Annotated in this window: 51 protein-coding genes and 1 tRNA gene (1 of these 52 running past the window's edge); 31 read left to right on the forward strand and 21 right to left on the reverse strand. The window is 42.3% G+C overall.

The features are described 5' to 3' along the window. Positions 1–269: EF-Tu C-terminal domain-related protein (locus ISG33_RS00005; RefSeq protein ID WP_498043307.1), on the forward strand; the 269-nt coding region annotated here is incomplete at its 5' end. Positions 270–327: 58 nt separating this feature from the next. Here the strand turns inward: ISG33_RS00005 and ISG33_RS00010 are convergent. After that, entirely contained in the window at positions 328–891 is a 564-nt protein-coding gene (locus tag ISG33_RS00010; RefSeq protein ID WP_195731545.1) for a GspH/FimT family pseudopilin, read from the reverse strand. Positions 892–1,012: 121 nt separating this feature from the next. Between ISG33_RS00010 and hrpB the strand changes: the two genes are divergently transcribed. After that, on the forward strand, positions 1,013–3,568 hold the full coding sequence (gene hrpB / locus ISG33_RS00015; RefSeq protein ID WP_195731546.1) for an ATP-dependent helicase HrpB: 2,556 nt from the start codon (positions 1,013–1,015) through the stop codon (positions 3,566–3,568). A gap of 4 nt (positions 3,569–3,572) precedes the next feature. Here hrpB and trhA read toward each other — a convergent pair whose 3' ends face one another. Further along, positions 3,573–4,232 (reverse strand): PAQR family membrane homeostasis protein TrhA, encoded by a 660-nt coding sequence (trhA, locus tag ISG33_RS00020; protein WP_195731547.1) that lies wholly within the window; start codon positions 4,230–4,232, stop codon positions 3,573–3,575. Positions 4,233–4,810: 578 nt separating this feature from the next. Between trhA and ISG33_RS00025 the strand changes: the two genes are divergently transcribed. The 6 genes from ISG33_RS00025 to ISG33_RS00050 all read left to right on the forward strand — a co-directional run bounded on the left by ISG33_RS00025 (position 4,811) and on the right by ISG33_RS00050 (position 10,182). After that, on the forward strand, positions 4,811–5,011 hold the full coding sequence (locus tag ISG33_RS00025; RefSeq protein ID WP_195731548.1) for a hypothetical protein: 201 nt from the start codon (positions 4,811–4,813) through the stop codon (positions 5,009–5,011). 373 nt (positions 5,012–5,384) lie between these two features. Further along, a complete protein-coding gene (locus ISG33_RS00030; RefSeq protein WP_195731549.1) occupies positions 5,385–7,367 on the forward strand; it encodes an alpha-amylase in 1,983 nt (660 codons plus the stop codon). 184 nt (positions 7,368–7,551) lie between these two features. Next, positions 7,552–7,830: a type II secretion system protein gene (locus tag ISG33_RS00035; protein ID WP_195731550.1), complete on the forward strand. Its 279-nt coding sequence runs from the start codon at positions 7,552–7,554 to the stop codon at positions 7,828–7,830. After that, positions 7,827–8,408 carry a prepilin-type N-terminal cleavage/methylation domain-containing protein gene (locus ISG33_RS00040; protein WP_229333391.1) on the forward strand — a complete coding sequence of 194 codons (582 nt, stop codon included), beginning with the start codon at positions 7,827–7,829 and terminating at the stop codon, positions 8,406–8,408. The genes ISG33_RS00035 and ISG33_RS00040 overlap by 4 nt, the downstream gene beginning before the upstream one ends. 117 nt (positions 8,409–8,525) lie before the next feature. Further along, positions 8,526–9,590 (forward strand): CNNM domain-containing protein, encoded by a 1,065-nt coding sequence (locus ISG33_RS00045; protein ID WP_195731551.1) that lies wholly within the window; start codon positions 8,526–8,528, stop codon positions 9,588–9,590. A 139-nt stretch (positions 9,591–9,729) separates the two neighbouring features. After that, positions 9,730–10,182, forward strand: a complete 453-nt coding sequence (locus ISG33_RS00050; RefSeq protein ID WP_195731552.1) for a DoxX family protein — start codon at positions 9,730–9,732, stop codon at positions 10,180–10,182. 66 nt (positions 10,183–10,248) lie between these two features. Here ISG33_RS00050 and ISG33_RS00055 read toward each other — a convergent pair whose 3' ends face one another. Beyond that, the gene (locus tag ISG33_RS00055; RefSeq protein ID WP_195731553.1) at positions 10,249–10,692 is read right to left on the reverse strand and encodes a hypothetical protein; all 444 of its coding nucleotides are present in this window, start codon (positions 10,690–10,692) and stop codon (positions 10,249–10,251) included. 221 nt (positions 10,693–10,913) lie between these two features. On the opposite strand from ISG33_RS00055, the gene nhaD reads away from it, so the two are divergent. Continuing rightward, a complete protein-coding gene (nhaD, locus tag ISG33_RS00060) occupies positions 10,914–12,347 on the forward strand; it encodes a sodium:proton antiporter NhaD (RefSeq protein WP_195731554.1) in 1,434 nt (477 codons plus the stop codon). Positions 12,348–12,395: 48 nt separating this feature from the next. Here nhaD and ISG33_RS00065 read toward each other — a convergent pair whose 3' ends face one another. The 3 genes from ISG33_RS00065 to ISG33_RS00075 form a co-directional block, all read right to left on the reverse strand. Beyond that, positions 12,396–15,746 carry a TonB-dependent receptor domain-containing protein gene (locus ISG33_RS00065; RefSeq protein WP_195731555.1) on the reverse strand — a complete coding sequence of 1,117 codons (3,351 nt, stop codon included), beginning with the start codon at positions 15,744–15,746 and terminating at the stop codon, positions 12,396–12,398. A gap of 313 nt (positions 15,747–16,059) precedes the next feature. Continuing rightward, complete coding sequence (locus ISG33_RS00070; RefSeq protein ID WP_195731556.1) at positions 16,060–16,593, reverse strand: hypothetical protein; 534 nt, start codon at positions 16,591–16,593, stop codon at positions 16,060–16,062. A 124-nt stretch (positions 16,594–16,717) separates the two neighbouring features. Continuing rightward, positions 16,718–17,689, reverse strand: coding sequence for an alpha/beta hydrolase (locus ISG33_RS00075; RefSeq protein ID WP_229333392.1), 972 nt, complete (start codon positions 17,687–17,689; stop codon positions 16,718–16,720). A 220-nt stretch (positions 17,690–17,909) separates the two neighbouring features. On the opposite strand from ISG33_RS00075, the gene ISG33_RS00080 reads away from it, so the two are divergent. The 3 genes from ISG33_RS00080 to trmB are packed head-to-tail and all read left to right on the forward strand — an operon-like array spanning position 17,910 to position 20,354. Then, a complete protein-coding gene (locus ISG33_RS00080; RefSeq protein WP_195731557.1) occupies positions 17,910–18,842 on the forward strand; it encodes an ABC transporter ATP-binding protein in 933 nt (310 codons plus the stop codon). Continuing rightward, positions 18,835–19,617, forward strand: a complete 783-nt coding sequence (locus ISG33_RS00085; protein ID WP_195731558.1) for an ABC transporter permease — start codon at positions 18,835–18,837, stop codon at positions 19,615–19,617. Before ISG33_RS00080 ends, ISG33_RS00085 begins: the two co-directional genes overlap by 8 nt. Then, the gene (gene trmB / locus ISG33_RS00090; RefSeq protein WP_195731559.1) at positions 19,617–20,354 is read left to right on the forward strand and encodes a tRNA (guanine(46)-N(7))-methyltransferase TrmB; all 738 of its coding nucleotides are present in this window, start codon (positions 19,617–19,619) and stop codon (positions 20,352–20,354) included. Before ISG33_RS00085 ends, trmB begins: the two co-directional genes overlap by 1 nt. Here the strand turns inward: trmB and ISG33_RS00095 are convergent. Then, positions 20,324–21,082: an EAL domain-containing protein gene (locus tag ISG33_RS00095; protein ID WP_229333393.1), complete on the reverse strand. Its 759-nt coding sequence runs from the start codon at positions 21,080–21,082 to the stop codon at positions 20,324–20,326. The genes trmB and ISG33_RS00095 overlap by 31 nt on opposite strands. Before the next feature lie 184 nt (positions 21,083–21,266). On the opposite strand from ISG33_RS00095, the gene panP reads away from it, so the two are divergent. Next, on the forward strand, positions 21,267–22,919 hold the full coding sequence (gene panP, locus ISG33_RS00100) for a pyridoxal-dependent aspartate 1-decarboxylase PanP (RefSeq protein WP_195731560.1): 1,653 nt from the start codon (positions 21,267–21,269) through the stop codon (positions 22,917–22,919). A gap of 40 nt (positions 22,920–22,959) precedes the next feature. On the opposite strand, the gene ISG33_RS00105 is transcribed toward panP, so the two are convergent. Further along, complete coding sequence (locus ISG33_RS00105) at positions 22,960–23,973, reverse strand: phosphotransferase (RefSeq protein ID WP_195731561.1); 1,014 nt, start codon at positions 23,971–23,973, stop codon at positions 22,960–22,962. A gap of 137 nt (positions 23,974–24,110) precedes the next feature. Here ISG33_RS00105 and ISG33_RS00110 point away from each other — a divergent pair, with 137 nt between their 5' ends. From ISG33_RS00110 to ISG33_RS00120, 3 genes are all read left to right on the forward strand, one after another. Next, complete coding sequence (locus ISG33_RS00110) at positions 24,111–26,138, forward strand: NADPH-dependent 2,4-dienoyl-CoA reductase (protein WP_195731562.1); 2,028 nt, start codon at positions 24,111–24,113, stop codon at positions 26,136–26,138. A 175-nt stretch (positions 26,139–26,313) separates the two neighbouring features. Beyond that, on the forward strand, positions 26,314–27,057 hold the full coding sequence (locus tag ISG33_RS00115; protein ID WP_195731563.1) for a response regulator transcription factor: 744 nt from the start codon (positions 26,314–26,316) through the stop codon (positions 27,055–27,057). After that, positions 27,058–28,557: a sensor histidine kinase gene (locus ISG33_RS00120; RefSeq protein WP_195731564.1), complete on the forward strand. Its 1,500-nt coding sequence runs from the start codon at positions 27,058–27,060 to the stop codon at positions 28,555–28,557. It begins immediately after the preceding gene. Between the two features lie 44 nt (positions 28,558–28,601). Here the strand turns inward: ISG33_RS00120 and ISG33_RS00125 are convergent, their stop codons facing one another. Together ISG33_RS00125 and ISG33_RS00130 are read right to left on the reverse strand one after the other, a co-directional pair. Then, positions 28,602–29,732, reverse strand: coding sequence for a tetratricopeptide repeat protein (locus ISG33_RS00125; RefSeq protein ID WP_195731565.1), 1,131 nt, complete (start codon positions 29,730–29,732; stop codon positions 28,602–28,604). 91 nt (positions 29,733–29,823) lie between these two features. Then, positions 29,824–30,381, reverse strand: a complete 558-nt coding sequence (locus ISG33_RS00130) for a DUF4287 domain-containing protein (RefSeq protein WP_195731566.1) — start codon at positions 30,379–30,381, stop codon at positions 29,824–29,826. A gap of 218 nt (positions 30,382–30,599) precedes the next feature. Between ISG33_RS00130 and ISG33_RS00135 the strand changes: the two genes are divergently transcribed. Together ISG33_RS00135 and ISG33_RS00140 are read left to right on the forward strand one after the other, a co-directional pair. Then, positions 30,600–31,499 carry a divergent polysaccharide deacetylase family protein gene (locus ISG33_RS00135; protein WP_229333394.1) on the forward strand — a complete coding sequence of 300 codons (900 nt, stop codon included), beginning with the start codon at positions 30,600–30,602 and terminating at the stop codon, positions 31,497–31,499. Between the two features lie 122 nt (positions 31,500–31,621). Next, positions 31,622–32,107 carry a MerC domain-containing protein gene (locus ISG33_RS00140; RefSeq protein ID WP_195731567.1) on the forward strand — a complete coding sequence of 162 codons (486 nt, stop codon included), beginning with the start codon at positions 31,622–31,624 and terminating at the stop codon, positions 32,105–32,107. A gap of 28 nt (positions 32,108–32,135) precedes the next feature. Here the strand turns inward: ISG33_RS00140 and ISG33_RS00145 are convergent, their stop codons facing one another. From ISG33_RS00145 to rsgA, 4 genes are all read right to left on the reverse strand, one after another. Continuing rightward, positions 32,136–32,852: a glycerophosphodiester phosphodiesterase gene (locus tag ISG33_RS00145; RefSeq protein ID WP_195731568.1), complete on the reverse strand. Its 717-nt coding sequence runs from the start codon at positions 32,850–32,852 to the stop codon at positions 32,136–32,138. Continuing rightward, positions 32,843–33,724 (reverse strand): DMT family transporter, encoded by an 882-nt coding sequence (locus ISG33_RS00150; RefSeq protein ID WP_195731569.1) that lies wholly within the window; start codon positions 33,722–33,724, stop codon positions 32,843–32,845. Before ISG33_RS00150 ends, ISG33_RS00145 begins: the two co-directional genes overlap by 10 nt. Positions 33,725–33,729: 5 nt before the next feature. Then, on the reverse strand, positions 33,730–34,617 hold the full coding sequence (gene asd / locus ISG33_RS00155; RefSeq protein WP_195731570.1) for an archaetidylserine decarboxylase: 888 nt from the start codon (positions 34,615–34,617) through the stop codon (positions 33,730–33,732). Between the two features lie 79 nt (positions 34,618–34,696). Then, positions 34,697–35,728 carry a small ribosomal subunit biogenesis GTPase RsgA gene (rsgA, locus tag ISG33_RS00160; protein ID WP_195731571.1) on the reverse strand — a complete coding sequence of 344 codons (1,032 nt, stop codon included), beginning with the start codon at positions 35,726–35,728 and terminating at the stop codon, positions 34,697–34,699. A 99-nt stretch (positions 35,729–35,827) separates the two neighbouring features. Between rsgA and orn the strand changes: the two genes are divergently transcribed. The 3 genes from orn (at position 35,828) to ISG33_RS00175 (ending at position 37,612) form a co-directional block, all read left to right on the forward strand. Next, on the forward strand, positions 35,828–36,373 hold the full coding sequence (orn, locus tag ISG33_RS00165; protein ID WP_195731572.1) for an oligoribonuclease: 546 nt from the start codon (positions 35,828–35,830) through the stop codon (positions 36,371–36,373). A 91-nt stretch (positions 36,374–36,464) separates the two neighbouring features. Next, positions 36,465–36,540 (forward strand) — tRNA-Gly (locus ISG33_RS00170). A gap of 232 nt (positions 36,541–36,772) precedes the next feature. After that, on the forward strand, positions 36,773–37,612 hold the full coding sequence (locus ISG33_RS00175) for a hypothetical protein (protein ID WP_195731573.1): 840 nt from the start codon (positions 36,773–36,775) through the stop codon (positions 37,610–37,612). Between the two features lie 11 nt (positions 37,613–37,623). Here ISG33_RS00175 and ISG33_RS00180 read toward each other — a convergent pair whose 3' ends face one another. The 3 genes from ISG33_RS00180 to ISG33_RS00190 are packed head-to-tail and all read right to left on the reverse strand — an operon-like array spanning position 37,624 to position 39,641. Continuing rightward, positions 37,624–38,283 (reverse strand): SCO family protein, encoded by a 660-nt coding sequence (locus ISG33_RS00180; RefSeq protein ID WP_195731574.1) that lies wholly within the window; start codon positions 38,281–38,283, stop codon positions 37,624–37,626. Next, a complete protein-coding gene (locus ISG33_RS00185; protein ID WP_229333395.1) occupies positions 38,231–38,851 on the reverse strand; it encodes a toxin-antitoxin system YwqK family antitoxin in 621 nt (206 codons plus the stop codon). The genes ISG33_RS00180 and ISG33_RS00185 overlap by 53 nt, the downstream gene beginning before the upstream one ends. Continuing rightward, positions 38,841–39,641, reverse strand: a complete 801-nt coding sequence (locus tag ISG33_RS00190; protein WP_229333396.1) for a YHYH protein — start codon at positions 39,639–39,641, stop codon at positions 38,841–38,843. The genes ISG33_RS00185 and ISG33_RS00190 overlap by 11 nt, the downstream gene beginning before the upstream one ends. Positions 39,642–40,179: 538 nt before the next feature. Between ISG33_RS00190 and ISG33_RS00195 the strand changes: the two genes are divergently transcribed. Further along, positions 40,180–41,790, forward strand: a complete 1,611-nt coding sequence (locus tag ISG33_RS00195; RefSeq protein WP_195731577.1) for an HNH endonuclease signature motif containing protein — start codon at positions 40,180–40,182, stop codon at positions 41,788–41,790. Between the two features lie 78 nt (positions 41,791–41,868). Here the strand turns inward: ISG33_RS00195 and ISG33_RS00200 are convergent, their stop codons facing one another. Beyond that, positions 41,869–42,339 carry a hotdog fold domain-containing protein gene (locus tag ISG33_RS00200; protein WP_195731578.1) on the reverse strand — a complete coding sequence of 157 codons (471 nt, stop codon included), beginning with the start codon at positions 42,337–42,339 and terminating at the stop codon, positions 41,869–41,871. Between the two features lie 391 nt (positions 42,340–42,730). On the opposite strand from ISG33_RS00200, the gene ISG33_RS00205 reads away from it, so the two are divergent. The 6 genes from ISG33_RS00205 (at position 42,731) to ISG33_RS00230 (ending at position 51,844) form a co-directional block, all read left to right on the forward strand. Next, positions 42,731–44,446: an acetolactate synthase 3 large subunit gene (locus ISG33_RS00205; protein WP_195731579.1), complete on the forward strand. Its 1,716-nt coding sequence runs from the start codon at positions 42,731–42,733 to the stop codon at positions 44,444–44,446. Beyond that, positions 44,446–44,943, forward strand: coding sequence for an acetolactate synthase small subunit (gene ilvN / locus ISG33_RS00210; RefSeq protein WP_195731580.1), 498 nt, complete (start codon positions 44,446–44,448; stop codon positions 44,941–44,943). Before ISG33_RS00205 ends, ilvN begins: the two co-directional genes overlap by 1 nt. 291 nt (positions 44,944–45,234) lie before the next feature. Further along, on the forward strand, positions 45,235–45,444 hold the full coding sequence (gene cspE / locus ISG33_RS00215) for a transcription antiterminator/RNA stability regulator CspE (RefSeq protein ID WP_006009840.1): 210 nt from the start codon (positions 45,235–45,237) through the stop codon (positions 45,442–45,444). 470 nt (positions 45,445–45,914) lie between these two features. Continuing rightward, positions 45,915–48,866 carry a TonB-dependent receptor gene (locus tag ISG33_RS00220; protein WP_195731581.1) on the forward strand — a complete coding sequence of 984 codons (2,952 nt, stop codon included), beginning with the start codon at positions 45,915–45,917 and terminating at the stop codon, positions 48,864–48,866. A 205-nt stretch (positions 48,867–49,071) separates the two neighbouring features. Next, positions 49,072–50,427, forward strand: a complete 1,356-nt coding sequence (locus tag ISG33_RS00225; RefSeq protein WP_370545284.1) for a M16 family metallopeptidase — start codon at positions 49,072–49,074, stop codon at positions 50,425–50,427. Next, positions 50,411–51,844 (forward strand): M16 family metallopeptidase, encoded by a 1,434-nt coding sequence (locus ISG33_RS00230; protein WP_195731582.1) that lies wholly within the window; start codon positions 50,411–50,413, stop codon positions 51,842–51,844. The genes ISG33_RS00225 and ISG33_RS00230 overlap by 17 nt, the downstream gene beginning before the upstream one ends. An 84-nt stretch (positions 51,845–51,928) precedes the next feature. Here ISG33_RS00230 and ISG33_RS00235 read toward each other — a convergent pair whose 3' ends face one another. Both ISG33_RS00235 and ISG33_RS00240 read right to left on the reverse strand, forming a co-directional pair. Then, a complete protein-coding gene (locus ISG33_RS00235) occupies positions 51,929–52,891 on the reverse strand; it encodes a fatty acid desaturase family protein (RefSeq protein ID WP_195731583.1) in 963 nt (320 codons plus the stop codon). An 84-nt stretch (positions 52,892–52,975) separates the two neighbouring features. Next, positions 52,976–53,548, reverse strand: a complete 573-nt coding sequence (locus ISG33_RS00240; protein WP_195731584.1) for a paraquat-inducible protein A — start codon at positions 53,546–53,548, stop codon at positions 52,976–52,978. A 227-nt stretch (positions 53,549–53,775) separates the two neighbouring features. On the opposite strand from ISG33_RS00240, the gene ISG33_RS00245 reads away from it, so the two are divergent. After that, positions 53,776–54,645 (forward strand): TraB/GumN family protein, encoded by an 870-nt coding sequence (locus tag ISG33_RS00245; protein ID WP_195731585.1) that lies wholly within the window; start codon positions 53,776–53,778, stop codon positions 54,643–54,645. A gap of 215 nt (positions 54,646–54,860) precedes the next feature. Next, entirely contained in the window at positions 54,861–56,087 is a 1,227-nt protein-coding gene (locus ISG33_RS00250; RefSeq protein WP_195731586.1) for a DEAD/DEAH box helicase, read from the forward strand. Positions 56,088–56,121: 34 nt separating this feature from the next. Here ISG33_RS00250 and ISG33_RS00255 read toward each other — a convergent pair whose 3' ends face one another. Then, a complete protein-coding gene (locus tag ISG33_RS00255) occupies positions 56,122–57,225 on the reverse strand; it encodes an energy transducer TonB (protein ID WP_195731587.1) in 1,104 nt (367 codons plus the stop codon). Positions 57,226–57,411: 186 nt separating this feature from the next. Between ISG33_RS00255 and ISG33_RS00260 the strand changes: the two genes are divergently transcribed. Beyond that, positions 57,412–57,671 carry the 5' end (the start) of a molybdopterin oxidoreductase family protein gene (locus tag ISG33_RS00260; RefSeq protein WP_195731588.1) on the forward strand. 1,888 nt of this gene lie beyond the right edge of the window, so the window shows 260 of its 2,148 coding nt (coding positions 1–260); it begins with the start codon at positions 57,412–57,414; the stop codon falls past the right edge of the window.

Here is a 57,671-nt window from a genome sequence, read left to right on the forward strand (position 1 = left end):
AAGCTGAAGTATATGTACTAAGCAAAGACGAAGGTGGCCGTCATACTCCTTTCTTTAAAGGTTACCGTCCACAGTTCTACTTCCGTACAACTGACGTAACAGGTGCAGTAGAGCTTCCTGAAGGCGTAGAAATGGTAATGCCTGGTGATAACTTGAAGTTCCACGTAGAACTGATTGCACCAATCGCGATGGACGAAGGTTTACGCTTCGCAATCCGTGAAGGTGGCCGTACTGTAGGTGCTGGCGTAGTAGCTAAAATCCTAGACTAATATCTTTTCGAAGATAATAAGAAGGCGCTCATTGAGCGCCTTTTTTTTAGTCTGCAGCTTAAACTGAGCAATTCAAAGCTGCTCCTGAGCTTCCCTCGTGAATACCATCTCTATTGCGGTCTTTACTTAACTTTATTTTTCCCTGCAAACTGAGTGTCAGTTGCCGGGTAAATTCTAAGTCTCCCTCATCAGTACATATTTTAATACTTGCTGGGCTTGCAGTGACGCCACTTTCGTAAAACTTGATCATTCTGCGATTACTGCTCATCCTCAAGGTTTTTTCTACCGCTTCACTGCTAATCAATATGGCTTCGTCTGGATCTCTGTAGTCATTATAATTAAGATCAAAAAATACGATCTTAGGCACATTCCAGTCACTACCACATTGCTGATAGTCTGCAGCAGGGCACAACACAACTAGCCTTTCTTCATCTATTGCTTTAAAACGCGCAAACCGCATTAAACTGTTTATTTCATTCAAGTCTGAAGTTACTCTGGCATGTGTAATCATTTTTATAAAGCTTGGTATGCCCACTGTGCTTATAATACTAAGTATTGCTAGTACAATCATGGCTTCAACTAAGGTCAACCCTCGCATGTTACTCTGGCGACATATTTTCATTGTTCAGCCATCCTTGGCTTTTACTTCAACTATGCATCATTGTATGCTCTTACAACACTAACAAACACTGCGCTAAAGTTGTGTTTAATCGTCCATTTCTTAATTTACCAAACAGGCCCACATGCTTCCGATAGTCGATATTTTTGATGCGCTTACTGAGCAGTTAACTAAAGGCGACTGTATTGTTGCGGCCCCACCAGGCGCTGGAAAGTCCACAGCACTCCCTTTGCATTTAATTCAACAGCAAGTTATCAAAGGGAAGAAAATTGTGATGCTGCAACCACGAAGGATAGCAGCTAGGTCAATTGCATTTTTTTTGGCTCAACAATTAAATGAAAAAGTGGGAAGACGAGTAGGGTATCGTATTCGTGGTGAAAGCGCAGTGTCAGCTGAAACCCAATTGGAAATCGTCACCGAGGGCATACTAACCCGAATGCTTCAGGCCGATCCCGAATTAAGAGATGTCGGTTTAGTTATTTTTGACGAATTCCATGAGCGTAGCATACATGCCGACTTCTCTTTGGCACTGTGTTTGGAAGTTCAGCAAGCGCTGCGCGAAGACCTTCGACTACTAGTTATGTCGGCTACGCTCGATAGTGAAGCGATACAAAAACTCATGCCTAATGCTTTAGCACTGCAATCTCAAGGTCGTACTTTTCCTATCGAATATGTGTATCATACTCGAGATAAGAGGCTTAGCTTAACAAAACAAGTGAGTAAGATAGTAAGTACTGTTTATCTTGCTCACAGCAAGGACATTCTTGTTTTTCTGCCAGGGAAATACGAAATCCATAAAGTAGCTCAAGAGCTATCGCTGTACTTCGACGATAAGCCGAATATTGCTCCAGAAGTGCATTGTTTGTTTTCGGAATTAACAAAGGATAAGCAAGATAAAGCGCTTTCTCCTGCCAACTCTGGAAAGCGAAAAATAGTCTTGGCCACCAATATTGCCGAAACCAGCCTGACTATTGAGGGTATTGAAGTTGTTGTTGATAGTGGTATAGAAAAAAAGGCAATTTTCGATCTTCGTAAAGGTCTTACTCAACTCACTACTCAGCCAATATCCCAAGCCTCTGCGACACAGCGGGCGGGGCGTGCTGGACGATTAATGCCTGGCACTGCATATCGTTTATGGTCGAAAGAGTTACATAGTCGACTAGCAATGCAATCAACACCTGAAATACTTTATAGCGCTCTCGACAGCTTGGTGTTGGAGTCATCCATTTGGGGAGCCAGTATGAATGAACTTGCTCTCATTGATAAGCCCTCGTTTGCACAACTAGCTCAGGCAGAAGATCATTTAGTGTCTTTGGGCTTGGTAATGTCCTCATTGCAAGCATCCTCACTGCAAGCACCCTCATCGCACGCATTAGCGGTGACTAAATTGGGTAAACAAGTGCATGCCCTGGGTACTAATCCCAATATCGCTGTAATGCTGCTGCGCAGCACAGAGATGAGCGTAAGTCATCAAAGCATGGCCTGTGCCATCGCAGCTCTGCTTGAAAATAAAGATCCTTTACTTTCCGAGCGCGGTGTTGAATCGGTCGAGTTGTCTCTGCGATTACGCTTTTTACTTCAGAATAGTCATCATCCCCTCTGGAAAATGATTTCACTATGGCAAAAAAAATTGGCTGAGATAAGCAAAATAAACCTCAACAGTCTCAAATCGCAAGACTGGCCCTTGCACGATGCTGGCATAGTCGTCGCATTTGCCAATCCTCTTTGGTTGGCGAAGCAAAGAGCTAACGCAGTCTATTTTCTAGCTAATGGCAGTGGTGCGCATGTGCAAGAACACGACGACATTGCGCAATCTGAATGGTTAGCTGTGGCAACACTGCAAGCACAGTCAACAGCCAGTGCTAACGGTGCTGTTATCAGACTTGCCGAATCGATAACACTTGCTTCATTAGACATTTATTTTTCCCACATGTTTAGCAACAGTGAAGAGGTTTTTTGGGATGATACAAAGCAAGCAATCGTGGCGCAAAATATAAGACGCTTTGGAGACATCATCTTAAGTCGACAAGCAAGCCCAAAGCCATCATCAGACAAACTATCACCTATATGGAAACAGCTGCTTCAAAAAAAATTTAAGGAAAATGGTGTAGCCGCCTTGCCTTTAAATGACAAAGCTACCGCTTGGTTAGCACGCGTCAGATTATTGAGTAAGATAGATACTAGCTTTCCAAGCTTAAGTGATAACTTTTTACACAATACTCTAGACGATTGGCTTGTGCCTTATTTAGCTGAAGTGACTACTTGGAAGGGCTTTAGTCAGCTAGCGTTTTTGCAATATTTGAAAACCTTGTTGACCTATCCACAACAAACTATCTTGGATGAGCAAGTACCCGCTTTCTATCAGATACCTACCCGGCGCAAAGTAGCCATCGACTATAGAGACAATGGTAAGGCCGTCGTGTCGGTCCGCATACAGGAAATGTATGGATTAAAAACACAACCGACTATCTTAAAAGGAAGTTTAGCAATCACGTTTGAACTCCTATCTCCGGCGCAGCGCCCGATCCAGACAACTGATAATATTGTCGGATTTTTTCAAGGCAGCTATCTTGAAGTACAAAAAGAAATGAAGGGGCGATATCCGCGTCATTTTTGGCCTGACGACCCGATCAATGCTAAGCCTACGACCAGCACCAAAAAACGTATGTTGGATGGGTAGAAGCTTACACTGTACTTTGCCCTAATACATAGGCATAGATAGCCAAGAAATGACTTGCTGCACCGAGTAATACAAAAACATGCCAAATAGCGTGGGTGTAATGTTTATGCTTAGCCATATAAAAGGGAATACCAAAAGAATAGGCCAAGCCCCCAATGAACAAAAATAGAAATCCAGTAAAGGGAACTGCGTTATAAATTGGCACTATAATAACTAAGGCTAACCACCCCATAATAGCATAGGTACTCACCGCTAATTTCGGATATTTATCTTTGAATATGGCCTTAAATCCGACTCCTAATAAGGCGATTGACCAAATAGTGATCATGCTAGCTAGCGATACCCAGCCCTCAATCGCAATCATTAAGAAAGGGGTATAAGTGCCCGCAATCAACAAGTAAATCGCAATGTGGTCAGCACGTTTTAGGATGGGTTTGACCTGGGGCTTACTTACCCAATGATACAAAGTCGAAGCACCGAATAGCAGTATCATCGAAGCACCGAATATTGACGATGCCAACATCTCTAGGCCATTGTTACTTTTAAACAGCATCGCCACGGTACCAACTATCGCCAGTATGAACCCAACAAAATGGCTCAGTGAATTGAGTGATTCTTCTAGCTTGCTGTAATGTGCTAATTTAACTTTCGGTATATCTTTCATTTTGGAGGACAGAATCTTATCAACTTTTAACAATGAGTAGTTTGAGCTTACAATTGTACGCTGAAACCCAGTGTAGTGAAAGCATCACTTGCTTTACATTGCTGAGATTGCCATGAAATACAGCTAAGTTCTTCAAAGCTAATAGTATTTAGGCTGCTTCAGCCCTGTTTTCATTTTTCAACGTAAGTTAATGCTTTTACAACTTGTCTCTTCTGTCGCCATTCTTTTTCGATTAGCGTAAATAAATGATGAAGTGTAAGGTCATAAACGAGTTTTACACTTACAGAGGAGGAAGCTTTCGAATGTTTTTTTGTTTAAAAAAAGACCAGTTTTATTGGCTTTCGGTGTTGCGAATCTGCGTCAGCTAATCGATATTACGCCTGTACGATATTGACTTACAGGGTTGTTGTATATTTACCGTCTAAATTTCTATACATAGGTATTGATTGCTAAAATTATATTCGGTATAAATATCTCACTGCTTATCAAGAAGCTATAGATAAAGCACTCAAAATAATAATATCAATAGTATTCAGCTGCTGATTATTCACAGCTATTAAAATTGGAAGGGTTACGAGATGACACTATTTACTACTAAGAACTTCACTCGAGCACTAGTTGTTTGTTTGGCTGGTTTTTATTTGTCTGTTATTTCTGAGTTTTTTGATTTCAATATAATGTCAAAAATACCCTCTGTAAGTGGTAGTGCTTTGGCCGTAACGTTGGGCTTGGTTATTTTTCTTGTTGTTTTTGCCCTCAGAGCTCGTCATCGTCATTAAGAACGATTTACATTAACAACTTCCTCCATGTTAGCATCTTGAGGATCTATCCCTCACCCTCTACATATAATGTTTGCTAAAACAGACTAAACGTCTGATTATTCGCATATTATTATTCAATAAAATAGCGGCAAAAAAACGAAAAAAGCAAACTTACATACGTATTCATATAGCCAAAACCTATTTTCCATCTTATTGTTCGCGTGATTTATTTTTACATTAAATTATCAATTTGTTTACATGTTGCTTTTTGAGTAGTTGCTACTAACGTGAATAAATACAGTGAAAAACAACACGTATGACTCGGTAACTAGTTTAGTTGTCTCCATAACTTAATGCTTGTCTAATCGTGTTCAAATTAGGACACAAATAAATGAAATTACACAAACTTATCACCTCGGTCGCACTGTCGGCGAGCCTTTTCTCAGCATCCGCGGTTGCGGCACCTGCAACCTTCGTGCATTTATTCGAATGGAACTGGAAGGATATTGCGACTGAATGTGAAACTTTCCTTAGCAAAAATGGTTATGCTGCTGTGCAGGTATCACCGCCGAATGAGCATATTACCAATAGTGAATGGTGGGCTCGCTATCAGCCTGTTAGTTATGTGCTTGAGAGTCGTGGTGGAACACGAGCCGAGTTTATAGACATGGTGCAGCGCTGTGATGCAGTAGGTGTTAAAATCTATGTTGACGCGGTAATTAACCACATGGCTGCAGGAAGTGGCACAGGCACAGCTGGCAACACCTTTGGGAATAAAAACTACCCAAACTACTCACCTCAAGATTTTCACACGTCTTGCCCGATATCAAGTTACAACAATCGCTTTCAAGTTCAAAACTGTGAACTCGTTGGTTTAGCTGACCTCGATACCGATGCGCCTTATGTTCAAGATACCATCGCGGGTTTTCTGAGCGACTTGGTAAATATTGGAGTTGCTGGTTTCAGATTAGATGCATCAAAGCACATGCCAACTGGCGATATTTCTGCCATTCTCTCAAAAGTAAATGGTCAGCCACTTATTTTTCAAGAAGTTATTGATCAAGGCGGCGAAGCAATAGGAGCGCCTGAGTATTTTGCTAACGGTAAGGTCACTGAATTTAAATACAGTGTTGAAATTGGCAACGTCTTCCGTCAAGGAAAGCTAGCTTGGCTGAGCAACTTTGGTGAAGCTTGGGGCTTAATGCCGAGCTATTTGGCCGTGGTATTTGTTGATAATCATGACAATCAGCGTGGGCATGGCGGTGGCGGTAATGTCATCACTTTTGAAGATGGGCGTCTTTATGATTTGGCAAACGTCTTTATGTTGACATATCCCTATGGCTATCCAAAAGTAATGTCCAGTTATGAGTATTTCGGTAATACTGACGCCGGTGCGCCAGGTGTGAATGTACACAATAACGGTAACTTGCAGTGCTTTGGAAATGACTGGAAATGTGAGCATCGTTGGTCGTATATCGCAGGGGCATCAAAATTTAGAGATGCAACTTCCGACGAATTTGTCACGACAAATTGGTGGGACAATAGCTCAAATCAAATTGCTTTTGGACGCAAAGACAAAGGCTTTGTTGCTATCAACAAAGAGAGTTTTCCGTTAAATGCTAGCCTACAAACTAGCATGGAAGCGGGGCGCTATTGCAATGTGCTTAAAGGTGAGCTAACGCCAGATAAACGCTCCTGTACGGGTGAAATCATTACGGTGAATGGAAATAGTAGAATTTCAGCCAACGTAGCAAGTTACGACGCCTTCGCAATTACTCACAACCAGAAGATAATAGATGACGTGATTGTAGAATATGAACGTACTGTGATATTCATTGAGCAAGAAACTGCCGTTGGGCAAGATATGTTCATTCGCGGTGGTATCGATCATGGTTTTGCTGCCACACTTGGTAAAAACTGTAACGCCTCTAACTTCGAATGTGCAATTCGTATTAAACATCGCAATGAGCGCAACACCACAACTGCCCCATGGAAGTTAAACGATAAATATCTCGACTGGTATGGTTTAGAAAGTGGTCAAGATAGCGGTGCTCGCGGTACTGCCCTAGACTGGACAATAGATTCATGGCCTGCTTCTTGGGGACAAATTCGTCGAGTGATTACCGACGGTTATGGTGAAGAGTCGCTCAATATTTGGGGTGCAAATCAATGGATGTTAGATGTCGACATGGTTTGTGATGATACTTACAACGGCTTTTTTGAAATTAAGGCCTTTGTTAAAAATGGTCAAGGTTGGGAGTCTGATATTAATCAAGCGAATACACCGTATGCTTCAAACAACCATGTTGCTGAGTGTGGCAAAGTAAACCGTTTTGTTTTTAATGGAAACTCTGTTGAAGTAAGAGACTTTTAAAAGCGCAAAAACACGATTTCAATACTAACTAAAAGCACCTATTCATTGTTGTGAATAGGTGCTTTTTATTGCGTATTCACTAGCATACCAAAGTCAAATACTTCAGACGCTACACTAAAACTGATTAGTCTATCATCTACTTTTGCGAAAACTGTTCGGACCCACTCTTTTATTTGGCAAATACATGAAAAACAATAAGTCGCTAAGCGGCTTTACTTTAGTTGAGCTAGTCATCGTAATCGTGATTTTGGCTGTCTTAAGTGTCGTTGCAGCCCCGCGATTTCTAGACTTAAGTGACGACGCTCGACAAGCTCAACTTAGCAAACTAGCGACTGATTTAAGCAGCAGTGCAAATCTCATATACGCACGCTCAGTTATTGCTGGAACCACTGAGATTGGTGTTGATAGTAGTATTGTAAATTTATATTGCAGCAAGCTACGATACTTAAGATTAACACGATGAAGAATAATACAGAGAAGACTAGTGTAATGAACCATAAGCAAGAGAAGAGATCCTCACGTCGCGCAAACCATGGTTTTACGCTTGTTGAGCTGATTTTAGTGATTGTTGTTTTGGGGATTCTTGCTGTTATTGTTACACCAAAATTCCTTAGCTTTACTGATGACGCACGACAGGCACAGTTGATTCGATTGGCTTCGGATTTAAAAGCAACTTCTGATCTGGTTTACGCCTCTTCGGTTATTAATCAAAATGCTGAACCTGGTCAAGATGGAACGGCAGATATAGGCACTGTAACAATACGTACTAATTCCGGTTATCCACTAGCAAATTTAAATTTTGCAGTAAAATTCTTAGTTAACCTCGACGCCATCACATTTACGAATGCTAATATTACTTGTACTGATATATGGTGCGGGTTGGGTAACCAACGCACCGCACCTGGTGGTTTAACAAGTACAGGTTTGATAACAAAAATATTTCCCGAGGGTTATAGCTATAATGATTTATGTGGGGTTGTTTACATAAACGACCAGGACGGCTCCGCGCCAAGAATTATAGTGCAATCCGAGGGCTGTTAAGCTCGTGTTAAGCGGCATAATACTTAGCTACAATGCCGAAGGCAGCTATAATAAAATGACTAATTTGAATTAAGTGCTACAATCAGTTTTTTTTATTACAGAATTCTTACTTCGCTTATGTTTTTGTTGATTGTTTATGTGCTTATTGCGCTCGGTTTTTCATTTATATGTTCCATTGCCGAAGCTGTTATTTTAAGTGTCTCACAAGCCTATATTTCATTGCTGGAAAAAGAGAAAAAAGCATCGGGCCCGTTGCTCGCTAAATTAACCGGCGATATTAATAAGCCCTTAAGTGCCATACTTACGCTTAACACGATAGCACATACTATGGGCGCAGCCGGTGCCGGCGCTCAAGCAGCGGCCGTCTTTGGTGATGCCTACCTAGGTGTGATTTCTGCTGTGCTTACTTTCCTTATTTTGGTTTTTTCTGAAATTATTCCGAAAACCCTTGGAGCAACCTTTTGGCGTCAACTTGCTCCTGTTACCGCGCACTTCCTAAAATATCTTATTATTGTTTTATATCCCTTTGTAAAAATGTCTCAAAAGCTCACCAGTGGTTTTACCGAAGAAAGTCCTCTAAAGGGGCTTAGTCGCAGTGAGCTACTCGCAATGGCCGAGTTATCAGGTCAAGAAGGTCAACTTGCTAAGCAAGAGTCCCGCTTTTTAAAGAACTTACTTCAATTACATGAGCTCAGCGTTAAAGATGCAATGACACATCGCACCGTGGTCTTTTCGGCGCCAGAATCGATGACAGTTAACCAATTCATGGAAGAAAAAATGCCGATTGAGTTCTCTAGGATCCCTGTATACGAAGACGAACATCGGGAAAATATCAGTGGTTTTGTGTTGAAGTCTGATATTTTAATTGCTAAAGCTTATGGTGAAAATGAAAAGACACTTTCCGAGATGAGTAATTCTCTTCCGACAGTGCTAAGTGATATGCCTTTATCAAGCACCTTCGATCAGTTCTTGAAGTCGAGAGTACACATGGTGTTGGTTGTTGACGAATACGGTGGCTTGGAAGGCATTTTAACGTTGGAAGATCTACTCGAGAGCCTTCTAGGCGTGCAGATTGTTGACGAAAGTGACACCAATGTAAGTATGAAGCAACTGGCTAAAGTAATGTGGCGCAGAAGAGAGCAACGTTTAATGAGTAAGGATACTGAAGACAGTAGTTCCTAAATATTGATTCTAATAAATAGAAAGGTTTACTCTATTTATACTAATATTCTTTTTATTTAATTGGAGTATCTTATCAATCAAGCGTTAGCAATATGTCGTTGCTAGCAAGTTAATTGATAAATTACTCTAAGGAAATAAAATGAAAAACCCACTTACGACTCACGCCTTTGTTAGCTCGACAGCTCTTGCGCCGCTAGCCCTTCGCTTGGTTGCCGGTATTATTTTTATTGCTCACGGTGCTCAGAAACTATTTGGTGTTTTCGGCGGATATGGTCTTGAAGGCACTGGGCAATGGATGGCATCTATTGGCTTAGAGCCTGGTTACCTAATGGCTCTTATGGCAGGTAGTGCAGAGTTTTTTGGTGGTATATTCTTATTACTCGGTTTGCTAACAAGAGCCAACGGCGCTGTTCTTTCTATTACTATGTTGGTTGCCATCTTTGCGGTACATTTTGAAAATGGTCTGTTTATGTCAAACAACGGTTACGAATTTGCACTGGCGTTGTTAGCTATATCGATTTCTATCGCGATTTCGGGGGCTGGTCGATTTTCTCTTGATAATGTTTTAAGTAAACGTTTCAATACTCAATGATACACAGCGAATACGTGCGCCAGTGTTAAAACTCAAGAGGCTTAGTGACTACTATGCCTCTTGAGGTCATAGTTCAGCCAGGATGTTATTCCAAGCATTTAAGTGCCCTTGATAATTAGCTTTCAGGGTGGCGCTTACCTCATCGACATTTCGTAAGTCTTCCGGTACTTCACTCAAAATGCGCCAATGATTTAGGGTATTCGTAGCTGCTGCTAAAAGTTGAGCCGTGCTGGCAAAGGCCTTTTGTTTGTTTTTTATTATCGCATCCGAACGCTCGCACAAGGCCTCTAGTGGTGAATCGCTAATTGAAGCTACTGCCTTTGTCACTTCGTAATCTCGCAAAAGTTGCTGAAAGCTCTCATTTTCAGCATCAATGTCGAAACCTTGGTTATTTACTTCATCAAAAATAGCCTGAGCGTAGCTCATCGTGTCGAATGTGCTTAAATGCAACTGTTGAAATAGCGCCTCTTTGGCTTGCAGTCTTGGATCTACAAATTTTTCGTTTGTCACTTAATCACCCTATCCTGATTGTTTGTGCTAATTGTAGTTGATCAATATAGAAATAACTGAATTTAGATCAAGCCAATATTGTCGATTTATATTAAACTCCGCGCGCTTTGTCGTTGATAACTATAGCCAACAGAACGTGGTCGAATGGTGTTCTAACGACTTCACGCTTAGCTCATTAGTTAAGTACTATAACTTGCCCTACTTTTATTCCGGAGACATTTATGCAAGCCCGTTCGGTTTGTGCATTTCTTCTATGCACACTCTTTCTCACATTAATCAGCCCATTTGCTGTTGCATCATCAACCTCTGCATCGGTCGGTAGCTGGATCGATCTTACGCTATCCCCATTGGGCTTCATTGCCATTGCAATTTTCGTTATCGCATATGTGTTTGTGATACTTGAAGAACAATTACATCTTCGTAAGTCAAAGCCGGTTTTGTTGGCCGCCGGCATCATTTGGATACTTATTGCTATTGCTTATACCGGGGAGGCTGAACACACTCTTGTTGAAGAGGCTATTCGACATAACTTTTTAGAGTACGCCGAATTGTTTTTCTTTTTACTAGTGGCTATGACTTATATTAATGCCATGCTAGAGCGTGGCGTTTTTGATGCTTTACGCGATGTGCTTGTGAAAAAAGGTCTGAGTTATCGAGCTCTGTTTTGGTTAACTGGAGTCTTAGCATTTTTCATCTCGCCTATAGCTGATAACCTTACCACAGCACTGGTTATGTGCGCGGTGATAATGGCTGTTGGTAAAGATGAACCAAAATTCATTGGTTTGGCATGTATTAATATTGTAGTAGCAGCCAATGCCGGTGGTGCGTTCAGTCCATTCGGCGACATCACGACACTCATGGTATGGCAAAAGGGGATTATTGAATTTTGGACTTTCTTTAATCTGTTCTTACCCTCTGTGGTGAACTTTGTCATACCAGCCGTTATTATTAGCTTCGCATTACCCACAGGTAAGCCTATTGTTGACAATATGAGTGCGACTAGCATCAAAATCAAAACGGGTGGCTTGGTGATTGTTGGCTTATTTTTGGCAACCATTGTAACGGCAATCAGTTTTCATTTAATGCTTCACATGCCGCCAGTCTACGGCATGATGACAGGTTTCGCTTATCTAAAAATTTACGCCTTCTTTTTGAAAAAGCAGTCTTTAAATTGGGAGCAAGAGCCCGATAGCTCACCAGGATCTACACCCCATGCAAGCTATGGAAAATTCGATATATTCAATAAAATAGCGCAGGCAGAGTGGGACACACTATTTTTCTTCTACGGTGTGATTATGGCAGTTGGTGGCCTTGGATTCATGGGGTATTTGGGCTTAACATCAGAATTTATGTATGGTCAACTTGGTGCGCTGAACGCTAATATATTAGTGGGGGTTTTATCAGCCATTGTTGATAATATTCCCGTGATGTTTGCCGTATTAAGCATGAGTCCTGAAATGTCAGAAACGCAGTGGTTATTAGTTACATTAACTGCAGGTGTAGGCGGAAGCTTGTTGAGTATTGGTTCTGCCGCAGGGGTAGCTTTAATGGGCCAAGCTAGAGGGCATTATACTTTTTTCGGGCATTTGAAATGGATGCCTGCAATTGCTCTGGGTTATGCCGCAAGTATTTGGGTACATCTGTTAATTAACTAGCAAAAAAAAGACGGGCAATTGCCCGTCTTATAAATTGTGAAGCTTATCTTAGAACTTGTGGTTGATTCTGATTGAGAATCTTCTACCTAGTTCTTCATCAACACCAAAGTGACCAACCGCGTCAGCGATACGACCAGCTTGGTCTGGACGACGATTTAACACATTCAAGAAGTTGGCTTGAATAAGTGTATTCTCGGCAACGACATAACCAATACTTAAGTCATGAATGAAGCGAGCGTCAGTCTCGTTAGTTAATGCTGTAGCACGGTATACTTCTACTTCGTCACCATTGTCTAGCGAACCAGTGAAAGTTTCAGTAGCTGATGCTGGAGCATATAAAGTCTGCTCTAGTGAATCAATCAGTACTGAACTCTGCCAGCGCATACGCCAGTTAATGCGAAGATCGTTATACGTGTAGTTAGTATCGAAAGTACCAATCCAATCTGGATCAGCAAAATCACCAACATCTTCTTCTACTTCAGAGCTCGGTGTTGCTTGGAACTCGTTAGTGATGTTGTGCTGTGCCTGTGAACGGATAGACAACTCACCTAAGTAAGAATCATTGTTACCGCCAAATAGGTTAACAGCTTCGTTTACGTCGAACTTATAGAAAACGTTGAAAGCAACTGATTCAAAGGTTGAAACAGCCACGTTTTCTGAACGGTTTGTTGCTGATGTGATTTGGAAGTTTTCATCACGAGTGAAAGTGCTACAAGCAGCTTCATTCGGGAAGTCATTGGAGTCGAAACAAGTCGAGGCCAAGTCTTCAAAAGAAACTTGGTTGATCGCATCATTGATTTCTAGGTCGTAGTAATCAATCGTAATTGATAAGTTATCAATCGCAGTAGGTGTAATAATTAGACCTACAGAAAGGGCTTCACTCTCTTCAGGGATCAAATCAGGGTTACCCAAGACTCTACCACCAGAGATAGTACCGTCCTGAATGCTAGACGTGAACGTACTAGTATCGATACCAATAGACTCACAGTTTGCACGACGCACTGTTGGATTTGGACCTAAAGACACTGAACGAGCGTCACAAGGATCATCACCAGAGATGAAAGTCTGTGACAACGGTAAGAATAGTTCATTGATTGATGGGTTTCTGAAACCTGTTGCAAAGGTACTACGCAAAGCTACATCATCAACAATAGACCAACGTAAGCTCAGTGAGTATACGTCTTTGTCCGTTGAACGGTCAGAGAAGCCTCGAGGAGCGTCAGTATTGAACTCTTGGCTTCTGAATGCTGCGGTTAGCTCCAAATCTTTAACCAATGGAATGTCCATGTCTGCAGACACGATAGGAGCGTTGATTTCAGCATAGAACTCAGAAGTATCAAATCCACCAGAAATTGGCTGAGAGATACTTGAACGCGTAATAGGAACACGTTGGCCAACACCTGGCGTAAACGATTGGTCTTCAATGCGAGCTTCGTAACCAACTACGAAGTCGAGTGGTCCACCTGGTAGATCAACAATGGTAGATCCGATGTTGAAGGTATATACCACTTGTTTATTGCTCGAGCTGCTGATCTGTTGTCCACCAGTAATGAACTCAAGAGCTTCGGTAGATGCATTTTCCCCAAACAAACTTAACGGTACACAACCGTCTAGGAAAGGTAGGTCCTCGTCAACTAAGCCTGAGCCAGTTGCACGGTCATTAAAACCGGTAAGTGTACCCGCTGCTAAGTCAGCATAAGCTCCACAAATGATGTCACCACGACCAAAACCACCCGTAAATGCAGAGTTAGAACCTTGCAGTTGAGCAAGAGCTGCGTCGAGGTCAGCCAAATCATCAGTAGCATCATCCGGATCTTGAATACGAATTTGCTCAAGCAAATCGTCGTCAACACGGCGAGCATCTACCGCATTAAGGAAACGTCCATCAACAATGCCGGTAGTTCTAACTTCAATATCAGAACGACCAACGATTACTGCTGCATCCCAGAACCAGTCACGATCAGCTAGTTCAAAAGTTCCCTCTAAGATATTTGAAACACGCCAAGTCTGAGTCTCGTTAGAGTTTGCACCTAAACCTACCAAATCATTATTGAAGCGGTGGATTGAAAAGGTGTCACCAGGTAAGCCAGCGGTTAATAAGGTATTACGGGCTTGCTCAGAAAGTAATGGGTTATTGATATTAATATCAATTGCAGCAGATGTTCCGCCGAAGAACCCAGTTTGGAAACCACCTTGGTTAACTAACTCGCTACCTTCGGTATTTGCATACAATAGGTCTTGTTTGAAGGTAATGTCATCAGTGATGTCGAAAGAAAATGCCGCAAAGGTATTGAATCGACTAACAGGTGACCGAATCTGATTCACACTGTCAAAGAAGTCGTTACTACAAGTATCAGCACCTTGTGTCAGCAAGCTACGAACAACAGGCTCGCCAGGTTGACAGGTTGTTAGGTCGCCATCACGGGTAAACTGGTAGAAGTTACCGTCAGCAAATGAACCTAAACCGCGGTCAGGCAAGAAGCCGCCACCCGGTGTTACACCACCATACTCAGTGAATAACTGAAGTTGTAGGTCTGGGTGTGAAAACTGAAGTGATGTTGTATCAGAGCTATCAACAACGCCATCACCATTGATGTCATCTGGCTGCCCGTCGCCGTCTAAGTCGACAAAACGACCGCGAGCGTTATCTAAGTCGTTACTTCCGTTACAAAGAAAATCTTGATCACAGTCTAGTAGGCCTTCGTCATCAGTGTATTCAACACCAAATACGATGTTACCGCGACCATTAGCGAAGTTACCACCACCAAGGGTACTGATTTGGAAGCTTTGAGCGTTTGAATTGTCGTTGTTACCATATTGAGCGGTAACTTCAAAGCCTTCGTAATCGTCTTTCAATATAACGTTCACAGTACCAGCGATAGCATCGGCACCGTATATTGCTGCACCAGTAAGAGGAACTATCTCAATTCTCTCTACTAGAGCCGCAGGGATTGTATTTAAATCAACTTCCGAACCGCCCAATGCAGCAGAGGTTCCGGTTACCAAACGACGACCATTTACCAATGTTAGAGTACGCTGAGTACCCAAATCGAAAAGGTTTACGCTGTTTTGACCAGCAGTAAAACCATTTTGACCGCCTAATGGGGTTTGGTTTCCACCAAACAAAGGTGATTGTGTTAATAAGTCGGCTACGTTGGTGAAGCCTCGTACATTTAATTCATCACTGTCGAAGGTGAATATAGGAGCAGCTTCGCTCACTTCAGTACGGCCTATACGCGAGCCTGTTACTTTAATGCGCTCTACTTTCGTTACTATGACATCTTCGCCATCATCTAATGCTTCCTGAGCATTTGCAGCAACGCCAATTAAGGCAGCGCTAGAAAGCATTGTCCCAAACAGGATGCGTTCTACCGTTTTTGCTATTCTTGATTTTTGCATGTTATTCTCCGAACTTGATCGAGAGGTCAAGTCTCATTTTTATTATTCCCTAGTTTGTGGTGTGACACGTTTTGAAACAAATTGTGACACTACAGAAAAATAGCAGATAAGTGGGCGTTAGTAAAAGTGTATTAAATGTGTATTTTGATAGATGTAATAAGCATCCAAGCAGGAAACCGTAAAATTAAACTTACGAATGCAAAAAATAATAGCTATTTAATTGTAATAAAAAGTTAGCTTTGATGCTTTATTGAACAAAAGTCTGCGCCAAATCATTTATCACGTTCGCAGACTCCCACCTTGCACAACATTTTTAGTTGAGAATGCGCTTCACCTTAAAACTTCTGTTCACGCCACTCTTTCGCATGTAAAAGGAGCCAAATGCACCGCTTCGAATAATAATTTCGTCGTTGACTCTCGGTAGGCCAGGTTTGCCACTGTCTAATACTTCCCAAAGTTGTCCGTTTTCTAGGGTGATCCGAAAGCGCTTATTTGCGGCAACAGCGCTACTCTTTATCGACGATACAAGCTCTCCGTCCTCCAAGTAACTCTCTTTAATCGACACAGGTGGTTTCCCAAAATCTGCAGTTTCATCTTCGACCTGTGGGGGCGTTGACGCTTGAGGTGGCATACTTGGTTTGTTTTGGACTTGCTTATCAATCCTCGTTTTTTTAGCCTCTGTAGCAAGACTGTCATAGCATACCAAGCGCTGTAATGAGTCGGTTTCTTCCGCACACGCTAAAAGACGCTCTGACAGTACTTGAGGTTGACCAATGCTTGAAAAGCTAGCAATCGACGTCCACGATATTAAGCAAAACTTGAGTAGTTGTTTTTTTTGTTTTGACATAATTGAGATTCCTTTTTCCATGTTGGGCTTGTTTTTATAAGGAAGTAGAGTAGTCACTTCGTTTGATTGATTCAAGCTCATCTAGTTTCGGTAAAAATTGCTATCCATCAGCGACTCGCTCTCCTCATTGAGTACTGAAAAGGAATAATAGAGGTTCGTGCAAGCGCTTTGACCAAGAAGCTTCGCTATGATTTTCGCCTTGATGAAAATTAGAGGTCCATTTTGCCTTTTTGTCACTATTGGAACCATAGTGTTTGGTCATTACAGCATCAATTTGTCTTTGTAAGCGTGGGTAATATTGGTCGAGCGTTTGATCACCATAATCAAAATATAGCTTTTGCTGCTCAAGCGCTGGCAGTCGTTCATCCATGTAGCGTTTAAATTCGTTGAACGCTAAGTCATCTTGACCAAAGTCTCCGAGCCAATGTGTCGATATGCATGCTGCTCCTGCAAACTCATTAGGGTACTTCATCATTGCATACCAAGAGATAAGACCGCCCATGCTTGAACCGGCCAAATAGCGATGTTGTGGCCCTTTGTTTACCGAATAACGCCCCTCGATTTGTGGAATAAGTTCTTTGAGAAGGAAGGCCAAATAACGATCGGAATAGACTTCACCATCAAATAGTGGGGCGTTGTTGTATTCTAGCGTTGTAAGACTTTTCTTGTATTCGTCATCTAGACGCTCGTAAGGGGTTTGAGGGAAAAACTCAACATGACGTTTTGAGCCACCATTGGGAATCGCAACAACGATGAAGGGTCGCACTTTTGCTTCTTTCATCAACGTTGACGCAACTTCGTCTACCATCCACTCTTGCTTATTCCAGGTAATGTTGGCGTCGAACAGCATGGCAGCATCATGCATGTAAAGAACATCATATTTTTGTTCGCTAGAGTATCCATCAGGTAGCCACACATCAATGTGACGCGATGGAATCTGTGATATTTTCAAATCGGACAGGCGCTCAATAGTGCCCGAACTCACCACGGGGATAGGGTAATCAGCGAGTGCTGTAGGGCTAACTGCACAAGCGCACAGGCAAATAGTGATGTTCCTCAAAGATCTTAGATAGTTTGACATCTTGTACTCGTTCATACTTCCTCCATGTATTAAAATCACCAGCTTCGTCTCATATTTGTACAATATTACACCAATATTTTCGCAATTATGTAGTTTTAGCATAAGGAGTGCGCATTTGATTGAGCAAGTGCCCCTAAATTTTGGCATAATCGCGTCATTGTTTTGATATAAGCATTCAACCAAGCTTGACATCGGGCTAGGGTCGCAGAAGCTAGTAAACTCTAAAAGAGGCATAATGAAAGCATTAGATATCAAAGGCTTGGCCAAAACCTATAAAGGTGGCGTTCAAGCCCTTAAAGGAATCGATTTAAGCGTCGATGAAGGCGATTTCTTCGCTCTTCTCGGGCCCAATGGTGCGGGTAAATCTACAACTATCGGTATCATTAGTTCTTTAGTAAATAAATCTGAAGGCAGTGTTGCAATTTTCGGTCACGACCTTGCGAGTGATATCGTTAATGCAAAAAGTTGTATTGGATTGGTTCCTCAAGAGTTTAATTTCAATCAATTCGAAACCTTGCTGCAAATCGTTATCAATCAAGCTGGCTATTATGGTGTGCCGCGCTCTATTGCAAAGCAACGCGCTGAAAAGTACCTCAAGCAACTCGACTTATGGGAAAAACGCAACGACGCGGCTCGCACCTTATCAGGCGGTATGAAACGACGCTTGATGATTGCGCGGGCACTCATGCATGAACCACGGATGCTGATCCTCGATGAACCCACCGCGGGAGTAGACATCGAGGTCCGCCGCTCAATGTGGATCTTCCTCAAGGAGATTAACCAGCAGGGGATCACGATTATTCTTACGACACACTATTTGGAAGAGGCTGAAATGCTTTGCCGAAATATTGCGATTATTGATAAAGGCCGCATTGTAGAAAACACCAGTATGAAAGCGTTGTTGGCAACTCTTAACGTAGAAACTTTTGTATTTGATATTGCCGCGGGGGCGAATCAAATCAGCATTGATAATTTTGAATGCAGAGCAAGCGACGACCAAACATTAGAGGTTGATGTGCCAAAAGCTAGCGGTTTGAACCCGGTTTTCGAAGAGTTATCAAAACAAAATGTGCAAGTAATGAGTATGCGAAATAAATCCAATCGATTGGAAGAGTTATTTGTGCGTTTGGTAGAAGCTAATCAAGCAAAAGGAGAGGCTGATGAGTAATCGCAATTTAACCGCGCTATCTACAATCTGGATTAAAGAATGCACTCGTTTTCTGCGCATCTGGGTGCAAACGCTAGTGCCGCCCGCAATCACTATGTCACTGTATTTTGTTATTTTTGGTAAAATGATAGGTAGCCGAATTACTTTAGAAGGCGACTTCAGCTACATGGAGTTTATTGTTCCTGGTTTGATCATGATGGCAATTATTACCAACTCTTATTCAAATGTCTCTTCGTCTTTTTTTAGCGCTAAGTTTCAGCGTAATGTGGAGGAGTTGCTAGTTGCCCCAGTACCAACATGGGTTGTTATTATGGGTTTTGTTGGCGGAGGCGTTGCGCGTGCGGCAATTATCGGTGTGATGGTTACTGGTGTATCAATGTTTTTTGTCGACATCGAAATAGCTCATTATGGGGTGTTGATTACGACCTTGCTACTAACCTCGGTGCTGTTTGCAACCGCAGGCTTAATAAACGGTATTTTTGCGAAAAGTTTTGATGATATAAGTATCATTCCAACCTTCGTACTCACGCCGTTAACCTATTTAGGTGGCGTTTTCTACTCAGCATCAATGCTTGAGTCTGTTTTCAATGATTTTTGGCAAGGGCTTATACAAGTCAACCCGATTTTCCACATGGTTAACGCATTCAGATATGGGTTTTTAGGCCAGGCCGATGTGAATCATATCAGCGCCTTGGGTATTCTTGTTGTCGCCAACGTGATTTTATTTGCCGTGGCTTATCGTTTGCTTGCCAAAGGCACGGGTATTCGAGCTTAATGAAGGCAAGCCCGCGTGAGATAACGACGAATCAACAAGACGTGCATGATGACTTGACGACGATAGTTCGCAAGTATCGAGACAGCGATTTTAAGAAACCTGTTGCGGAGCATACTCAACAGGCTTTTGACGCAACCCTAAGCTGGCTCAATGCGACAGGCCTTGGTCATGCAGAGAACACAGCTTTGTTTAGTGGTGACGTTATTATCGATGCATGCTGTGGAGTAGGGGAAAGCTCGCTGGCTTTGGCGCAACAATTCCCCAATGCAAAAGTGATTGGTATTGATAAGTCGGGGGCGAGGCTAGCAAAGCATACTCATTATTTACAAAGGCAGAACTCACAAAAAAAGCCTATCGACAACCTAATGATCATTCAAGCAGACCTCAATGATTTTTGGCGCTTAATGGCGCAGCATCAAGCGAGTCACAGTCAGTGGCGCATAGCAAAGCAGTGTCTGTTCTATCCCAATCCTTACCCAAAAAAGTCGCAGGTACAAAAGCGATGGCATGCCAGCCCAGCATTTCCTTTTATTCTTGCGTGCAGTAAGCACATCGAGTTGCGCAGCAATTGGCGTTTATATTTAGAAGAGTTTCAACTTGCTTTGTTGGAATATGGCGTAGAATCAGACATTCATCAAGTTAGTGGCAGTCCTATTACGCCTTTTGAAAGAAAATACAGTGAGTCGGGACAGCTTTGTTGGCAACTTCAAACTCGCCCTTCTGGTGATGATAAATAGAAGCCTTGGCCAAATTTAATGCCCAGACGAGTCACTGCATCGAGTGTTTCTTGGCTTTCGATATGCTCTGCTACCAGACGGGTATTAGTTTTGTTGCATGCCGCTATTAATTCCTGAAGCAAAAATTGCTGTTTCTCTTTCTTATCGCCGCTATCATCCTCTGAGTTAACATCGCGCACACTGCCAGAGAGTGATTTGACCAAATCACCATCTAACTTCACCGCGTTTAAATCTAAACTCATGGCTTTTACGAGTGATTCCGAGAGTTGAATGACGCCATCTACACTAATGCCAAGGGTCGGGCACTTTTGGCGCAATAATCCAATCACGGGCAGATGTGCTTGTAGGGAGTGATGACTAATTTCAATACCGAACAATTCGCTAGAAGAATCTTGATGTTGATGTATAAGCCAAGCAACAACGCTTTCATCATCAAGATCTGAGTCGGCTAAGTTAATGCTCCAAGCCATATTGCGTTGCTTGCAATAACTTCGGCTTTCTTCGTAAATATGATGCGTTAATTCGGCGTTGCAGTTTTCTTTCTCGACTATGTTCAGAAACTCACTTGGCAAAAAAATGTGTTCGTTGTCGCCTAATAAGCGCGCAAGGCACTCGTATCGCCATACACGATTACTCGCCAGATTCATAATGGGTTGGAAAAATGGAACGACGCGTTCCATTTTAAATTCAAGCCCTGTCGCTGGGAGTTGCATTTGCGCCTGAGACATCGATATACCTTAGATAATTTGCCGTTTCTACACTATATATCAGCAATTTCGGCTCTGTCTTGAGTCTTATTTATACAAGCGATGAAATTTCATACTATTATTACTTTTTTGAGCATCCATAATCTTGGTAAATGCGTAGAAGTGGGTTACGATTCGCTTCTTAGATTTCAATGAGGGTTACAGCTTGGCAAAGGCAGATGTTAGTTTAGATCATTTGTTTCGGGTTTTTACGAAACCGGAACACACTGATTCTACGCTAGCAAAGATAGAAAGGCATTTATCAGACAACATCTCTGATTTCCTTTCTCAACACGTAGTTACCAAAAAAACGTCATTGGAAGAGATCGAAAAAGACTTCCGAGATGCTACGGTGCCTGATAGCCCAGAATTCGTGTCTAGTCATGCTGAATCACTATTAAACAAACTTGTCGCGCATTCGGTGAACACTTACGCTCCGACCTTTATCGGGCACATGACCTCGGCCTTGCCTTATTTCCACCTATCTCTCGCGAAACTATTGGTTGGTTTAAATCAAAACCTAGTTAAAATCGAAACATCAAAAGCCTTTACACCGCTAGAACGCCAAACGCTAGGTATGATGCACAATTTGATTTACCAGCAAAGTGACGCCTTTTACGAGGAATACTTGCATAGCGCAAATGACTCTTTGGGCTCATTTTGTTCAGGTGGAACAATTGCTAACATAACCGCTCTATGGGTCGCGAGAAATCAACTCTTGTGCGCCGATGGGCGCTTTCGTGGGGTAGCCAAAGAAGGGCTTGCGGCGGCTTATCGGCATTATAGCTATAACAACATAGGTATAATGTCTTCTAGTCGAGGGCATTATTCTTTAAGCAAGACGGTTGATGTACTGGGTATTGGTCGCGATAACATGCTAACTGTTCACAATGCCTCGCAGTGCTTGGAGCCCAAAGACGCATTAGCCTTAGGCCAGAAATATCAAGAGCAAGGGAATAAATTGCTCGCCATTGTTGGTGTAGCGGGTACTACTGAAACTGGCCACGTCGATCCCCTTGATGAGCTTGCCGACGTAGCCAAAGAGCTTGGCTGTTGGTTTCATGTTGATGCTGCATGGGGCGGAGCAACACTGTTTTCCGAACAATATCGTCATAAGTTAGCAGGTATCGAGAAAGCGGATTCGGTAACTATCGACGCTCATAAGCAGATGTATGTGCCCATGGGTGCTGGCATGGCCTTGTTCAAAGACCCAAAACACAGTAACGCTGTGCGTCACAATGCCCAGTATATTTTGCGTGAAGGCTCTAAGGACTTAGGAGCAACCACACTTGAAGGTTCGCGCAACGGTATGGCAATGATGGTGTATTCGTCATTACATATTCTTGGTCGCAGAGGCTACGAATTACTCATTAATAAAAGTATTGAATTAGCCAAAGAGTTTGCACAAATGATTGAGGACCATCCTGACTTTGAGCTTGTAACCTCTCCGATTTTATCCTTACTTACCTATCGTCTACGTCCCGCCCATCTTAGTCAGATGCACACTCTCGCTCAGACTGATTATTTGAGATTAAACGAACAATTAAACAGTCTAACGGTAAGTGTTCAAAAGCAACAACGTGAAGCTGGAAAGTCTTTCGTATCACGCACACGAATTGAAGTTGAACCATACAAAGGAGAGGCGATCACGGTGTTTAGGGTAGTGCTGGCTAATCCATTAACAACTAAAACCCACCTGGGCGCTATTCTTGATGAACAAATTAGCTTAGCTAACAACACCAAGCTCTGGAAAAGGCTACTCGCAACCGAAATGCCTAAGAGTATTACCGAAGCTGCGGTACTTCCAAACATTGCTTGATTCTAGGCGTGCCTAGATGAACAAGCTAAACAACCTTTCCTTATTTCTCTAAGAGCCTCAAAGCCTTTTGTGTTTGTTCTGAGCTATAGGCCGTTAGCTTATGGTGCTCAGGCGACCAACCAGCTAAAAAACGTTCGAAATCAGCCCAAGCATACGGCAAGAGTGCTCGCCATTCCTCTACTACATCGAGTGGCTTATTATATTCTATAAGGGCGTGATGGAGTGCAGTGAAGTAATAGTCACTCATGTTGTCGGCTTCGTCTTTTAGCGCCTTTTCGTTCATGCAACTGCCTAAAAAGTAGATAATATCTTTGATGCCGGCGCCACTGCCTACATACTGAAAGTCGACCATGGCGAGCTCACTGAGATCGGCTTTAATACAAAAGTTGGCAATTTTGGCGTCGCCATGCACTAAGGTTTGGTACTTTGTTGAATTTAATTTTTCGTCTATCGCTACAGCTTGTTCTTTCAACTCACTGGCTTGCATGGCGCTCAGTTCATCGGGTCGTGTGGCCAAATGCCAGTAGCTGCCAATAGGCCACAAGCCCTTGTGTACGCCGTTATTTTCCTGCGAATTGTTTTGACGCAAAAATAAAGCATGAAAGTGAGCCAGCCAAGCTAAGCCAAGCTTTATCAGTTGCATATCCGCTTGCAGGGTTCTTAAAGTAAAACCAGAGGCATCGAGGTCTTCCATAATAATGCCACTGTTTGTTTCGTTTTTGTTCTGCGTGGCTAACTGCCACTCACCCAGAAAGTGAGGCACTCTGCATTTTTTGTTGGTGAGCTGGCTGTAATGAGCATAGAAAAAAGCTTCATTTTTATAGGACGATAGTTTGCGCTGATGGGAAAGGTTTCCGTCCCATTGTCGAGGGTGTTGGGTTTTTTTATCGGAGCAGATTTGCTTTACGATCAGTGAGGACGTATTACTAGCACCACTAATTTGGTAACGTGCTATTTCGCCATACCCACTCCAAAGGCTTTGAATAATCTCAACTTTGCTCAAACTCTGCTTGGTAGACAAATTTACGCTACGTCGAATTTGCTCGATACTCATTTTTAAATTGTGTTAATGATCGGATTCGAATGTTTCTATCATAGCACTTCGAGCTAAAGTGCTCTAAGCTAAGATTTCAAGCGTAATGAATTTATACAACCTGTAAAAACAAAAATAATTATTGTATAGGATAAACCATGACAGCAACTTCGCCATTTCCCCATTTACTTGAGCCCCTCGATCTCGGTTTTACAACACTGCGAAATCGAACACTTATGGGGTCAATGCACCTAGGTTTAGAAGAAGAAAAAGGCGGTTTCGAAAAGCTAGCAGCCTTTTATGCGGCTAGAGCGAAAGGCGGAGTGGGTCTGATTGTAACCGGCGGTATAGCGCCTAATAGGGCAGGTTGGGTGGCGCCATTTGCAGGCCGGATGAGCAGTAATAAACATGCAAAGAAACACCAAGTAATAACGGATGCGGTGCATGCTGAAGGCGGTAAAATTTGTATGCAAATATTGCATTCTGGGCGCTATGGTTATCATCCGCTAGCCGTGTCGGCCAGCCCCGTGAAAGCACCGATTTCTCCGTTTAAGCCACGCGCTTTATCAGCAAGAGGCATTCGAAGCACCATCAAAGACTATGCAGAGTGTGCCAATTATGCAAAAAGTGCAGGTTATGATGGCGTCGAAATTATGGGCTCAGAAGGCTATTTAATTAATCAGTTTTTTTGTGAACGTACCAATTTTAGGACCGACGAATGGGGTGGTAGTTTAGAAAATAGGGCGCGGCTAGCTGTCGAGGTGGTGAAGCAAACACGCCTTCGTGTTGGCCCTAATTTTATCATTATCTATCGCTTGAGTATGCTTGATTTGGTTGAGGGCGGGGCACCGTGGGAAGAGGTTGTGTATCTTGCCAAAGAGATTGAAAAAGCTGGGGCTACCTTAATTAATACCGGAATCGGCTGGCACGAAGCCAGAGTGCCTACCATCGCTACCTCGGTTCCTAGAGCTGCTTTTACATGGATAACAAAAAGGATGAAGGCTGAAGTATCGCTGCCGCTTATTACTACGAATCGAATCAACACTCCCGAAGTTGCCGAGTCGGTTTTGGCAAATGGCGATGCGGATATGGTGTCGATGGCACGGCCTTTCCTTGCTGATCCTGATTTTGTTGAAAAAGCAAAGCAGAATAAATCTGATTTAATAAATACCTGCATAGCGTGCAATCAAGCCTGCCTAGATCATGCTTTCGAACAGAAACGAGCAAGTTGTCTAGTCAATCCTCAGGCTTGTTATGAAACCGAGCTTATTTTTAAAACCGTTGCTAAGCCTAAGAAGCTCGCAGTAATTGGCGCGGGTCCTGCAGGTTTAGCTTTCGCTACTTATGCCGCAGAGCGAGGTCACGAGGTGCATTTGTTCGAACAGGCCGCCGAAATTGGAGGCCAATTTAACTATGCTAAACAAATACCGGGCAAAGAAGAGTTTTACGAGACATTGCGCTTTTATTCTCGAAAAATAGAACTTACGGGCGTTAGCCTTCATTTGAACACTCGGGTTGATGCAAGCCTTCTTAAAAACCAACATTTCGAAGAAGTGGTGATGGCAACAGGTATTAAACCGCGAGCCCTTAACATAGAGGGAAGTGATCACCCTAGTGTACTCAGTTATATTGAAGTGTTACGCGACCATAAAGAGGTTGGCAAGCGTGTCGCGGTGATAGGTGCTGGTGGTATAGGCTTCGACGTATCAGAGTACCTTGTTGAGCAGGAGAATTTAACGACTAACCTTGATAAATGGCTAGAACATTGGGGCATAGATAAGCGTTTTGAGCAACCTGGAGCGTTGATAGACAAAAAGCTAGCAGAACCACCACGTGAGGTATTTTTGTTACAACGGAAAACGTCGAAGGTTGGCAAAGGTTTAGGCAAAACAACCGGCTGGATTCATCGTAATTCTTTGGTGAATCATAAAGTACAAATGATGAATGGCGTAAGTTACGACAAAATTGATGACGCCGGTCTGCATATCACTATTGCCGATAAACCGATGACGCTTGAGGTCGACAATATTATAGTTTGCGCTGGGCAAGAGCCACTCAGAGAGCTCGAGGATGAATTGATAAGTGCCGGTTTGAAATTGCATATTATCGGCGGGGCTAGCGTTGCTGCTGAGCTTGACGCTAAGCGAGCTATTCGACAAGGAGCAGAGCTTGCAGCTGCGATATAGTCTGCTAACACGAAGCTTGTATCTAAGGGGTTAAATATAGGCTCTTTGCGCACAGAAACTTTTCTTTTTTGTGATACTTTTGAGATATTTTCTCGCTAAGCTCGGTCTAGTATTTAGATTCGAGCTTTTTGCTTTATGCACTCGATACAAACTATCAACCGAACAGGAGAGCATTATGGCTGAAAGAGTACTTGTCGTTGAAGATGACCTAGACATAGCTACGCTGATACAGGTTAACTTGAGCGAGTTAGGCTTGGAAATTGATCACTTCCCAGATGGCGCTGCGGGATACGAAGCCGCTATCAAAAACAGCTATTGCCTGATGTTACTCGACGTTATGCTTCCAAATATGAGCGGCTTAGATATTTGTCGAAAAGTGCGTGACCAAAAGCCAGAACAAGCGATTATTATGCTCACTGCAAAGGACTCAGAGACCGACCGCGTGCTAGGTTTGGAGCTTGGTGCCGACGATTACATGACTAAGCCTTTCAGTGTGCGCGAACTTCAAGCTCGAGTGCGTTCACAAATTCGAAAGGTACACCTTCTACAAGAGGCAAATCAGCAGCAACCCAGCTCGCAAAGTAATATTATCGTGAGCGGCGAGCTGAAAATAAATCAACAAACACGTATTGTGACAAAAAACGAAGACCTCCTAGACTTAACTGCTACCGAGTTTGAACTTCTTTTCCACCTCATGCTGCATCCTAATCAGGTTTTCTCTCGCACCCAACTCTTAGAATCTGTTTGGGGCTACCAACACTCTGGTTACGAGCATACCGTTAATTCACACATTAATCGTCTACGATCAAAAGTGGAAAGTGATGCCACCGAGCCTGAATATGTGCAAACAGTGTGGGGCGTGGGTTACAAATTTAACAATCAACACAAAGTTGCGAAATCTGCACAGAAGGCAAGTTGAATGTGGCACCCTAAGCTTTGTTTCTATCAGCGCCTGTCGGTGTCCTTAGTCATTGTGTTCTTGATAATTATGAGTGTGTTTGTAATCGCCTCTAGCCATCTTCAAGACTCAATGAAAGATGAGAGTGAACAACTGCTGCACATCGACTTAGCATCTCACTTGGTGTCGGATAACCCATTATTAAAAACTGGTGTACATGATTATGAATCTTTGAGTAATCTCTTTCACACACTTATGGTTTTGGGGCCTAACTTTGAATTTTATTTTCTTGATACGCAAGGCAATATAAAAACCTACTCGGCTGAAAAGGGAGAAGTTGTACTTGAAAAAGTGTCACTGTCTCCTTTGTTATCGATGCTAAAACCGAACCCGACATTGCCTGTTCGCGGTGACGACCCAAAGTCTAACGGTAAGCAAAAGATATTTTCTGTTGCGCCGGTTTACAACGAATCTCAGCTTCAAGGCTACTTGTATGTGATCATTGGTGGGGCGCGTTACGACTCGATAGCTGAAAATATGAAGCGCAGTGAGGGCGTGCAAATGTTCATCATGATCATGGTTGCAGGAACACTCTTCTTACTCTTTGCACTTTTACTTCTATTTAAGTTTTTTACTGCACCACTAAAAATTCTCAGTGATGACATGGATACCTTCAGAGCCAGTGGTTTTGATCTTGACGGATCCGGTGTAAAACTGCGGCCTTGGAGAAATGAAAGTAGGAATGAAGTGCAACGTCTAGGCTTTTCTTTCAACGATATGCTAAGACATATCGATGATCAAATGAAGCAATTAAAACAGACTGACAATGAACGCAGAATCATGCTTGCAGACTTGTCGCATGATTTGAGAACACCGCTAGCGAACTTGCAAGGGTATGTTGAAACCTTATCTTTAAAAGGCGATAGCATCAGCGCAGATGAGCGAAAACGCTTCATTAAAATTTGTGAAAAAAATCTGTTCAACTTAAAACGGTTGATTGATCAAATATTCGAACTAGCCTATTTGGAAGGTGGGCATGTTACTCTCAAAAAAGAGCACTTTATGCTGGCAGAACTGCTGCATGACGTTGCTGCAAAATTCAGTATAAACGCGCAAAGTAAAGGGGTGACCCTAAATGTGCAATGTGACCAAAAAAATGGATATGTTAATGCCGATATAGGTAAATTAGAGCGAGTGCTTACAAACCTTATAGAGAACGCTATTAGACACACTCCAGAAGGTGGTAGTATACATATAGGGGTAGTTGAGCTCGATGGGAATTTGGTCATAGAAGTGAAAGACAGTGGTGTGGGGATCAGCGAGAGGGAACTTAATCATATTTTCAAAGCGCGCTATCAAGCCTCAAATACTGGTGACGATAGTTCTATTCATGCTGGTCTTGGTTTGGCGATTTGCCAAAAGTTAATGGATTTACTTGATTCCAAGCTAGAGGTAAGTAGCGAGTTAGGGAAGGGAACCTCGTTTAAATTTAGCCTAGCTAGATCGAACGATTTTGGTTAATAAATCGCTTAAGCCTCCAGCGATTAATTGGCTTATCTTTTACCTCACGGAAGCGCTTTTTTGAGTTTTTTAACCTGCTTTTCTAGCTTGTCATCGTCGCCAATGACAATGCTTGCAAGCTCTGACTTTGCTGCTTGTTTGTCGCCGACCTGTATGTAAAGTTCGGCTAGCCTCGCTGCAGCCCATTGCATGTTGGGTAAATCACTTGGCGGCAGTTTGCTCGTTTCTATAGCCGCAGCAAGCCGTCCCATCGCAGCAATCCCCTCTTTCGCGTTTGACTCCGATACCACCGCAGTTCTACCTACTTGATATAGTGCATTAAGATGTGCGGCAGCATTTCTTCGATAGTCTTTGTTTATATCGCCTGTTTCTTCATCAGTACTATAAGGTGGTAATCGCATATTCGCAGCTTGTTTGAACAAGCTCATTGCTTGTTCATAGTTTTCGCTTTGTGCCTCTATGGCGCCAAGCTGGAATGGAAAGCTAATTTCTTTGGGATAACTTTGCATTGCTTGAGCTAGAACTTTCTTAGCTTGTTCTATATCGTCGCTCATTTGGTAGAAACTAACTTCAGCGATAGCACCTTCTAATGCATCTAATTTCTTTATTTCGCTCAGCTGATGCTTCCCTAGTTCAGTATCACCACCGGCGATTGAAGGAGCAGCCATATAAAAACTCATCAGTGCTCGTTTATATTGAATATCATTGGGTGCTAATTCATTGGCTTTGATAAAGCTATTAAGCGCTTTTTCGGCGTACCCTAAGGCACTAAAAATTGAGTCTTGTGCTTGGCTTCCCATCACAACACCGCGAAGATAAAAGAGCCTAGCATTATCTGGATAAGCGCTGATTGCGTCTTCGGCAAGATCTTCTGCTTCATCTAAATCAAATTGGGCATAATTTATTATCATTTCACCGAAGACTTCTGCTGAACTATCGATACTCTCGAGCAAGCGAATAGCCTGTTTAAATTCTCCGTCAGAGTACAAGGCCTTGGCGGCTGCAAGCGAGCGTTGTTGAGACACTTGTGTTGAAGAAGATTTGCTTGGGTTATTGGCTATTTCTTGATCTGCGTTTGAGAGCGCGCTATCAATATTGTCTGCTTGCACAAGTGGAGTAAAGAAGACCAAGCTGGTGGCCATGGCGATATTGGATAAAGAGAGCTTGGTAAACATAATCGTCCTGTTAATGTTAAGTCGCTTTAACCTACACCAAATAAACTCAGCACTAAGCAAACAGTAGATGTATCGATAATAGATAGAAGCTTTAATTTCTATCGTATGAGAGTTCCAAATAATCAATAAGTTCACAGTCAATATCGTCTAAACTTTCGAGTCTTATGCGGTGCGACACCATTTTGTTGAAGCTGCCAGATGTTTCAAGTCTCCCTTTGCTTTCAAGTTCCGGAAGCTGCAGCCCGAGGTCAACTCGAGTTTTTGTCGAGGCTTGAATAATCGCAAACTGCTTATTTCTTCTAAGGCTAACGTAAGATTTTTTGACGGCAATATCAACGTCGCTACCCAAATTAGTGATATGGGTAATAAGTTGATCATAGATAGGTTTCAAGGCCGCTTTGGCACCGCTGTATTGAAGAGTTAAAGGATCGTCTTTTGGTTCACCGTTTTTAGCGTCAAGTGCTTTGCTGGAAATAAGGTTAGCGAAACCATGACTCACACCATGCTCGGTCTTTAACCATTTAAGATATTCACCATGTTTGGAGTAGTTTCGCTGGCAACATAGCACAAGCCACTCATCGAGAGCTTTCCCTGTTTTTTCGGGCAAATTAGCAATCATAGTTTGTAGCATCTGCTCTGGACTTGCCATGATGTGTTTCTCTTGTTGAAAAGGCGAAATCTATACTAAGTTTTGACAGCGATAAAAACAAGAGATCTGTTTATCAGGCTCTGTGTGAGTACTTTGAAAAGTAATGCTCTTATTTCAGGTGCATTTCTTGCTAGCTGTTGGTATTCTATCAACGACTAACAAAAAGAATAAACAACTAACGTTCTGTTCTCTTGCATATTGAGTGAGCTTTTAAAGGCTTGGATAGTGTTAAAGAGAGTCGTTGTGAACCGAAAGTGAAGAAAATTGTGCTAATAAAAAACAAAGTAGTCATGTTTTTGGCTCTGGTTTGTCTATTTTCGCAAAGTGCATTCGCCATAAATGCGCCTCTGAATGCGGAAGCAAGGCAGGACAGCGGTAAAACATACAAAAAGGCCAGGATTGCCATCATCATTGACGATATCGGAAACAAGCGTTCTGATGCCGATGCTTTTGCTCTCTCAGAAAAAGTCACCTTTTCGATTCTGCCACACACGCCATTTTCGACAGAGTTTTCCAATTATTCTCACCAGCAAGGCCGCGAGGTCATGTTGCACATGCCTATGGAGTCTCTTCATGGTGAGCGTTTAGGCGAAGGAGCCATTGTATCTTCAATGTACCCTGCTCAAGTTGAAATGGCCTTGCTCATGGCCTTGGAGTCGGTTCCTCATGCTGTTGGGGTAAACAATCACATGGGCAGTAAATTGACTCAAATAACCTTGCAAATGAATGCGGTAATGGAAGTACTAGATAATAATAATTTATATTTTGTTGACAGCAGAACAACGAAGTTTTCCAAAGCCAGAAAAATAGCGCAACAACATGGTGTCGCAAGTGCTACTCGTCATGTCTTTCTCGATCATTATGCGAATGAGGATTTTCTAGAAAAGCAATTCGATTTACTTATTCGCAAAGCAAAACGAAATGGTTCTGTTATTGGTATCGCTCACCCTTACCCGGTAACGGTTGAGTTTCTGAAAAACAAATTAGCATCGCTTCCTGAAGATATTGAATTAATTACCATGACAGAATACCTTGGGATTAAGCAAGTTCCTGCCTTGAAAAAACCGCGTTTAGCGAGAGAAATAGATCGAAATACAGATGCCGTTGCTCCGGAATAAAAAGCATAAATACGCAAGTATCGATTTAACGCTTTTACTACTCTTGGATTAAATGTTATATTATAACGATGATAGCTCGGGTATTCTGAGTGGGCGGTATAAGTTAAAGAGTAAATAGCACAATGAACAGCAAAGTTGCTGACATAAAACCACAGGTTATCGACAATAACTTGAATGACAACGAAGTGTCTCAAGTCGAAGCAGACAAGAAAACATCTAACGTTATCCTAGATAAACTAGGTATTTGGGTATCTAGCTTGTGTGCTTTGCATTGCTTGTTGATACCACTTCTACTGCCAATTGCGCCACTAGTTGCTAGTAGTATATTTGCTGAGCAATGGTTCGAGCGTTCAATATTAAGCTTCTCGATTTTGGTAGGCTTTGCTGCCTTGTTTGTAGGCTTTCATAAATATCATCGTCAACTTTATCCCCTATACAGTTTGGCGCTAGGTGGTTTAATCTATTGGAATAAAGATATCTTCGGGCACGAATTCGAACCATTCACTATTGCGGTCGGTGCCTTTCTCATTATTGTTGCGCACGTCACAAACTTACGTTTGTGTAAAAGCTGCCAAAATTGCGAATCTGACTGCCATACTAAGAAGTGATTTAAGGCTTGCCTTAGTCAAGCCTAGCTCATTTATTAGCGCTTATGATCTCACGAGCCCAATCTGGCCGGTCGGTAAATATTCCATCTACCCCCATTTCTAATAGTTCATTAAGAGTCTCTAAATGATTTACTGTGTAAGACCAGACTTTTAGACCACGTGCATGTGCATCATCCACAAAGTCTGCACTGAGCACATTCCAGTCAATCGCAGCGATATCCATTCCCATCTGCTCAGCATATTGCGCCAAGTCAAGAGGGCAATGACCGACTAATGCGCCATACTGGATAAAAGCTTGCTGACGTCGATATTGACTTTTATTTAGACCAGATTTTGTTGCTTTCAACGCACGATGATCGAAGGATGAAATAACCACTTTACAGCGATATGAGTCGATTAGCTTTGCCACATAAGCCACAAAATCGTCAACATCGTTGAGTGTTTTCAATTCAATGTTGAGTGTTACTTGTTCACCAACAAGGGCTGCTATTTCGCTAAGAGTGGGTATAGGGTCGCGCTCTTTTACTAATAGCGACCTTACCTCTTCTAAGCTTTTATCAAAAATACGCCCTGTACCGTTCGTGAGTTTATCTACGTAGGGGTCGTGAAATACCATAAACTCATGGCCAACTTGGTGCACATCAAGTTCTATCGCATCGATGTCAAGTAATAGCGCTTGAGTAAAGGCTACTAGGGTGTTTTCGGTGTAAGAAGAGCTAAATCCTCTATGAGCAATTACGAGCATGTTTTTACTTTTTGGTTTTCTCTATGCGTATTGATAGTTTCGTATACAGCAGCCGAAATGACTAGCAAACCGCCCACAATAGTTTGCCAATTCGGCTGTTCATTAATGAGGACCATAGCAAATATCACTGCATAAAAGGGTTGCATGCAAGCAACCAGCGAGAACGTTTTTGCACGCAAGTGTTTGAGAGCACTGGCCACCATGGCGTGGGGCACAGCGGTAAAAAATATACCAAGTGTGAGTAGCAACCAAAGCGTGTTTATATCGATTTTACCCAAGTCGTCAGAGACAAAAAACAATAAGGTGGGGCAGATAATCAGTGTTTGCCATGCCATTGCTTTAGCACCAGAATAATGTGAAAAATAAGTGCGATGCAATAAATTTCGAATAGCGTACAAAAATGCTGAAAATACTCCAATAATAACCCCTAGGGTTACATCATTATCAAGTGAAGCGTCGGGCACGATTAGAATGATTCCTACGAGAACGACAATAGCACTTGCGATGTCCTGCCATACCAAACGTATTTTTTCAAAATAGGGCTCAAGCAGCACGGTAATTACCGGAAAGGTAAATAGGGCGATAATACCCACAGACACACTGGAATACTGCATAGCCATGAAGTAGGTAACCCAATGCACAGCCATGATGATGCCTAAGCTAAAAGCGATAAGGTAATCACGACGATTATTTAAGCGCCAGCCTTCTCCCATAAGCTTAGCAACGATAAATAGCACGACACAGGCAAAGAATGAACGTCCAAAAGTAATGTCTATTGCATTGAGTGGGATTAGTTTAGAAAATAGCGCAGTACCGCCTAATAGCATTACCGTTACATGTAATGAAATTAGGCTCTTTTTGACGGGATCCATCAAAACTAGACTGTTTCACTTGAATTAACTTCTTCATTTTTACTGCCACTGACATGAGCGAATGGCTGGCCAAGGCGGGTTATTTGCCCAGCCTGCAGATCGGCAAATTCAATAGCACCAGGTTCGAAACACACCACGATAGTTGAGCCCAATTTAAACAGCCCCATTTCTTCGCCCTTAGCAAGGTTGATGTCTTCGCCTTCATATTGCCAATGCTGAACGATTTTACTCTCTGGTGGAGTAATATTACCCGCCCACACAGTTTCAATGCTAGCCACGATGGTTGCACCAACTAACACAATAGCAAGCTTACCTACCGGCGTATCAAACAAGGTAACGACACGTTCGTTTCTGGCGAATAGACCGGGAACATTCTGAGCTGTCAACGGGTTGACTGAAAACAGTTCACCAGGCACATGCAACATGTCGGTAAGCTTGCCTTCTATCGGCATATGAATGCGGTGGTAGTCTTTAGGCGAGAGATAGATAGTGGCAAAGTCACCACCTTTAAACGCTGCTGCCAACTCTGGCTTACCGCCCAATAATGAGGTCAGGCTGTAGTTGTGGCCTTTAGCTTGGAAAATATCATCACCAATTATCTTGCCAAACTGGCTTACTCGGCCGTCAACACTATGACATAACTCGTTTTTGTCGTCATTGATAGGGCGAATATCATTTTTCAATTCTCGCGTGAAGAAAGCATTGAATGTTTTGTAATATGATGGATTGCTATGCTTTGCCTCGTCCATATCAACGTTGAAGGCTTTGATAAAGATCTTGATAAAAAACTGGGTAATCACACCAGCTTCAGCCGCAGCCAACCACCCAACTGCTCTTGAAATGGGATGTTTAGGCAAAATATATTGAATGCGAACTTTAAACCAATCTAACACTGGGATTTCTCCATTATGAATTCTTCGCCATTGTACATTTAAAGCATTGGCAAGTAAGCCATTAACTTCTTATGAACAATTACCCTTTCGAATAAGAGGGTCTGTTCTCGTCTAAAGAGTCAATGATTTTGTGATAGCTTTCGTAACGGTCTTCGGTGATTTTGCCTTCAATCACAGCTTGCCTGATAAGGCAGCCAGGGTCGCTCCCATGCTTACAATCAGTGAATTTACAACCACCCAAATAGTGACGAAACTCAATAAAGCCAGTACTTACTTTTTCGACGGGCAAGTGCCATAGCCCGAACTCACGTACTCCGGGAGAATCAATTAAATCACCACCTTGCTCGAAGTGAAGTAGCTTAGCGGCAGTGGTTGTGTGTTGGCCTAGACCTGAGTTTTCGGAAATATCCCCTACAACTTCCTGCGCATCGGGCAATAGTTGATTTATGATACTTGATTTTCCTACGCCACTTTGTCCGACAAACACACTGATCTTGTCTTTTAATAGTGTGGCTAACTCGGCAATACCTTCTTGGGTTGCGCAGCTGGTATAAACTACGCGGTAGCCAATGTCCTCATAAACATCGACTACTTCAGCCACGTACTCACGGTCTTCATCGCTGAGCAATTCCATTTTGTTGATAACAACAACGGCCTGTATATCGACGTCTTCGCATGCCACCAAATAACGATCAATGATATGCGCTGAAAGTTGCGGCACAATTGCATTGACTACAATGATTTGATCGATGTTCGCAGCAATAGGCTTTACGCCGTCATAAAAATCGGGGCGGGTGAGGGTAGACATACGATCAAGCACTACTTCTATAACGCCTCGGTCGCGTTCTTCACTAGATAAACTCGGTCGAAAAATCACGTTGTCGCCACACACTACCGACTGAATTGTGCGACGGATATGGCATTTATGTATTTCGCCATCAACTAAAGACTCTACGTTCGCATGCTTACCAAAGCGACCAATTACGCGGCCTTTTTGTTCTTCGCCCAAGTGCTTATCGTCGTGAGTATGGCCCTTATTCGCCAGGCGTTTCTCACGATTTTCTTTGACTTGACGTTTTTGACGATCTGAAAGCTTCGGTTTTTTAGCCACGATTACCTTAAATTTGCATACTAATTAGGGAATTCCTTGTACGCATGTTACCTTTTTTACGTTATATTTTCATTGCATTTAATATTAAACGAGGTGTGCATGTCATTTAATGAAGAGAACTTAGTTTGGATTGATATGGAAATGACGGGATTAGACCCTGAAAGTTGTGTGGTAATGGAAATTGCTACTATAGTGACTGATAAAGAGTTGAATATTCTTGCTCAAGGGCCTGTCATAGCAGTGCATCAGCCTAGCGAAGTGCTTGATAATATGGACGAGTGGTGCGTAAAAACTCACGGTGCAACGGGCTTAACAGAGCGTTGCAGAAACAGCGAATACGACGTTGACGCTGCTGCAAAAGCAACAATTGCATTTTTAAAAGAGTATGTTCCTAAAGGAAAGTCACCTTTGTGTGGAAATTCAATAGGTCAAGATCGCCGCTTTCTCGTAAAATATATGCCTGAACTCGAAGACTATTTTCATTATCGAAATATTGATGTGAGCACCGTTAAAGAACTCACTGCACGCTGGAAGCCCGACGTATTAAAAGGATTTAAAAAGAAGGGGGTACACTTAGCACTCGATGACATCATAGAGTCTATCGATGAAATGAAGTATTATCGGGATACAGTGTTTAAGATATAAGCACTTAATGTGCGAAAATGCATAAATATCAAATTAAATGCAAATTACACTTGCACTGCCCTGATATTTTTGTAAAATGCGCCTCCAGATTGCGGGAATAGCTCAGCTGGTAGAGCACGACCTTGCCAAGGTCGGGGTCGCGAGTTCGAATCTCGTTTCCCGCTCCAAATTCAAAAAAAGCACAGTATTTACTGTGCTTTTTTGTATCTATACCTCTTCTTCTTTATACAAATTCATCTTCATACAAAACGCTGGTGTAGTTTGCTTCTTTGTTAACTGCTACTACCAAGACATTTTTAAGCTTGCTGTCGTCTTTTTTGATATTTGCTTATTTCCTAAACAAATCTATTGCGCTACATTACGCTCATCTACTAAATCTTGTATTAGGAAATGGAAAGCATGGAAAACAAAGCATCAAGGTCGATTTCGATTAAATTATTATTAACGGTAGGTATCATATTTTTGTTCAGTGCCTGCAGCGGCCCTTCAGAAAATAGCGCATCAAATCAGCTTGATAGTTATGACGAGCTTGATGACAGAGCCTATACTGACAATTATCAAGACAATGATGAAAACGAAGATGGCGACGACTACCAAGAGCCTTATCCGGAATATTGCTTAAGTGGAAAAGTGAATGTTACTGAATCAACCAATATTGATGAGTTTGATTGTGAAATCGCGGTGGAAGGTAAAAACCGTGGAGATATAAACAATCCTAACGCCATGAGTGTATCTGTTACCTTGCAAGACAATGAACAGTTAAATAATGCAGGTATTAAGTACTTTACTTTAGACGCAGAAGTTACGGGTGATGCCCCCAAGTTTGCAATTGGAACCTACACACTAGCGCCTTTTGCGTTGTTAAGCACTGAACAAAAAACACTGCCTGCCATCATGCCTTTCCTACATGACTTTGATAGTAGCTCATCCTTTGAAATGGTGATGCCACCAGATCTGCCTTTATTCGCTAACAATTCATCATCAGCTAAGGATAATCGACCTCCTTATTTGCTTGAGTCTGCGTCGTTCACTATTACTCATGTGGAAGATATCGCGCTAGATGAAGATGAAAAAGAACAACAAGAGATGATGAAAAGCATGGGTATGATAACCGGAAAACAGTATGTGAAAGGCACTATTAGCGTGTCGATCAAACAATTTGGCAGCAGCGGCAACGACTACGGGCCAGCCACCTTTACTTTTGCAAGTATAAATAGCTGGACCTTCATGAAGCAATAGATATAAGTTAGTTATTGCTCCGCTTTAAGCGTTTTAATGTCGGCAATTAAGTAGCTCACTGATGCGCTATTTAGGCCATTGTATACGCCACGTATATACCTATTTTTATCAATAAGTAATAAGCTTTCTGTATGCAAAAAATCATTCGTATTTTGAATGTTCCCGAGGTCTTCGCTTGCAAAATAGGCGCCTTTAGCCAACGAATAGATCTTGTCTTTATCACCAGTAAGTAAATGCCATTTACCGCTGACTATGCCATTTTCTTCAGCATAGCTTTTAAGTAAGGCCACGGAATCTGTGCTTGGTCTTATTGAATGTTGAATGATAAGAAGTTCAGGGTCATCTAAGAAGGCGTCTTGCACTTCGCTCAATTTTGATCTGACCATAGGGCATATTCCCGGACACGTACTGAAGAAAAAACCTGCAACATATATCTTGTCTTCTACTGTTTCTTGGCTAATTTCGAGACCATTTTGATTCGTAAAACTGAATGCAGGGATGCGATGAAAGTTTGCAAGGCTTTTGTCGTCACTTTGCAGCCAATGCGGGCTAAATTCCTCGCTATCGTAGTAGGGCAGTGACTCAGAAGCATTTGCCGTTGAGTAAAGTAAAGCAGCGCTAACGAGAAATACTAGCTTGCACTTTGTAATAGTCGAAAGAAATTTGTTCATCTTCCAGACCCACACAACTATTTGCTTTTTTAAGTCCATAAATCCGTCCGTTTTTGTATTCAAAGTTTGATACAAGCTTACCGTTCTCGCGCCAAGCTTGCTGTAAGCCAGAGGGCTTTCCATCCTTATAGTGAAATTTCTTAAATTTGTTTCCAGAACGATACCATTGCCAAGCAGTTCCCTCTGGTTTGCCATTTACGTAAAAAAATTCTGAGCGAGGCGTTCCGTCAAACCACCATGTTCTGCTTACGCCGTCTCTGGCGTTCGACAAATAAAATGATTCGTAGCCCAATATGCCGCCAACGAACCATTTTCTGGCAAAACCCTCACGCCGGCCATTCACAAATTGATCTTCGGTTGCTATGTCACCGTTGCTATGGTGACTGTACACTGTGCCGGAAAAGGGCTGTTTCTTATATAAACGTTGCCCTCTTTCGTTGAACGTAATAGCAGACTTATCTACATACAAGGTAGCAGGGGCCGGTACCATGATTGATAAATATATTACTGCTCCTAAGATGAGCATGCTGCATGACAGCGCGATCAATACTTTATATCTAGTTAACATTACTCGGCGTGCCTTGGAAATTTCCAGGGAATATGAGGTAATTTTCACCATTTAGGTACTGTTCGCTGGATATATGATAGTGATACTCAGCATCTTCCGGAGCACCGCCCGTATATAAGGTATTGGATATGTGACCATTAGACTCATCCAAATCTGTAGGGTAGTCAGCAGTGGAATAACACCTTCTACCAAATATCAAGAATCCGTCTGCTATTACTCCTACAAGGCTATCGTCGTCGTAAGAAATAGCCTTTGGCTCTAAATGATAGTGATAAGTTTGCGGACCTGTATGAGCTCCATTGCGATCAAAGCCTTGAATTACGCCAAATGATACATCACCGTTTCCTTCTGAGTCATTGAAGATAGGGGCGCCGCTTATGGCAATGCCTATAGCACCTAAAGGAGTCGCTGAGCTATTGTCCGCGAGAGTAGGGGATACATCAACGGTGAGTGTGAAGTCGATAGTATAGTCTTCTATATCACCAGGCGATCTTTTTTGATTGAACAAATCTACATCTTCGGGAGCAACGTACAATCCGCTTGCATTGGCAGAGTCCCAATATGAAGAGCTATGATCAGGTTTGCCCGTTGCTTCAAAAGTGACTGAACAACCATCTTCGGACAAAGCAACTGTGATATTGGGTGCTGCCACAAATTCAAGAAATGCACTTGATAGCTGAGTTGCGGGCTTGTCACAACCGCTCGTATCAGGTTGGCTTATATCGTTTTCAGTCGTGTCATTAATCAATTCACTCTCTGATGAACCATCGCCGCATGCGCTAAGAGCCATGAGTACTCCAACGCACATTAGCGATAGATGAATTTTTTTGTCATTTAGCATTTTATTTACCTTCTGAATTAGTGTCGCCATCGTGCGTGAGAAAGAATGTCGTTCCTATACATTGACGAGTCCTTATGAAAGAACTTGGACCTAAACTTAGCACAGACATTTGATGGCAAATGTGCATTTTTAGAGGAGATTTAGCAGACAAGATTTCTTTATTCGGAGGCTTGGCAAAAAAAGTTAGGCTGCTTGCCCGTTGTGGGTTTACAACGCTCGTATAACACCGAATGCTAAAAAGTCTACTTGTAATGCACAAAAATATACTGAAATGTAGACTTTAGTTTAGCTTTTGAGGCCTTGTAGAACATAGGGTGTAGGCTCATTGCCTATTCTTATGATAAATACTGAAGATTACTTGACCAAGCAACATGATCAATGCTCATATAGTTAATGAAAGAGGCCATGAGTATCTATCTGTAACCACGTGCCACACTCAGTCAAATTACAATGCTAATGTACATAAACAACACACGAGACCAACACAATGATAAAAATAGGATCTTTGTTACTAGGCTTAATCGCTGTCAGTTTTAGTGCTCATGCCGATATTGAAAACGCCAATTTTGAATCCTGGTCGGGGAATAGCCCTGATGGCTGGACAACCATTGATTCAGGAATAAGCGTTGCCCGTTCAACTAGTCAAGTGCAATCAGGCAATAGCTCGGCTTTAATTAGAGTTAACACAGCCTCTCAAGCTTCAACTGATTTCAGGCAAAGTATTGATGGCGTTGCAGGGCAAGCAATTGACGTTAGCGTATGGATTAGGCACACCGAAGGTAATGTGCGAGCACGTTTATATGTTGCGGGCTACAGAGGGTATTCTAACAACTCACTACGCAATCAATGGCAGCAACTGAGTTACCGGTACACGCCGAGTTCGAGCGGGCCGATAAGTATTGGATTGCGTTTCTATGATACATCAGGCTTCGATGGTTCAGAAATTGTTTATGTTGATAACTTTAAGCCTGAAGCGACTATTGCTCCGCCTCCAGTGGGATGTACCGCAAACGAAGGCAACTTTAGTCTTCTTACCGATAATTATGGAGCCGAAACCAGTTGGAAAATTACCGATGCGCAAGCTTCTGTTGTCGCTTCCGGTTCGGGTTTTGCAAGCAATACCAGCTATTCGGAAGCACTGTGCCTAGAAGATGGTGATTACACTCTTACCATAAATGACAGCTACGGAGATGGTATATGTTGCTCATATGGTACAGGAAGTTACTCACTCACCTTTAATAGTCAAACACTTGCTAGTGGTGGTGCATTTGGGCGAGTTGAAAGCACAAACTTCACTCTTTCGTCCGGCTCTGGTGGCTCTGGTAATACCGGTGCTTACTATGCAAGTACAGACGGGCTCAGTTCTTATGCATTAAAAACCGAACTATTTAATATAATAAAAGGTCATGCTACCCAAGGTTATGGCGCTCTGTGGGGCTTCTACAGCAGCTATGAAACCGACACATATTACGAAAATGACGGTTCGATACTCGACATTTATTCCGAACGTCCAAGCAGTAACGACCCATACACTTTCACTCCGGTAAGTAACCAGTGTGGCAATTATCAAGGCGAAGGGGGTTGCTACAACCGCGAACATTCATTTCCAAGAAGCTGGTTTGGTGGCGCAATTGAGCCTATGAACTCCGATGTACATCATATATTTGCCAGCGATGGTTTTGTGAACTCAAAAAGAAGTAGCTTTCCTTATGGCGAAGTTTCTTCGGCAACATTTACATCGCTGAACGGCTCAAAAGTGGGCAGTGCCCGAAGCGGACTTGGTTATTCAGGAACGGTGTTTGAACCTATCGATGAGTTTAAAGGAGACTTAGCACGTGCGTATTTTTATATGGCTACCCGTTACCAAGACCAGATTGGCACATGGCAATCTAACTCTAGTTCGGCTAATGCGGTGCTAAACGGCTCTAGTAATCAAGTGTTTGAAAGCTGGTTTCTTAATATGCTAAAAGCTTGGCATCAGGCAGATCCTGTGAGTCAAAAAGAGCGCGATCGAAACGAAGCGGCTCAAACTTATCAGGGAAACAGAAACCCCTATATTGATCGCCCTGAATTCGTTACGGAAATCTGGGGTAACTAGGATTCTCTGTTGCTTTTGGAGGAAGGTACTATCGGTAGTGGTAGTACCTTTTTTGTATCAAGCTAACTCAGAAAGCTTTTATTTTTGTGGCTTGAGTGATACCCATAAGCGAATCTCACCATCTACCACTACGGTTCCTTTTGAATCCAGAGCTCTCACCTCTACAGATACATCTCCCTCTTGCCATTTGGCAGGGTCGATTTTAGCTTCACAGGTAATATCAGTTGTTGATTTCGCAAGGTAGTTCACGTCCATGCCTTTGGGCAACCAGCGTAAATGTTTTGGTAACGATGCCTCGGTCATAGCGCCCATCGCCATTTCTAAGCCATTACATATAGCAATGGCATGAACGGTACCAATATGATTATGAACAGCCTTGCGTTTTGGAATAAGTACCTGACAGAAATTTTCTTCCAGTGTAACAATGTGTGGCTTAATCGATTTGAAATAGGGCGCCTGAGAGGCAAACATTCGACTGAATATTTTCTTGCCGAAGGGATACTTCAGCACTTTGTCTTGCAACTTCAATAAATAGTTTGACTGAGCCATTTCACACCATCCTTATAAATACACTGTTAACTGGTAAGTCCACTAGTTTACGCTAGTTTTTATAAATGTTCAGGAGTGGAAGTATTTTTTTTAGTTTGAGTTGCAACGAGCTATTCAAACAAGTTAGTTCTGATGCGCCCGAGGTTGAGCTTTGTGTTTTTATTTGTTCGTATATTTAAACAGGATAAAAAGTGCGTGAATGTATATATTTTAGGATGAAATTAAGGTTTAACAAAATATTAACAGCTATTATTGGTATTTTTATCCTAAAATATCTTTATATTGGGATAATCTTTTCACTTTTTTTGAAATATAGGTTTTATCTGTTTACTTGCTGAGATATATTGCTTGTATACGCGAGAAATAAAAGCTTTATTGAGGAGAAAGTCCTGTGAAAATGATGTCGGGCGCTGCAATGGTTGTAGAAGCCTTAAAAGATGTTGGTGTAACGCACCTCTTTGGTTACCCCGGTGGTGCCGTTCTTGATATTTATGATGCCCTTTATGCGCAAGAAGATGTTGAGCATGTATTGGTGCGTCATGAACAAGCTGCAGCACACATGGCCGATGGTTATGCACGAGCAACGGGTAAAACCGGAGCCGTCCTCGTTACTTCAGGACCTGGTGCAACAAATACCATTACGGGCATCGCGACAGCATTTATGGACAGCATTCCTATGGTTGTTCTTTCTGGGCAGGTGCCTTCTATGCACATTGGCGAAGACGCTTTCCAAGAGTGTGACATGGTAGGTGTTTCTCGTCCGGTGGTTAAACACAGCTTTTTAGTGAAAAAACCAGAAGATATACCCATGGCGATAGCAAAGGCTTTCTATATTGCTAACACAGGTAGACCAGGCCCAGTGGTTGTTGACCTTCCAAAAGACATTGTCAATGTGCAGAACGAACACCCTTATGTGTTTCCTTCCGATGTGACTATGCGCTCTTACAACCCAACGTTGAAAGGCCACAGTAAACAAATAAAGAAAGCCGTTAATTTGATGAAGGAGGCTCAACGCCCCGTTCTTTATGTGGGGGGCGGTGCTATTGCAGCAGAGGCAGCCCCTTATGTGACGCAGCTTGCTGAGCTTCTTCATGCTCCTGTTTGTAGCACCCTGATGGGCTTGGGAGCGTTTTCATCAGTGCATCCGCAATTCATTGGTATGCTTGGTATGCACGGTACTTTGGAAGCGAATAAAGCCATGCATAACGCAGACTGTATTGTGGCGCTAGGCGCTCGTTTCGATGATAGGGTAACGAATAATGTTGATAAGTTCTGCCCGCACGCGAATATCATTCATGTTGATATCGACCCCGCATCTATTTCTAAAATAGTCAATGCGCATGTTCCTGTGGTTGGCTCAGTAGACAAGGTGCTGCTTCAAATGCTCACGCTTCTGGCCGACATTGACTTCAGTGGTCAGGAAGAAAAGTTGGCAGATTGGTGGGTTCAGGTAAATGAGTGGCGTGATAAGAAATGTCTTGATTACGATCAGTCAACACAAACCATCAAACCACAAAAAGTCATTGAATCATTATATGAACATACTAACGGGGACGCCTATGTAAGCTCCGACGTTGGTCAGCATCAAATGTTCGCTGCTTTGTATTATCCTTTTGCTAAACCACGCCGCTGGATCAATTCTGGTGGCTTGGGCACTATGGGCTTTGGTTTACCCGCTGCAATGGGCGTGCAATTCGCGCACCCTGATGCAGTGTCAGTAGTGGTAACGGGCGATGGCAGCATTCAAATGAATATCCAAGAGTTGTCTACCTGTTTGCAATATGGTTTACCCGTGAAAATTATCTCACTGAACAACCGAGCATTGGGTATGGTAAGGCAATGGCAAGACATGAACTATAAAGGCCGCCATTCACACTCTTATATGGATTCCATGCCCGATTTCGTTGCCTTAGCAGAAGCTTATGGCCACACCGGTATTAAGGTCGACACTTTAGATGAGCTTGATGGTGCAATGCAAAAGTGCTTTGCAACAAAAGGTTTGGTGTTTATGGATATTGCCGTTGATCAAAACGAACACGTGTATCCAATGCAAATTAAATACGGAGCCATGGATGATATGCGCTTGAGTAAAACGGAGCGTACATAATGAGAAGAATCATTTCAGTATTAATGGAAAATGCCCCAGGCGCACTTTCACGAATTGTCGGTGTGTTTTCACAACGTGGCTTCAATGTTGACTCGCTCTGTGTTGCGCCAACTGATGATGAGAGTTTATCTAGGCTCACTATCATTACTCAGGGCAATGATAAAGTCATAGAGCAGATAACTAAGCAAGTAAATAAGCTCATTGATGTACTAAAAGTCACTGAACTGACGGAAGGCCCGCATATTGAGCGTGAGTTAATGCTCATAAAAGTAGCTACCCGCACTGAACTTTCTCGTTCCGAGGTTAAGCGTAATGTAGACATCTTCAGAGCGAGAATATTAGATGTAACTGCGACTAACTATACTATTGAAATTACAGGTACCAGCGATAAGCTCGATGCTTTCTCTGATGTTATGTCGCAGAGTGCCGATATTACCGAATCAGCGAGAACGGGTGTGTGTGGTCTTGCTCGTGGGGAAAGAGCGCTTCGTCCGTAAGCGCTTCCATTAAAATTCTATAAAATGCCATTGTCATGTTTTGTTCAATTAATTAGCAAATAAGGTGAATAAAAATTTGCAATGGCGTTTTTTGTGCTACACTTACCGTGTTTCTGGAAAGAAAGTTATTTAGTTTGATACTGTAAGTGATATAAACCTCTTTGTTCACGCCCGTGACCTTTTGTTAGACGTTTTCCCATTTGTTAGTAAAGAATCTCAGTAAGTCATCTTGTCAGAAATTCGAAATGCGCAGCTATTTGCGCGATTAATTTATATATATTTGAGGTTTACATGTCTAAAGTTACAGGCACAGTTAAGTGGTTTAACGCTGATAAAGGTTATGGTTTTCTAACACAAGATAATGGCGGAAAGGACGTTTTCGTTCATTTCAGAGCTATTGTTGCTGAAGGTTATAAGACTCTTCCAGAAGGCCAAAAAGTGTCTTTCGAAGTTGAAGAAGGTCAAAAAGGTTTGCAAGCTGCAAACGTTGAAACGATCTAAGTTTCTTATGAGGTGATGCGCCTGCATCGCCTCGTTATTCTCCTCGTAACATCCCAATCAGCCAGTCTCCCTAATCAGCAAAAATTAGCAATAATCAATAAAAATCAGCAACAGCCAGCAGCTACTACTCAATAGTTTTATTGTATTTATATTCCATTAATATCAAAAATCACCACCTAATCACTACTCAATAGTTTGATAAGCGTTCTCGTACCGTCTGTTCTAATCATGATTATTCTGCTCTAGCACATTGTTCGATGTAGCTGATATTTACAGCTTTTCTTCTTCTAATATGGTTTTAATTGATCTGGATCAAGCTTCCGTGACCTTTTTGTGATCTTCGTCGCATATGAATTGAACCAATTCAGCTCATATGGTTTTCTGACCCTATGAGAATAGATCAATAACAATATCGTTCTCTTACACCTATCACACAGGAATATAATAACAAGGCACATTGGAGCTTTTGAATGCTTAAATTTAACAAAAAAACGGTAGCTATAGCTGTAGCACTTTGCCTAGGCGCAAGTGCACCTGCAATAGCTAAAAACGTTGCGGGAACGACTATAACTGATGCAGGAGAGCGGGTTGAAGGGGTAACTCTTAAAATTGAAAATGTCGAAACAGGACTTGTACGACAACTCACTAGTGATGACGGCGATTTTCGCTTTCCACTATTGCCAGCAGGTCAATATATTTTAACAGCATCAAAAGATGGGTACACAGACGTAGTACAGGAAGATATCTTTGTTGGCTTAAGCGGATCAGTTAATGTCGACTTAACAATGACCCTAGACAACGTTGAGCGTTTAGAAGTAGTTGGTTCAAGAATAAGTTTAGTAGACGTTACTACTAGCTCTACGGGAATTACTGTTGACCAGTTTACGCTTGAAAAGGTGCCGGTTCCTCGAGACCTCACAGGCGTGGCTTTGTTAACTCCTGGTGCAACGCAAGGCGATTCTGCGTTCGGTAATGTACCATCAATTGGTGGCGCTTCAGCAGCAGAAAACGCCTATTACATTAATGGTCTAAATATCACCAACTTTAGAACCGGTGTTGGTTCAAGTAATCCTCCGTTTGAAATGTATGAAAGCTTTGAAATAAAAACGGGTGGCTACTCAGCTGAGTATGGTCGTGTTACTGGCTCAGTAATTAACGCTAAAACCAAGAGTGGTTCAAATGAATTTAAATGGGGTGTTAACGTTTTTTGGGAACCAGATGCGTTAAGAGAAGACAAACCATCAAACTCCTTACCGGGTGAAAGCTTACTTCAGATTGATAATTCAGAAGATGAAAATGAGTTTGCAGAAATGAACATCTGGGCCAGTGGCGCAATTGTTGAAGATACCTTATTCTTCTATGCTTTGTATAATCCACGTTCAGATGTTTTTGACTTCAACGGTGCACAGACTCAAACCGGTGATGGTATTCGTCAGCAAGTAACTAACCAAACTGATGAAGACGCATTTTGGGCTGCCAAGTTAGATTGGTATATCAACGATTCAAACATTATTGAATTAACTGCTTTTTCAGATAAAAGCACAATCAAAACGAAGAGAACGCAAACTCTCGATGGTGTTGATTTAACAACACCAGCGCCAGCTACGGGCACCATAAATGAAGGTGGTACCAACTTAATTGCGAAGTACACTGGTATTATCAATGAAGATTTCTCAATCTCTGCGTTATATGGCATCAATGAAACAGATAGGACAATATCGAGTGACTTAGATGCCAACCCAGCTATATTCAGACGCTTTGACAGCACAGGTAACTTCGTACGTGGTGGTGATTTCGCTAACTTTACGGTAGAAGTGGGCGATGATAAGCGCGAAGTTTTCCGTCTGGACGCTGACTATTATGTGGGCGACCATAGCTTCCGTTTCGGTATCGATTCAGAAACGCTTACTGCAAACGCCAATACAATCAACTCTGGTGGCGTATATTATCTTATATACGTAGACGATGAGACTGACCCAGCTAACCCTACTCCTTATCAAGTGCGACGCAGAAACTATAGCGCTGGTGGTGAGTTTGAGCTTAAAAACTTCGCTTATTATGTGCAAGATGCATGGCAGGCAACTGATAATTTAGTGATTAATGCAGGTATCCGTAATGACAGTTTCGAGAATAAAAACGGTGCTGGCGATACCTTCGTAAAACTTGATAATAACTGGGCTTTACGTTTAGGGGCTGTGTATGACCTAACGGGTGACGGTGATTCAAAAGTTTGGGCAAGCTACGGTCGCTACTATCTTCCTGTTGCAGCTAATACGAATATTCGTTTATCAGGTGCTGAAACCTTTATTCACGAGTTTAGAGAATTTACTGGCTTTGCTGATCCTACGCTAGAAATTCCTAATTTTGACGGTGCGCAAACGCAAGCAGATCAAGTATTTGCAAATGGTGACGTACCAGCTCCAGATGAAATTGTGGATGCAAGTCTAGACCCTATGTACTCTGATGAATTTATTCTTGGTTACAAGTTTAAATTGAATGAAGATTGGAGCTTAGGTGTGCAGGCGACTTATAGAGAGCTTGCAACGACGATTGAAGATGTGGCAATTGATTTTGGTTTTAATCAGTACTTAGAGAGAGAGTTTGGTTCGTCTTGTACTGAGTGTACTGGGTTCCACTACTATGTGTTAACAAATCCAGGTACAGATCTCACGATTACAACCGACCCTGATGCAAACAGTGATGGCCCGTTACCACTAGATACTTATACGATCCCAGCATCTGATTTGAATTACCCTGAATCAATTCGTAAGTATGGTGCAATTGATATTAACGCAACGAAAGCTTGGGACGGTGTTTGGTTCTTAGATGCGACTTATACTTGGTCACATAGTTGGGGTAACAATGAAGGTTACATTCGTTCAGATAATGGTCAAGATGATGCTGGTTTGACAACATTGTTCGATCAACCTGGCTTGTTAGACGGTGCTTACGGTGACTTACCAAATGATAGACGTCATAGTCTAAAAGTTTTTGGTTCTTACCAAGTAACGGAAGAGCTGAACGTAGGTGTTAACCTAAGATGGTCAACCGGTCGCCCGCAGAATGCATTTGGATATCACCCAACGGACGAGTTTGCACGTGAATACGGTTCTGAGTCATTCTATGCAGGTGGTGAGTTGTCTCCTCGTGGTTCAAGAGGAACGACACCTAGTATTACATCTATTGACGTAACAGCGTCTTATGACATACCTATTAACGAAGATTACGACCTAACCTTAAGAGCTGATATTTTTAATATCCTCAACAGCGATGGCGTAACTGAAGTTGACGAAATATTTGATGATGAAGGTGCAGATACCGCACTTTCTGCAGGTATTCCAGATCAAAACCCTAACTTCGGACAAGCAACTAACTGGCAAACGCCTCGTTATGTTCGCTTTAGCGCATCATTAAGATTCTAATGTACTAGCGTTTTATTTCCTCCCTGGAAAGTAATTGGCCGCTCTCGAGAGAAGAGCGGCCTTTTTTATGTAAGGGTAAATCCGCAACACTCCGTAACAAAGCAATTAAATTCTATCTTGTACATTCAGCCTCGCCTCACTATGATGCTTTGGCTAGTTTTCACTTTGCGAGTGGAAATATAAAAATAACAAGGAGTTTATGCGCATGAATAAGCTATTAGTGGTATTGCTCACAGCAGCAATGCTGGCTACTACTGCGTTGTTGCCTGCTGAATCTCAAGCAGTCACGAAGGCAGAAGATATTAAACAATTCACCTTAAAAAACGGTATGAAGATAATTGTTTTGGAAGATGACTCAATTCCAAATGCAAATATGTACTTATTTTGGAAAGTTGGCTCACGTAATGAATACCCTGGCATTACAGGTCTTTCCCATTTCTTTGAGCACATGATGTTTAATGGGTCTAAAAAGTACGGCCCTAAAATGTTCGACCGCACCCTAGAGGCTGCTGGCGGTGCAAATAATGCTTACACCACGGAAAACTCTACGGTATATACTGATTGGTTTCCTGCTGACGCGCTTGAACTTATGTTCGATCTTGAGGCCGACCGCATTCAACACTTAGATATCGACCCAGAAGTAGTTGAAAGTGAGCGTGGCGTGGTTACCTCTGAACGTTCTACAGGATTAGAAAACTCAAACTATCGAATGTTGAGCGAGCAAGTAAAAGCGACAGCCTTCAGAGCTCACCCTTATTCATGGTCGGTGATAGGGCATGAGTCAGATATTGCCAATTGGAAGTTGAAAGATCTTCAAGACTTCCACAAAACCTATTATGCGCCGAATAATGCGATCGTTGTGATTTCAGGGGCCGTTAAGTTTGATGATGTGAAGCGATTGGCTAAGCAGTACTTTGAACCTATTCCCGCGCAAGAACCGCCTCGTGAAGTGCATACAGTTGAGCCTGAGCAAGTAGGAGAGCGTCGTGTTTATGTGCACAAGCCTTCGGTAACTAGCCCAAATATAATGTTTGCCTATCACGTACCAGAAACAAAGCATGAGGACTATTATGCCTTACAAGTATTGGCGGGCATTCTCGCCGACGGCGATTCTTCTCGTTTAACTAAATCCTTAGTATTTGAAAAAGAGCTTGCTGCCCAAGTATTCGCTTTTAGTTCTGAATCGATTGATCCCAACCTCTTCTATTTTTATGCCGTAGCCGCGCCGGGGGTTAGTGCTCAAGCATTGGAACAAGGTTTGATTAAAGAAATAAACGAAGTAATGAAAAACGGCGTAAGTGACCAAGAATTACAAAAGATAAAAAATCGCCAGTTGGTTGATTTCTATCGTGAGATGTCAACGATTAACGGAAAATCTAACACTATCGGCAGCTATGAATTTTATTTTGGCGACTACAGGGCGCTTTTTGATTTACCCGACGAACTTAACAAAGTGACAAAAGAAGACGTGCAGCGAGTGGCAACAAAATATTTGCGAAAAGCCAACCGCACCGTGGGAATATTAGATGCCAAGGAGGATAGCAATGAAAACGATCTATAAGAATCTACACAAAGCTAGTCTAGCTATGCTGACAAGCGCTGCATTGCTATGCGCATCGTTGCAAGTTTCGGCGGCTGAGTTTACGCTACCAGCCTATCAAAAAACGGTGTTGGATAACGGCTTAACTATTTATTTGATGGAGCAAGACGAGGTTCCTCTCATTGAAGTTGTTGCTATGGTGAAGGTGGGTGCGGTAAATGATAGCAAAGCTGGTTTGGCAGAAATCACGGCCAGTAACTTGTTACTCGGTACCCAAGCACTTGAGCGTGAAGCATTTCAAGAAACCCTCGACTTTATTGGTACAAACACCAATTCGGGTGCGTCTTTGGAATATAGTTTTGTATCGGCTTCCTTAGCAAGTAAAGATGCATCAGTGGTCATGCCATTACTGAAAGATGTTATCACCGCGCCAGCATTACGCGAGAGCGAATTTACACAATTAAAAACACGTTACTTGGCTGGTTTAGAGCGCCAAAAAGAGAGCCCCAGAGCAAAAATAGGTACATTCTTCAATGCGTTAGTTTATGGCAGTCATCCCTATGCAAACTCAGTGTCTGGTTCAGTGAGCTCGGTAAGCGGCATTACCTTAAGTGATGTAAAAGCCTTTCACCAACAATGGTACCGCCCCGAGAATACTGCAATCGTAGTTGCGGGTGACTTTGATTCTGCGCAAATGCTTAAGGAGCTCAAGAAGCTATTCGCTACGTGGTCTCAGTCGGCCACTAGTGCCAGCAAAAGCCCTACAGCAAATACATTAATGGTCAAAGTTGCTAACTTGAATAAAGCGCGTGTTTTATTGGTTAACAAAGAGGATGCGACCGAAAGTACCTTCTATATCGGCGGTAAAGGAATCAAGCGTAGCAATAAAGACTTTGTTGCTGTCTCTGTAATCAATACTATCTTAGGTGGAAGATTCACGAGCTGGCTGAATGACGAGCTAAGAGTTAACAGCGGTCTTACCTATGGTGCTAGAAGTAGGTTTTCATCGAATAAAGATGCTGGCACCTTTTTGATATCAACCTTTACCCGCACTGAAACGACTACTGAAGCCATCGATCTTGCCTTAAAAACCTACGAAAAACTGTGGAAGGCGGGTATAGACAGTGACACACTTGAGTCGGCTAAAGCCTATGTGAAAGGTCAATTTCCCCCTCGGTATGAAACTGCTTCACAGCTTGCTTTTTTATTAGGACAAATGTTTGTGTATGACTTTGATGAGTCCTTTATCAATACTTTTTCACAACAAGTGAATGAGCTAAGTGTTGAAAAGAGCAAAAAAATTATTCAAGAGTACTTTCCTAAAGAAAACCTTCAATTTGTTATTATCGGGAAAGCGGAAGCAATAAAAGAGCAAGTTCAAAAATATGGGGAAGTGATTGAAGCTGATATAAAAGACGATGAGCTAGTGCTTCCTTAATCTCATGTTAGTCGACCGTTGGCTAATGAGTACTTTTCAATAGCACATACTTAATGTGGGTCCTCTGTTGAATAAGCAGGGGGCCTATTTTTTGATGAGTATAGAAAAAATGCTGTTATAACCATTCGCAATATTAACATTGTCGTAAAACCCTAAGCCTCTTAAGTGACTGTGGAATGCAGGAAGGCGATAACAAGGAATGTTTGGTCGCAAATGGTGCTCCACGTGGTAGTTTACGTAATTGGGTGCAAAGCTCAGCCTTTCCCACCAAGAAACTTTAGTAGTGCGAGCATGTTTGAATGGATTTTTATCCAATAAATTCGGAACACTAGCGTGCTCGGCAGCGTTGCGGAAGCGCGCAAAAAGTTGATAGAAGGTGAAAAAAGCGATGAGCCACAATAAATATAGCTGTCCATGCCCTAAGGTAAATAAAACCCCGAACAATAAACAATTTACTAATACAGGTTGCCAGAAGGCTGATATTAGATTGCGAAGTATTGTCATCATACTCAGTTTTTTGTCTGGCTGAGTATTTGAGTCGGATTTAAAAACCATATCGTATTTGCGTATGCCAGCGTTCATGTGGATCAACGCTATTAGCATCTTAATTGCGGTAATTCCAAGAAGATCGCGTAATATTTTACGCAAAAGACTCGGTCGCGTTATCGGATAGTCTTTATAATTTGGATAATCGGGATCGTGCTCGCTTCCCGCTAATTTATGGTGCTCAAGATGGTAGCGTCTGTAGCTATCTAAATTTGCCAAGACTGGCGCCCCGCATAATAAGCGCCCCAGCCACAAGTTGAGAAAGCGACTTTTCATTAGCATATAGTGAGAGGCGTCGTGCATTAAAATGGCGATGCCAAGCTGACGGTTAGCGAGTAAAATTACACTGAGTAAGTAAGCGGGCCAGTAAGGCAATAATACAGGGAGGTAGAATGCTAACGCGATAAGCGACCAGTTAGCACTAATAAGTACTAGGCCGAGAATATCAGACTTTTGAGTAAAAGCGCGCAGGTGATGTGGGTCTAATCTGATATCGGTCATCTCTTGCTCAAGAAGAACTAGCGTATAAGGATGTTAACAACTCGATAACAATTGTCAATCCAAGCCTGTGACAGCTTAGTGATTTTACTTACTACGAGGCTTTTGAATAGCTGACAAGAGCAAATGGCTTCCGAGCAATGAGAGTAGGCAGTAAGCAACAAAGTAGTAAAACCCAAGCCCGACATTCGACAGAGTTTGCGTACTGATTTCAAATGCTACCGACATGCCCAAGAAGCTGAGCTCGTATTCCTCTTTACTTTGTGCATGGTTAGTTGACATAACAGCAAGGAAAATAGCAACTACAAAAACATCAGCCATCGACCACTTTCCAATACTTGCGACAAAGCGCGCTAATTTTTTCTGAAACTGAAGGTTTTTGGAAAAATAAACAATGAACACAATGCTAGTTTTAAAAATCGGAATCAACACCGAAAATGCAAAAATTAATAAGGCTACAAGGTATCGGCTCTCGTGCAATAGCTCAGCAACTGTGCCGATAATTGATAGTTCTTTGTTAACAAGTTCTGCGCCCATCGAGGCACCAGATAGGGCGCCAGCAAGCTCCATATTGAGGGAGAACATTGGCATTAATATGCCAGGGAAAAATAGAAGGGTTGCTATTAGAGTTAGCAAGAATCCGATGTGTTTTTGCAACATGTTGACCTTTTGAGCTCACGTAGTAAGACTCGATAATAGTACAAATACTTGTCGCTTGTATCTCAAAAATGTGTCATTCAGTGTCCAAGCACGAGCACAGACACACAATGTTGCAATTTGAGCGGTAAAACGAGACTGAATATTAATATTTTACTGTTATCCAAAAATTATTAGCAGTACACTTCTTCTGAACATTTTCGTTATCATAATTTTAAGGATGAGATCATATGAAGTTACTCAATAAATTTGCGATTGCAGCCATCGCTGCGTTATCAATGAGTTCGCTATCAGCACAAGCTGCGTCTGTGTGGAAGGTTACAAACGGAAAAAACGTGACTTACTTTGGCGGTACTGTGCACATCTTAAAACCTGAAAACTTCCCGCTACCTGCTGAGTTTGACAAAGCTTATGCGGCATCAGATAAACTGGTTTTTGAGACCGACATTGAAGGGCTAGAATCACCTGCCTTTCAGCAACGTATGGTTAGCCAAGTAATGTTGAATGATGGTACGACCTTGCAAACACGCCTAAATGACGAAACTTATGCACGTCTTAAAGCTTACATGGACGAACGTGGTATGCCAATCACGAATTTTCACCCTTTAAAGCCTTCGATGGTTGCTTTAACAGTTACTGTGATGGAGTATCAAGCTAATGGTTTGACGCAAGAAGGTGTTGATAAATTTTATGCGGTAAAAGCAAAAGAAGACGGCAAAGCTATTGAATGGTTTGAGTCGACTGACCAACAGTTAAATTTTATTGTGAACATGGGGGGGGATGATGAAAATGCGCTGATTAATTATACCCTTGATGAAGTGAAAAACTTGCCATCAATGATCGATACTATGTTATCGACATGGAAATCGGGTGACTTAACAGGAATGGATGAGTCGATGGTTGCGCCAATGGCTGCCGATTTTCCTCAGGTTCACAAAGACCTCCTAGTTGATCGCAACAACAACTGGATGCCGAAGGTAGTCGAGATGCTTAACGATGCACCAACAGAGTTTGTGCTGGTAGGGGCAGCGCATCTTGCCGGCAAAGACAGTGTTTTTGCCATGCTAGAAGCGAAAGGTTACAAGGTTGAAAAGCTCTAAAATAAAGGCTTTCATATAATTATTATTGCTAAACAGGCCGCATAAATTTGCGGCCTTTATCGTTCTGCTGTACCCTCTGCCAAAATATAGCATCAAACATGCTGAATCATTCGATACGAAAGCCGCTTTGCGTTATTTCTGATCACCCTAGGTGAATACACTAAACGTATATTTTTATCACCTATTACTTACATCTACTTTTAGAGAGTTACCATATGTCATTTTCATCTTTAGGCTTATCTGAGTCTATTCTTAACGCTGTATCACAAAAGGGTTACACTGAACCTTCTCCTATTCAAAAGGAAGGTATCCCTGCTGTGCTGTCAGGCAAAGATGTGATGGCTGCAGCGCAAACCGGTACTGGTAAAACTGCCGCTTTTACCTTGCCGATCCTGAGTATGTTCGAAAAAGGCATTAATAATCAGGGCCAGCAACAAAACACCAAAGCAAAACCTAATCACGTTAAAGCGCTTATCCTAACGCCAACTCGAGAGCTCGCAGCACAAATTGCAGATAACATCAGCTTTTACGGAAAACACACAGACATTAAGACGCAAGTTGTATTTGGCGGAGTAAAAATTAACCCGCAAATGATGAAGCTCCGCAAAGGTGTTGATATTTTGGTTGCAACGCCTGGCCGCTTGATGGACTTATATCAACAAAATGCAGTCAAGTTTACACAGCTAGAAATTTTGGTATTAGATGAAGCGGACAGAATGTTGGACATGGGCTTTATTCATGACATAAAGAAAATATTGGCCTTATTGCCTAAGAAGCGCCAGAACTTACTATTTTCGGCGACATTTTCTGACGACATAAGAGCCTTAGCGAAACGAATAGTAAACAATCCTGTTGAGATTTCGGTTAATCCTAAAAATAGCACAGCTAAGGCGGTTGAGCAGGTACTCATTCCTGTTGATAAAGCGAAGAAGAATGCCTTGTTAAGCCATCTTATTCAGAAAAATAACTGGCAACAAGTGCTAGTGTTTTGTCGCACGAAGCACGGCGCAGATCGTTTGGCTAAACATCTCAACAAAAAGAATATCAGTGCCTCTGCTATCCACGGTAACAAAAGTCAGGGCGCACGAACCCGAGCCCTTTCTGAATTTAAAAGTAATGATATTCAAGTGTTAGCTGCAACTGATATAGCCGCACGCGGAATCGATATAAGTGAGTTACCACAAATTGTTAATTTTGATTTACCCAACGTTGCCGAAGACTATGTCCACAGAATTGGCAGGACTGGCCGAGCCGGCGCTAGTGGTCATGCATACAGCTTTGCTACTATAGAAGATAAGAAGCCAATCAGTGATATTCAAAGCTTGATTGGTGAAGTTATACCGCGTGAAATAATAAAGGGTTTCGAGCCTTCTGAGAAGCTGCAAGACATCCCTCTAAAAGCCTTAAAAGCCAAACGCCCTAAGAAAAATAAAATGGCCTAGCCCTAAGCTCTTACTTAGGGCTAGTAGAAAGTTACTACCTAGCGGTCTCGACAAAAGTGAAGTAAGTGTTATCGTCGCCTTGGATGAGCAAGGAACATTTTCCCCAGTCGCTAGGAATATCGATAGGTCTATCGCGTGCGAATTCTACTTCCACTTCACCTCGTTGACAGCGGATAATGCTCTCTTCAATTCCGCCCTGTAACGACACCAAGTTAACAGTCTTGTAGCTTAGCTCACGGAACCAATACTGATTGCCTTTTGTAATACCGGCGAATTTTATTGGCTCTTTGTTAGCGATATGTTCGATGATGCGATCACGCTCGGGTTGCAACTCTTGTAGAAGTTGATTATTGAATTCGCTTCTCTTTAGTTTGTTGAATACATCGATAGCTTTCTGGTAATCACCCACTCTTCTTGCTGCCGAGAACATATTTTTAAAGGCGTATGTTTTAAACATGCCAATCTCACCGCTTTTGGTAAACTGCGTGAAGATACCGTTCAGAGCGAAAAATTTAAGTGTTCTGTTACTCGTCGCACTCGCGTAATCGGCTAGCAGTAAATGATAAAGGCGGTGCTCTTCCAAGCCACGTAAACCTACTGCTTCCAATTCAAGTAAGTATTGTCTGGCATCTATGAAGTTTCTGTCCGTAACAGCCTGCTTCATAATATCGTAACGCTCTTTGAAATCTTCTCTGAGCGGTTCCAGCGAAATCTGACTCTCTTCTTCGAAAGAAAAGTCCAACCTGATTGTTAAATTCCCTGATGAAACCGGCTCACCGTCAAGAGTAGCTGGATTGTAATCCCAACTTCTTAACGCTATGAGCGCTTCAGCTTCAAAGCTACGAACTCCCGAGCTGCCAATAAGACGAACATCGCCTCTTTCAACTTTGCCGTTTTCATTAATATTGTAACTAAAGCGAACCCAACCCTCGATGCCCTCTTCGGAAGCATCTTCAGGGTAGCTTGGTGGTGTGCGCTCCAATGGAGTCGCTCTTTTAAAGGTAGAATTCGCTTCAGTCGCAGTTTGCGCTTGGGCCAGAGTGCTTACTTGTACCGTTAACAGTGTTACTAACCCGACTAATACCCCAAATGAAGTAATCTTTGATTTATTTGACTGAGCACCGTTTATTTTGCGCATGACACTTCCTTGCGTATTAAATAAGAAATTTGTTTAAGATTTGATCGCATAATTTACCAGAATGAGTAGTGAATGCAAGCAATGAAAGTTAGCTCTCATATCCAGCATAAATCACAGTGATGCTTGAATATAACCACGTTTGGCGCTAGCTTTACCATATAACAAATCGTTAACAAAGAGCAACTCATGACAAGCGAAAGAAAACACTATTCAACATGTACTCTATGCGAAGCTATGTGTGGAATTGAAGTGACTACCAAAGGGCGTGAAATAGTCAATATTGCTGGCGATAAGAAAAACCCATTTAGTGAAGGTCATGTTTGTCCCAAGGCGATGGCACTTAAAGATTTATATGACGATCCAGATCGTATTAAAAAACCACTTCAAAAAACAGCCGAAGGTTGGGTAGAACTTGAGTGGGATGATGCCTTTGATAAAGTTGCAGA

The organism is Marinibium conchae, from assembly GCF_015595035.1.
In the GTDB taxonomy this organism is placed as follows: Bacteria; Pseudomonadota; Gammaproteobacteria; order Enterobacterales; family Alteromonadaceae; genus Glaciecola.

What these genes read in the sequence shown, in the direction of transcription:
- ISG33_RS00010 (WP_195731545.1), bottom strand. Translation starts at nt 891, where the DNA reads ATGAAAATATGTCGCCAGAGTAACATGCGAGGGTTGACCTTAGTTGAA.
- hrpB (WP_195731546.1), top strand. Translation starts at nt 1,013, where the DNA reads ATGCTTCCGATAGTCGATATTTTTGATGCGCTTACTGAGCAGTTAACT.
- trhA (WP_195731547.1), bottom strand. Translation starts at nt 4,232, where the DNA reads ATGAAAGATATACCGAAAGTTAAATTAGCACATTACAGCAAGCTAGAA.
- ISG33_RS00025 (WP_195731548.1), top strand. Translation starts at nt 4,811, where the DNA reads ATGACACTATTTACTACTAAGAACTTCACTCGAGCACTAGTTGTTTGT.
- ISG33_RS00030 (WP_195731549.1), top strand. Translation starts at nt 5,385, where the DNA reads ATGAAATTACACAAACTTATCACCTCGGTCGCACTGTCGGCGAGCCTT.
- ISG33_RS00035 (WP_195731550.1), top strand. Translation starts at nt 7,552, where the DNA reads ATGAAAAACAATAAGTCGCTAAGCGGCTTTACTTTAGTTGAGCTAGTC.
- ISG33_RS00040 (WP_229333391.1), top strand. Translation starts at nt 7,827, where the DNA reads ATGAAGAATAATACAGAGAAGACTAGTGTAATGAACCATAAGCAAGAG.
- ISG33_RS00045 (WP_195731551.1), top strand. Translation starts at nt 8,526, where the DNA reads ATGTTTTTGTTGATTGTTTATGTGCTTATTGCGCTCGGTTTTTCATTT.
- ISG33_RS00050 (WP_195731552.1), top strand. Translation starts at nt 9,730, where the DNA reads ATGAAAAACCCACTTACGACTCACGCCTTTGTTAGCTCGACAGCTCTT.
- nhaD (WP_195731554.1), top strand. Translation starts at nt 10,914, where the DNA reads ATGCAAGCCCGTTCGGTTTGTGCATTTCTTCTATGCACACTCTTTCTC.
- ISG33_RS00065 (WP_195731555.1), bottom strand. Translation starts at nt 15,746, where the DNA reads ATGCAAAAATCAAGAATAGCAAAAACGGTAGAACGCATCCTGTTTGGG.
- ISG33_RS00070 (WP_195731556.1), bottom strand. Translation starts at nt 16,593, where the DNA reads ATGTCAAAACAAAAAAAACAACTACTCAAGTTTTGCTTAATATCGTGG.
- ISG33_RS00075 (WP_229333392.1), bottom strand. Translation starts at nt 17,689, where the DNA reads ATGAACGAGTACAAGATGTCAAACTATCTAAGATCTTTGAGGAACATC.
- ISG33_RS00080 (WP_195731557.1), top strand. Translation starts at nt 17,910, where the DNA reads ATGAAAGCATTAGATATCAAAGGCTTGGCCAAAACCTATAAAGGTGGC.
- ISG33_RS00085 (WP_195731558.1), top strand. Translation starts at nt 18,835, where the DNA reads ATGAGTAATCGCAATTTAACCGCGCTATCTACAATCTGGATTAAAGAA.
- trmB (WP_195731559.1), top strand. Translation starts at nt 19,617, where the DNA reads ATGAAGGCAAGCCCGCGTGAGATAACGACGAATCAACAAGACGTGCAT.
- ISG33_RS00095 (WP_229333393.1), bottom strand. Translation starts at nt 21,082, where the DNA reads ATGTCTCAGGCGCAAATGCAACTCCCAGCGACAGGGCTTGAATTTAAA.
- ISG33_RS00105 (WP_195731561.1), bottom strand. Translation starts at nt 23,973, where the DNA reads ATGAGTATCGAGCAAATTCGACGTAGCGTAAATTTGTCTACCAAGCAG.
- ISG33_RS00110 (WP_195731562.1), top strand. Translation starts at nt 24,111, where the DNA reads ATGACAGCAACTTCGCCATTTCCCCATTTACTTGAGCCCCTCGATCTC.
- ISG33_RS00115 (WP_195731563.1), top strand. Translation starts at nt 26,314, where the DNA reads ATGGCTGAAAGAGTACTTGTCGTTGAAGATGACCTAGACATAGCTACG.
- ISG33_RS00120 (WP_195731564.1), top strand. Translation starts at nt 27,058, where the DNA reads ATGTGGCACCCTAAGCTTTGTTTCTATCAGCGCCTGTCGGTGTCCTTA.
- ISG33_RS00125 (WP_195731565.1), bottom strand. Translation starts at nt 29,732, where the DNA reads ATGTTTACCAAGCTCTCTTTATCCAATATCGCCATGGCCACCAGCTTG.
- ISG33_RS00130 (WP_195731566.1), bottom strand. Translation starts at nt 30,381, where the DNA reads ATGGCAAGTCCAGAGCAGATGCTACAAACTATGATTGCTAATTTGCCC.
- ISG33_RS00140 (WP_195731567.1), top strand. Translation starts at nt 31,622, where the DNA reads ATGAACAGCAAAGTTGCTGACATAAAACCACAGGTTATCGACAATAAC.
- ISG33_RS00145 (WP_195731568.1), bottom strand. Translation starts at nt 32,852, where the DNA reads ATGCTCGTAATTGCTCATAGAGGATTTAGCTCTTCTTACACCGAAAAC.
- ISG33_RS00150 (WP_195731569.1), bottom strand. Translation starts at nt 33,724, where the DNA reads ATGGATCCCGTCAAAAAGAGCCTAATTTCATTACATGTAACGGTAATG.
- orn (WP_195731572.1), top strand. Translation starts at nt 35,828, where the DNA reads ATGTCATTTAATGAAGAGAACTTAGTTTGGATTGATATGGAAATGACG.
- ISG33_RS00175 (WP_195731573.1), top strand. Translation starts at nt 36,773, where the DNA reads ATGGAAAACAAAGCATCAAGGTCGATTTCGATTAAATTATTATTAACG.
- ISG33_RS00180 (WP_195731574.1), bottom strand. Translation starts at nt 38,283, where the DNA reads ATGAACAAATTTCTTTCGACTATTACAAAGTGCAAGCTAGTATTTCTC.
- ISG33_RS00185 (WP_229333395.1), bottom strand. Translation starts at nt 38,851, where the DNA reads ATGTTAACTAGATATAAAGTATTGATCGCGCTGTCATGCAGCATGCTC.
- ISG33_RS00190 (WP_229333396.1), bottom strand. Translation starts at nt 39,641, where the DNA reads ATGGCTCTTAGCGCATGCGGCGATGGTTCATCAGAGAGTGAATTGATT.
- ISG33_RS00195 (WP_195731577.1), top strand. Translation starts at nt 40,180, where the DNA reads ATGATAAAAATAGGATCTTTGTTACTAGGCTTAATCGCTGTCAGTTTT.
- ISG33_RS00200 (WP_195731578.1), bottom strand. Translation starts at nt 42,339, where the DNA reads ATGGCTCAGTCAAACTATTTATTGAAGTTGCAAGACAAAGTGCTGAAG.
- ilvN (WP_195731580.1), top strand. Translation starts at nt 44,446, where the DNA reads ATGAGAAGAATCATTTCAGTATTAATGGAAAATGCCCCAGGCGCACTT.
- cspE (WP_006009840.1), top strand. Translation starts at nt 45,235, where the DNA reads ATGTCTAAAGTTACAGGCACAGTTAAGTGGTTTAACGCTGATAAAGGT.
- ISG33_RS00220 (WP_195731581.1), top strand. Translation starts at nt 45,915, where the DNA reads ATGCTTAAATTTAACAAAAAAACGGTAGCTATAGCTGTAGCACTTTGC.
- ISG33_RS00225 (WP_370545284.1), top strand. Translation starts at nt 49,072, where the DNA reads ATGAATAAGCTATTAGTGGTATTGCTCACAGCAGCAATGCTGGCTACT.
- ISG33_RS00230 (WP_195731582.1), top strand. Translation starts at nt 50,411, where the DNA reads ATGAAAACGATCTATAAGAATCTACACAAAGCTAGTCTAGCTATGCTG.
- ISG33_RS00235 (WP_195731583.1), bottom strand. Translation starts at nt 52,891, where the DNA reads ATGACCGATATCAGATTAGACCCACATCACCTGCGCGCTTTTACTCAA.
- ISG33_RS00240 (WP_195731584.1), bottom strand. Translation starts at nt 53,548, where the DNA reads ATGTTGCAAAAACACATCGGATTCTTGCTAACTCTAATAGCAACCCTT.
- ISG33_RS00245 (WP_195731585.1), top strand. Translation starts at nt 53,776, where the DNA reads ATGAAGTTACTCAATAAATTTGCGATTGCAGCCATCGCTGCGTTATCA.
- ISG33_RS00250 (WP_195731586.1), top strand. Translation starts at nt 54,861, where the DNA reads ATGTCATTTTCATCTTTAGGCTTATCTGAGTCTATTCTTAACGCTGTA.
- ISG33_RS00255 (WP_195731587.1), bottom strand. Translation starts at nt 57,225, where the DNA reads ATGCGCAAAATAAACGGTGCTCAGTCAAATAAATCAAAGATTACTTCA.